Source organism: Ruegeria sp. CDSC054, assembly GCF_059610645.1.
The window spans coordinates 1-57,671 of sequence record NZ_JBXWOA010000011.1; the positions used below are offsets into that span (position 1 = coordinate 1).

Sequence of the window (57,671 nt, forward strand, 5' to 3'; positions counted from 1 at the left end):
CCTGAATAGGCTTCTTCTGCGCCTCGCGCGCGATTTCAATGTCCGATTTATAGCTCATTGGGCAAAACCCCCGGTTGAATTCCCTGCAAACCGGCGCAGCTGGGCCGGTGCTGGTCAATCCATACCGTTGTGTACAATCCCGATGGATAGAGATTCCGACATATTCAAGCCATGAAACGGCGTAGCGTCATTTCACCGGTTTCAAATCGAAAACGCTTGACGTTTAGGGCGCCCAGGCCCGCTGATCTGGCACGAACAGGCTCATCTGGTCCCCCAACCGCAATTGACCGGGCCGTTCCACCCAAGCAGTCACACCCCTTCGGCCTTGAGCAGCCGGTTTGAAGGACGCCCCGTACCCAGGTTGATCGGCTTCGATCTCACGCCCGGGAATAATGCAGGGGCGGTTTTCCATATCCACGGTTATCGTGACACCGTCGCGGCCCTGCAAACGCGAGGATGGCGGAAGATGTGTAAAGTCCGGAATGCCGCGCAACAAGATGCTGACGCCCAGAAACGACGGATCCAGCCAATCCAACCCCATCTCTTTAGCTGCGGCGTCCATTTCCTCGGCGGACAGAACAGACAATTGGCGCACGTTGCGGATTTCGGTGCCTTGCGGATACAGATTCTTGACCCTGACACATGAGGCCCGGTTGAGACCCTCGTGCCGCTCGCCTTTGTCCCCTGAGAAATCCAGTTTCAAAGCATCGACCGCTCTGGCCCGGATCGAGCCACCCGCGGGCACGTGACCCAGCCAAACAACTTCACCCGTGAATTCTGTTTCTCGCAATACCGGCATTTGAAATCCCCTTCGGCTGCGGGCCGTCAAAATCGTACTAAAAGTCAAGCCAGTCCATTTGAAAAGCTGAAAAGAAAAGACCCGGGACTTTGCCCGGGTCTGATTACTTTATGCCGATGGTTCCGGCTCCATCCCACCGTCGGGCGGGGTCTTTTTGACCTTGGTCTTGGGAATGGCGGTAACGCTGGGCGCGCTGCCCTCATCCGGCTTGTCACCTTCGTCATCACCATCGGTCGGCGATTCGCCATTCATGACTCGCTTGATCTCATCCCCAGTCAGGGTTTCGTATTCCAGCAAGCCTTGCGCCAGACGTTCCCATTCCTCGTTCTTGTCGGACAGGATCTTGTGCGCGCGCTCATAACCCTGCTGGATCAGGCGTTTCACTTCTTCCTCGATCAGCTCTTTGGTATGCGCAGAGACCGAGAAGCCAGCAGTGTTGCCCGAATAGCCGTCATGCGCCTCGGCATAATCAATGTTGCCGACCTTGTCAGACATGCCCCAGCGCATCACCATGGCACGCGCCAACTGGCTGGCCTGCATGATGTCACCAGCGGGACCGTTCGAGACGTGATCTTCACCGTATTTGATCACTTCGGCGGCTTTGCCTGCCATGGTCATGGCCAGCTTTTGCTCACATTCGTCGCGGTGATAGTTCAGACGGTCCATTTCCGGCAACGACACCACCATACCCAACGCGCCACCGCGCGGAATGATGGTCGCCTTGTAGACCGGATCGCACAGCGGCAGCGACAGTCCGACGACCGCGTGACCAGATTCGTGATAGGCGGTCTTTTCCTTCTGGTCTTGCGTCAGCACCATCGAACGGCGCTCGGCACCCATCATCACCTTGTCCTTGGCGTTCTCGAAGTCTTCCATTGTGACAAAGCGACGGCCAACGCGCGCCGCCATCAATGCGGCCTCGTTCACGAGGTTCGCCAGATCAGCGCCCGAGAAGCCCGGAGTACCACGCGCGATGATGCGCAGGTCGACATCGGGACCCAGAGGTGTCTTGCGCGCGTGCACGCCCAGGATCTTCTCGCGGCCTTTGATGTCGGGGTTGCCGACGGTCACGTTGCGGTCAAAACGGCCGGGGCGCAGCAGCGCAGGGTCCAGAACGTCCTTACGGTTGGTGGCCGCCAGAATGATCACACCTTCATTGGCCTCGAACCCGTCCATCTCAACCAGCAACTGGTTGAGCGTCTGTTCGCGTTCGTCGTTCCCGCCGCCATACCCGGCACCACGATGGCGACCGACGGCGTCGATTTCGTCGATGAAGACAATACAGGGCGCATTCTTTTTGGCCTGTTCGAACATGTCACGCACACGGGATGCACCGACACCAACAAACATCTCCACAAAGTCAGAACCTGAGATGGTGAAGAACGGCACACCTGCCTCACCCGCAATCGCACGCGCCAGCAGCGTCTTACCGGTGCCCGGAGGGCCAACCAGCAGCGCGCCTTTCGGGATCTTACCGCCAAGGCGGCTGAACTTCTGCGGGTTACGCAGGAATTCCACGATCTCTTCCAGCTCTTCCTTGGCTTCATCGATGCCTGCGACATCGTCAAATGTCACGCGGCCATGCTTTTCGGTCAGCATCTTGGCCTTGGACTTGCCAAAACCCATCGCGCCGCCTTTTCCACCGCCTTGCATCCGGTTCATGAAATAGACCCAGACACCAATAAGCAGCAGGAACGGCAGCAGCGTGATCAGGAACGACTGGAAACCGGATTGCTGCTGTTTCTCGGCGCGAACCGGAATGTTCTCGTCGATCAGCAGTTTGGTGACCTCGGCATCGCCGGGTTTGATGGTGACATAGTTGGCACCGCTTTGCGTGGTATAGCGAATCTGTTCGCCATCCAAGGTCACATTCTTGACTTCGTCGGCTTGAACGGCGGTTACGAAATCAGAATAAGTTCTTTCATTGCTCTGAAGTGTCCCGCCTGGTCCGCTGAACAAATTGAACAGTGCAAGGATCAGCAAAAACAGAACGACCCAGAAGGCGATGTTACGAGCGTTGCCCAAGGAAAGTCTCCCAAAAGATTTCGGCAGATGGGGGTCTGCCGGGTTGCTCTATAAAATAGAGATGATTCAAGGAGGTTCAATGCGATAAAAAAGAAGAATGAAACTCGGGCGTTCCGGGGGCCAATTCAGCCGTCCATCCTTTCAACAATCTGGCGGTTGGAGCTGACACCAGTTCATCCCCCAGCCAAACAGCGGGTGAAGCCAACAAGACCTGACGTGGTTTACCCAAGTCCCGCCAATCTGGAACCCTAGGCAGGCCTTGCTCGCCTAATGGTCGGATTTGTACACCAGCGGTCGAAGGTCCTGACAGAATCCAGCGTTTGTCCCACGGCTCGCCGGGGCGCGCGATTTCGCCCTGAACGGCGTTTAGCTCTCTGCAAATCCACGTTTTATTGACCTTTGGGACAAACAAACAGCCATTGACCGACGTAGCGATACCCTCTTTAACAGCCTTCACAGCCTGATCCACCGACGTTTGGCGTGGTGGATACCCCGCTCCGGCAATCCATGCGATGCAGCCGATCACAAGCCGGCGCTGGATTTCCTGAGGCAAAGACTGAAAGGCGGTGCGATCCAAGCAAACATCACCGGTTTCCACCACGGCGATTTTTCGGGCGGATTCCTGCGTAAAACGCTCCAACGCCTCACGCGCCTGCGCAAGGTTTTCTGCGACTCGGGTCAAAGAACTGGCCGTGATCCCCAAATCCTTGAGGTCAGACAAGGCCTGGCGCGCCTTGATCCGGTCAAACCGGAGGTCCTGATTCGAGGGATCTTCGATCCAGCCAACTTCCTCACCAGACAAGTAGCTGCGCAATGCTTTCCTCGTAACACCCAGCATCGGTCGCAACATCGTCACGCCATCCAATACCCGTTCAACTGGCATGCCCGATAGGCCCGTAATACCAGCAGCGCGGCCCAGTCGCATCAGGAAGGTTTCGGCCTGATCATCCGCTGTGTGGCCTAACGCAATCGCGTGGATGTCATTATCGCCGGCCCATTCGGTCAACAGCCGATAACGCGCCTTTCTGGCCTGATCCTGAAGGTTCCCCTGACCAGCCCACCCTGTCCATTTCAACGTTTGATGCGAGATACCCAAACGCGCGGCAAGCTCGCTCACCCCCTGCGCCTCGTCCGCGGATTCGGGGCGCAAACCGTGGTCAACGGTTGCTGCAAACAGTTCAACCTGCTCGATTTGGGCAATATCGTTCATTAGCAAAAGCAGGGCGATTGAATCGCCCCCGCCAGAGACAGCCACACCCAGACGCGAAGGAAGGGTCTTGGGCAAACGCGCCCGAATCTCGGCCCGCAGTTCTTCAGCGTTTTCGGTCAAGAACAGCCCAGGCTTGCCATTTCCTGTGTGGCATTGGTGGCCGAGGCCGAAGACGGGAAGCGCACGCCCACCTCGCCAAGAGTGATGCAAGCCTGATCGGTCTGACCCAGACGCCCCAACGCCGAGCCCAACTCAAACAGCGCCTCAGGTGCGAATGCACCTTCGGAATCGCCGGTAAAGCTGGCCAGAAAGGCCCGCGCGGCCTCCCGCGTGTCACCGATCCCAACAAGCGCCCGCCCTCGTTTCAGGTTGGCTTCGGGGGCCAGCGGACTGCCGGGATACGAGGTTTCGAATGTGGCGAATTGCTCCGCTGCGGCCTGATAGTTGCCATCTGCCAGCGCCTGTGATGCGGCATCAAAGTCCGCGCGCTCACCCACTGCAAGTTCACCTTGCTCAGTCGGGGCCGGTGCCGTCGGGTTTGCTGGTGTTGCGGGGGCCGCAGCGGTGATTTCGGTTTCGCCACCCAGGGTCGAGGTCTCACCAAGCGTGCTGAGATCGCCACCTTCCAACTCAACCAAGCGGAATTCCAGATCGCCGATCCGGTTGGTTCCGTCAGTAACAATGTTCTGCACACGTTGGTTCAACTGCTCGGTCTGACGGGTCAGGCGCTGCAATTCAGCCTCAATGGCGTCAACACGTTCCAGAACGGAACTGCCAGCAAGATTGGGTGCCGGAGATCCGGTGGTTGAAAACTCGCGCTTGAGGCGCTGAACCTCGACGTGCAGCACAGTAAGCTCCTGACGGATATCCGCCAGGGTTTGCTGATCCTGTGCACTTGCCACGCCCGCAGTCGCCACGACCGCAGCCAGAACCCATCCTGCAATTCGCATCATCTTACCCCAAAGTTGAACCGGTCAGGACCGTCACCGAACGACGGTTTTTGGAATAGCATTCCTCGGTGCTGCAAATCTCGATCGGGCGTTCCTTTCCGAAACTGACGGTGGTCAACCGGTTGCCCGCGACCCCACGTGAAATGAGGTATTCACGCGCCGCATTGGCGCGACGCGCGCCCAGAGCGAGGTTATACTCGCGAGTACCCTGTTCGTCCGCGTGACCCTCGATCGTGGCGACGAAATCCGTATTGGCCAGCAGCCAGTCTGCCTGTCCCTGCAATATCGTCTGCGCCTGCCCGGTCAGGGTCGACTGATCGACCTCAAACAAAACGCGGTCGCCAACAGTTTGCTGGAAATAGGCCGGTGACTGGGGGTCGCTGGGCGAACCCGGCAGGATCGAGCCGCTACCGCCCGCGCCACCGCCCAGTGCCGAAGGATCGTTGTTGGTACAGGCGGCCATTACACTTAGCACGCCCAATGCTATGACTTTGCTCAATACATTCATTTCAGGTGCCTCGTCGTTTTATTGCTTTATTGCTGTCTCTGTTATCACAGTGCAGGAAATTTGTGAACTTTTCCAACCCCCTGCCCCGATCACTTCTGCAGTGGGCCCCAGGATGGATCGCTGCCACCATCCGGTGTACGTACCGGGCGCAGGTTCCGACCCGAGATATCCACCGAATATAGTGTCGCCCGACCGCTTGCGCCCTGCGATTCACGGGTGAACATGATGACGCGGCCATTCGGCGACCATGTTGGCCCCTCATCCAGGAAGGACGACGTCAGCAGGCGTTCCTCGCTGCCGTCTGTCCGCATGACGCCGATATGGAACCGACCCTTGTTCTGTTTGGTAAAGGCGATCAGGTCACCACGCGGCGACCAGACCGGTGTACCATACCGCCCCTGTTTAAAGCTGATGCGGGTCGCCTCTCCGCCATTTGCGGGCATGATGTACAGTTGAGGTGTGCCAGAGCGGTCGCTTTCGAACACGATCTGCGACCCGTCCGGCGAATAGCTGGGCGCGGTCTCAATGGCAGGTGTGTTCGTCAAGCGCACGCTCTGGCCCGAGGCCAGATCCATTTTCCAAAGGTCCGTGTTGCCGCCCTGAATCAGCGAATAGACGATGGAGCGGCCATCCGGCGAAAAGCGCGGCGAAAAGCTCATGGTGCCGTCTTGTGTCTTCAATTCAGTCCGTTTGACCCGATCAACGTCCAAAACATAAATGCGCGGCTGACCGGTTTCATAGCTGGTGTACAACAGCCGATCTCCCGAGGGCGAAAAGCGTGGGGCCAGAACAATCGCGGCGCTGTCGGTCAGGTACTGAACGTTCGCGCCATCGTAATCCATGATTGCCAGACGCTTCAGACGCTGGTTCTTGGGACCGCTTTCGGACACAAACGCGACGCGGCTGTCAAAGTAACCGCTTTCGCCGGTCACTCGGGTATAAACCTGATCGGTCACTTTGTGTGCCATGCGCCGCCAGCCATCTGTAGTGCCGGAAAACTGCAGACCATTGCCCAATTCCTGGCCCGAAAATACGTCCCAAACGCGAAATCGCACGGTCAGGCGTTTGCCCGAGACATTGACCGCCCCTGTCACCAAGGCCTCAGCATTGATGGCCTTCCAATCGGCAAATTGCACAGGGGCTTCGAAACTGCTGACCCGGCTGATGAATGCGTCAGAAGAAATCTCTCGGAACAGTCCGGTTCCCGTCAGGTCCGCCGCCACGACGCGCGATATGTCGTTTGCGTATTGTGTGGCCGCTGGCCCGTCGGGCACGAAATTCGGCACCGCAAAAGGCAAGGGTTCGATAATCCCCTGATCCAGCTCAAGACGCAGCGGTCCGCTTTGTGCATACACAGGCGCCGCCAAAATTGTCAGGCCAAGCAACAGGCTGGTCAGAAATCTCATCATTTGATCCGCATCCTCTCGGGATTGAATGTAATCTCAATATCCCGCCATTGTTCGTATTTGTCAGCAGGCAGGGTGTATCCTTTGGCCCCGCAGCGCAAAATCGCTCGCCGGGCGGCCTCATAAGCTTGTCTTGCAGACGCATCGGTACCGCCGGAACTATCCAACATGCTCAGGCTACCGCCGAGCACCTTGCCATCCGGTGTCAGCGAGAACCCGACCACAACGACCGTTTGCAGTGCGTCCGTGGACAGGGAACCAACGTTCCAGCACTTCGACACAGCCAGTCGCATAGCATCCTTCTCACCCGCAGTCAGGGGTGGACCAGACGGTTCGCTGCTCTGCCCCAGCGCCTCGGCCAGTGCGTCGTTGATCGCGGTTTCATCACTTGGCGCGGGCTCTGGTTCGGTCGGTTCTTCGGTCTCGGCCACTTCGGGCTGCGCCGGCGGCGTCGGCCGGTTCGGTCGCACCAGCGGGCGCGGAGAGCTGCGCGGCGCATATTCCTTGGCTTCTTCCGCCTCGGTCACGATTTCATCCGTGGCCTCTTCGGGTGCCGTTTGATCCTGCTGTTCTTGCTGAGTTTCAGCTCCCTCGTCCAGCGATACAGCCGGGGATTCAATATCATCTGGCGCGGCTTCAGGCGGCGGCGGTGCGACAGGTTCAGGCGCTACTTTATCCGCAGGTCGCGGCTGTGCCTCGGGCCCTGGCGGGGTGGGCAAAACGACGGCCTCGGGTTCTGGGGGGGCCAATTCGGGGGGCTGTTCGATCACGACCGGTTCAGGAGGAGGGGCCAGCGGTTCTGGTTCCAGCTCTGGCTCTGGCTCATTTGGCTCTGACACTTCAGGTGTCGGAGGTTCCTGCTCCACCGGTTCAGGGGTGGGGATTTCTTCCTCGGGCGCATCGGGCTGTTGCAGGGCGGTTGGTGTCGGCACCTCTGGCGCCTCACTCTGGGCCGTCATCGCTGCGAACTGTTCAGCCGAGATCACCGAGATATCCTGAACAGGCATAGGCAATGGTTCGGACCGAAAGGTGCCGCCAAACAGAGCCCACGAAATCAAACTGACATGGGCAATTGCCGAGATCTTGGTGCCGGTATCCACCGCGCGGCCTCACTCTCCACCTTCGTCCAGCGCGGGGCCGCCGGTGTCGGTCACCAGCCCCACATTGGAAAACCCACCTGCATTCAGCGCACCCATAACCTGCATAACCTGCGCATAAGGGATCGCACCGTCCGCGCGCAGGAACACCCGGTCACTGCTGCGTTCTGCCGCAATGGCGCGCAGCTTGCCAATCAACTCTTCGCGGGCAACATCGGTGGTTTGAATCTGAACGCGCCCTTCTGCAGTCATCGTGACTGTCAGCGGTTCTTCGTTATCGCCCGGCAATGCGCTTGCCGCCGTCTTGGGCAGGTCCACCGGCACGCCAACGGTTAGCAGCGGTGCCGCCACCATAAAGATGATCAGCAACACCAGCATAACGTCTACAAACGGCGTCACGTTGATCTCGGCCATCGGCTGCGCCCGCCCGCGTCGACGGCCGCGTCTGCGCCCGTTCCCGCCTCCGTTCTGCTGAACCGCCGCACCCATCTTAGCTGTCCAACTGACGCGACAGAATGGTGGCGAACTCGTCGGCAAAAGCCTCGTAGCCACCCACGATCCGATCACTATCTGAACTGAGTTTGTTGTAGAAAATTACCGCCGGGATCGCAGCCAACAGACCCAGGCCCGTGGCCAAAAGCGCTTCGGCAATGCCGGGTGCCACAACGGCCAGGTTGGTGTTTTGCTGCTCGGCAATCTCAATAAACGCGTTCATGATGCCCCAAACGGTCCCGAACAGGCCAATGAACGGCGCGGTCGAGCCCACCGTCGCCAAAATGGGCAAACCTTTTTGCAGTGTCTCGGACTCTTTGGCGATTGCTACGTCCATCGAGCGGTCAATCCGCGCAGTGGCACCCGCGATCAGCCCGCCATCCGTTCGGTGCGACCTGCGCCATTCGATCATGCCAGCGGCAAAAATCTTCTCGGAACTGCCGTCGGGCTGCGATCCGATATGTTCGAACAGCTCGTCCAGCGGGTTGCCGGACCAGAAGGCCTCGTCAAACACCTGCGCCTCGCGGCGGGCCGCGCGAAAGTTGATCAATTTCTGAATGATAATCGCCCAAGACCAGATGGATGCAGCGATCAGCATCAACATCACCAGTTTGACGACAAAGGTCGCGCGGGCATACAGCCCCCACATGGAGAAATCGATCTCCTGCGCCAGCGCCAGCGTTTCAGCTTCCATGAACCTGCTCTTTGTTTTTTGCCTGACGGCCGTTCGTTTGGCCTTGTTTTTCCAAACGCTATCGCAGTTGGTTATGAAAAGCCAACATAACCACCCCTGACCGACAAATTGTTACATCAATGCGCGAATCTCTGCCGGAAGGCGGACCGGCTTGCCCTGCGCATTCATACAAACAGCAGTCACCGAGGCGCGGAAGATCTCGGTCTCCCCCCTCTTGACCAACTGACCCATGGTCAGCCGCACACCAGAGATTGACGACAGCCAAGTTTCAACAATCAGCTCATCATCGAACTTCGCGGGCGCGACGTAATCCGCCTCGATCCGGCGCACGACCCAGACGATCCCGCCATCGCGCATCGCGTTCTGATCATTGCCCAGACGGCGCACATAGTCAGATCGCGCGCGTTCGATAAACTTGAGGTAATTCGCGTGGTATACGACCCCGCCCATATCGGTGTCTTCATAGTAGACCCGGATCGGAAAGATATGCTTGTGGGGCGCATCAGCTTCATTGGCCATGATATCAGGTCCGGTCTCTCAAATATGTAACGCGCGGGGCAAATCCTGCTCTGAAACAGATGCATGGTTGTCGCGGTTCCTGCAATCCCTTGTGGGGACAAAGTTCCCACCTTCCCAAGTCCGCTATCGAAATTCGAAGATTTGCCCTCTAGGCTTTCATACATACCAAGTGAATCCGACAGGAGTTTCAATGGCTAAAGGACCAAAAGAAGAGAGGATGTTCTTTCTTCCTGTCCTTCAGGGCATCTTGCCGTTCAACCGCGCGACCTTGCCTGCGGAAATTTTGGCAGGCCTGACCTTTGCCTGCCTCGCGATCCCCGAGGTCATGGGCTACACAAAGATCGCAGGCACACCGGTTGTGACTGGGTTGTACACCATCCTTATCCCAATGGCGCTGTTCGCGCTGTTCGGTTCGTCCCGCCATCTTGTTGTGGGCGCGGATTCTGCTACGGCGGCGATTACGGCCTCGGCCCTGGCCGGCATGGCAGTGTCGGGTTCGTCCGAGTATCTGGCGTTGGCGTCCCTTTTGGCGCTGATGGCAGCTGTTCTTCTGATTGCCGCACGCCTCATCGGCTTGGGGTTTTTGGCTGATTTCCTATCCCGGACAGTTCTTGTCGGGTTCCTGACAGGCGTGGGCATTCAAGTCGCGACCGGAGAAATCCCCGGCCTGTTAGGGATCGAAAGCGAAGGTCATGGGACCATCGCCAAGCTTCAGGCAACCATTCAGAACATCGACCAGACAAGCTGGCCCACATTGACGGTGGCGGCGGCAGTTCTGCTGATCGTCGTCGGATGCCGGCAGCTGTCACCGAAACTGCCCGGCCCGTTATTCGCCATACTTGGGGTAATCCTGTGCAGCTGGGCGTTCCAATTCGCCGCATCCGGCATCGCGGTACTGGGTTCGGTTCCCAGCGGCTTGCCTGCGCTCTCTGTCCCGAACGTGGATTGGAGCTGGACCCTGTTCAAACAATTGCTGCCAACCGCGCTGTCCATTTTCGTTGTGATCTTGGCCCAAAGCGCCGCAACTTCGCGGGCCTATGCCGCACGCTACGAAGAGAAGTTCAGCGAGAACACTGACCTTGTCGGGCTGGGTCTGGCCAATCTTGGGGCAGCCTTCACGGGCACATTCGTTGTAAATGGCAGCCCGACAAAAACCGAGATGGTGGCCAGCGCCGGTGGCCGCAGTCAGGTGGCACAACTGACGACCGTCTTGATCGTCTTGGTGGTCATATTGTTCCTGACCGGCCCGCTGGCCTACCTGCCGAATGCGGCACTGTCTGCAGTCGTGTTCCTGATCGGCCTGAAACTGATCGACCTGAAAGGCCTGATTGCAATTTACAGGCAAGCCCGATCAGAATTCTGGATTGCAGTCGCCACGGCTGCGGTTGTCGTCATCGTTGGGGTCGAACAAGGCATCATCTTTGCGATGGTGCTGTCATTGATCGACCATACCCGCCGCGGCTACCGCCCCAAAAATTCAGTGATCGTCAAAACCAAAGACGGTGGTTGGCATTCAAAACCCATTTCCGTGCCAAACCAATTCGAACCCGGGCTCGTCATCTATCGCTTCTCGCACAGCCTTTACTACGCGAATGCACAGCGGCTTTCGGATGAGATTGCGACAATCACCCATGATTCAGATAACAAAGTACGTTGGTTCTGCATCGAAGCCTCGGCCATCGATGACATCGACTTCACCGCGGGCTACACGCTGCGCAATGTCCTCAAGCTCCTGCAGGCAAGGAACATCCGGCTGGTATTCCTCGTGATCGAACCGCATGTCCGGTCAGAGTTGGACAGGTACGGCGTGACCAATTTGGTGGGCGACGACGCATTTTTTGACACGGGAAGCGATCTATTGACCGCTTTCCAACACCGCAACACATCCAAATCGTAGATGGTCTCAGCTTAAATCACTGCGGCTGCTGCATTCGTGCAAACAATCGCAAGCCATGTGCCGGGTCCTGCGCTGCCCTCGGCAAAACCGGATCATAGGCTGCCCGGATCAGCCCGGCGATGTCGGGGCGCAGGACTGTCACCCCCTCGGCGACCGCCAGCGGCGATTGCGTTCTGAACGCAGTGTCCGACCACAGCAAAATGGTCTGCACCACCTGGCTGAGCGCCAGTGTCTCGGCCGGAATCTTGGACAGCTCTTTGTCCATGCGCAGGAAAACAAACGCGGCTCGAATCGCACCGTCCTCTTCAAAGCGGAACACGCGATACTGATTTGCATCCGCCGCGATCAGCCGGTCCACCAGCGGGGCAAGATCGGGAACCAACCGATCCAGATCTGGAACTTCTAGCAGCTCCTTCCAGTCGCGGAAAAAGAACACCATGCAGTTCGCACCAAGTTCCGGATCCGTTTCGGCCATCTTATGATCGGCCAGGCTAACCACGGCCTCAAACGCGCCCTTGACGGTGTTCAGGGTTTCATCCTCGACCCCAAAGACGATAGGCACGATGGGCCGACCCCAACGCGCAAACAGGAACTCTCCGCTTTCACGGGTGAACAACGACTGAATGTCTTCGGGGGTCACGCCCAATCCTTCATCTTTTCGAAAGTACTCTTGCCGAAGGCATAAAATCTAAAGGCCTCAGCTTCAACCAAACAGATCGCTCTGGCCCTTTGGTGCCGACATTCCCAGATGCGTCCAAGCCTTCTGCGCCAACATCCGACCGCGTGGCGTGCGCTGGATCAGCCCTTGCTGCAACAAATAGGGCTCGATCACGTCCTCCAGCGAATCGCGACTTTCCGACAACGCAGCCGACAGGGTCTCAATCCCGACCGGACCACCGGCATAGTTCTCAGCAATCAGCTTAAGGTATCGCCGGTCGGCACCATCCAAGCCCAGATTATCCACTCCCAACCGCGTCAGCGCGCCATCCGCCAGATCCAGGGTGATACGTCCATCGCCCTCGACGATGGCGAAATCCACCACCCGTCGCAGCAATCGCCCTGCGATCCGCGGGGTCCCGCGCGATCGGCGCGCAATTTCTCTGGCGCCCGCATCATCAGCAGGCGCGCCCAGTTTGCGGGCATTGCGCGTAACGATCTCGTGCAACTCGTCCACTGTGTAGAACTGCAACCGCGTCGGAATGCCAAATCGGTCGCGCAATGGGGTGGTCAGCAAGCCCATCCGCGTCGTTGCTCCGACCAAAGTAAACGGCTGCAGCTCAATCCGCACAGTCCGCGCTGCCGGGCCTTCGCCGATCACCAGATCCAGCTCGAAATCCTCCATCGCCGGATACAGAACCTCTTCGACGGCCGGGTTCAGACGGTGGATTTCGTCGATGAACAGCACATCGCGGGATTCCAGATTGGTCAGGATCGCCGCCAGATCACCCGCCTTGGCCAGAACCGGCCCCGAGGTCATGCGGAAATTCACCCCCAACTCGCGCGCCATGATTTGTGCCAGCGTCGTTTTACCCAGACCCGGAGGGCCATGAAACAGCGTGTGATCCATCGCCTCGCTCCGCATACGCGCGGATTGGATAAAGATGCGCAAATTTGCCCTCGCCTCGGCCTGACCGATGAATTCGTCTAACCCCTGCGGACGCAGGGCGCGGTCGTTATCCTCGGGCAAGGGATCGGGGCGCAATGTGGGATCGGCGTCTACCATTCAGTTACCCTTTCGGAGCCAGCAACTTGAGCGCCGCCCGGATCAATTCAGCCTCGCCTGCATCCGGTAGGCTGGCGGCCGCTTCGGCCACGGCCGAGGCCGCCTCGGATGGTCCGTACCCTAAATTGCCAAGGGCTGACAGTGCCCCCGCCGAAGCTGCGGCAGACCCCGAGGCAGGCTTGGCCGCCTGTTTGGGCGCTGTTGCCGGTTCAGACAGCTCAACAACTTCCAATCCGGGACCGTCCATCGCTTCGGTCACGGTCCCGCCCATCGCCATAACACCCGGCGCTTTGTCTTTTAGATCCAGCACGATCCGCTGCGCCGTCTTTGGGCCCACGCCTTTCGCCGCCTTGACGGCACCCCAATCCCCAAGCGCAATGGCACGGCTGACCCCATCCGGACCCAGCGCGGACAGTATAGCGAGCGAGACCTTGGCCCCAACGCCCTGAACCGAACACAGCAGGCGATGCCATTCCTTTTCGACCAGAGACAAAAACCCGAAAAGCTGCATCAGGTCCTCGCGCACCACCAAATCGGTATAGATCGAGACAGCCTCGCCAACGCCCGGCAGTGCGGCCATGGTCCGGTCCGAGCAGTAAACCAGGTATCCAACCCCACGCACGTCGATCAACACGTGATCCGCTGCGCGATAGTCCAGTCGTCCGGTCAGTTTCCCGATCATGCCCGCACCTCTTTCACGCGCGCCTGCGGCGCTGCGCCGTAATATGAATGACAGATGGCAATCGCCAGCGCATCCGCGGCATCCGCCCCTTTGGGCTTACAGCCCGGCAGTTGCAATTTGACCATATGAAGAACCTGCTCTTTCTCGGCATGCCCAACGCCCACAACCGTTTTCTTAACCCGGTTGGGCGCGTATTCACCCACGGGCAGCCCTGCTTGCGCCAGCGTCAACAACGCCACACCACGCGCCTGGCCCAGCTTCAGCGTACCAGCCCCATCCTTATTGACGAAGGTCTGTTCGATGGCCGCCTGATCGGGCTGATGTTCTGCAATGACTTCGACGATTTGATTGTAGAGAGACAGCAAACGCTCGCCCAAATCGTCCCCGTCAGACTTGCACAGTCCGTTGGCGACGTGGCTCAGGCGGCTGCCATGCGATTCGATGACGCCCCATCCCAGGGTCCTAAGCCCCGGATCAATGCCCAAAATCCGCATATTTCGCCTCGGCCTGCTCGAGTTTTTGTAATCTTTTTTACGGATTAGCACGAAGCGTGAACATTTTCCAAGCGAATTGACAGAGAGTACAAAAACGACAGACCTGTTTCACACGCGACAAAACGGCCAATTTGCGACAGGCAAAAGTCTGAAATCGACACGTTTCATGAAGCAAAAATGGCCAATAAATTAAGGGGTTCTAATGAATCTTGAGCCCTGCAAAAAACGCATAGGACAGTTGCAATTTCCGCACTTGCACAGCCGATTTGGCGGCACTAGATGCCGCTCAGAACGAACGATCAAAACGTAAACTCAAACCAGAAGGAAACAGGATATGGCTGCACTGGACACAACCCGCACCACCACTGGCTCATTCGGCCTCGTTGGCCGTATCGGCGCATATTTCGCATCGGTCGTGAACGCCGTTGTCGAATGGAATGACGCCCGTGTGACACGTAACACGCTGAGCGGTCTGACAGATCGCGAACTGGAAGATATCGGACTGTGCCGTGGCGATATTGACGTCGTGGCCGAAGGTCGTCGTTAAGATTTAACGCACCGCCCACTCATATGCCCCTTCCCTCCCTCGGGGGCAAAGCAGAACGCCGCGCATGCAGAATGCGCGGCGTTTCTGATTCATTGGCCTGATGTTAGGGCAGCAGCCGTGCCAACTGTTCCGAAAGCATCAGCGATACCGGATCGATTTGCATCACCCAAGCACCGGCTTGTTCAACCGAAGTGCCCTCGTTCAATGCATCAACCCTGTATTGATAGCCCGAAGGCCCAAGGCTGGTCAGCAAGAACGTCTTGAATGCGAACAACCCAAGCAGACACATCAGAAGAACCTTCAGGGGCAAAGCAGACTTTACCCTCTGCGGTTTCATCACAACCAACCCGTCCTTGCGCATCGTCGCACGATAGCCACGGCTTAGTTTTGCGTGTTTCTTGTTCAGGCGATTCACGCGCTGATCAAATTCTAGTTGTTTTCCCGTCATGGCAGCCTCCAAAACCGCCCCCCGTTTCCACGTTAAGACGGTAGAAACAGAATGCGACAAAATCGAGGCAAAACTCCAGAAAGCTCCAGCAAATGGCCCAAATTTAGCCCTGTTTGCTTAATATTAGCGTCGTCCACTCACCAATTTGGTCATTTTTCTCTAAATTGAACCCGTTTTGTACATAAACAGAAACCACATCATCGGCTTGTTCGTTAAGGATTCCAGACAAAATTGCGTATCCACCGACGCGCAGATTCGCTGCGATTTCGGGGGCCAGAGCAATCAGTGGCCCCTTGAGGATATTTGCGAAAATCAGATCGTAAGGTGCGATCGCGCCCAGATCGGGATGGTCAAAGCCCGCCGCTTCCACGCAACGGACCTTGCCTGCCATGCCATTGGCCTTCAGGTTGGCTTCGGCGACATCAACAGCCACTTCGTCGATATCACTGGCGATGATCTCACCTTCCCAGACCCGCGCGGCCGCCATGGCCAGCACGGCAGTGCCGCAGCCGATATCGGCCACTTTGGTCGCCGTGAACCCTTGGCTCAGAAGATGGTCCAGCGCCTTTAGGCATCCCAACGTGGTGCCGTGGTGGCCGGTGCCAAAGGCCATTGCAGCCTCGATCAGTAGCGGGATACGTCCCTCGGGCAGCTTGTCAGCGTCATGGCTGCCATAGACAAAGAACCGTCCAGCATCGACCGGTGCCAGTTCCCGGCGCACATGGGCCACCCAATCCGTATCGGGCAGTTCTGACACAACAAAAGGCTTGGCCTCAAACGCGGCGGCTAGAACGGCCAGAGCGGTTTCGTCCGGAGTTTCCGTGAAGTACCCACCAACTTCCCAGAGGCCCGAGCCATCCTCGACCTCGAATACACCTACGCCGGTTGGTTCCGGATCCAGACGCTCCATCGCTTCGCCCAGCCCTTCGGCAGCTTTTTTACCGGTCAGTGTAGTCAGCGCAGTGAATGTGGGCATGGGGGCCTCCTGTATCGATTGACACAGCGCCTATGGCGATGGCTCGCCAAGGTCAAGCATTGGCGCTTACTCGGCAGGTGCCGGCGCGTATTTCGACAAGATCGTTTCATTTCCCGGTTCCGGGTGCCGCGGGATCAGCAAGGACAAACCCAACGAGATCATCGCCATCGCAGCGGCCAGTGCAAAGACTGCACCGGGCGAGATGACCCACAGCAGGCCCAGAAGCGCAGGAAGGAACACAGCGGCGATATGGTTGATCGTGAACGCAACGGCCGCAGTCGGTGCAATATCCGCAGGATCGGCGATTTTCTGAAAGTAGGTCTTCAGGGCAAGCGCTAATGCGAAAAGAACATGGTCGATCACATATAGGGTTGCAGCCAGCACCACGCCCCAACCGAACCAGTAGATACCGCCATAGGCCGCAAAAACGATCGCCAAGCCGGTGTATTCGAAGATCAGCGTGCGGCGCTCACCGAACAACGATACAGCCTTACCCAGCATCGGAGCCGCCGCCATATTGATCACCAGATTGATCAGATAAAGGCTGGTCAGCTCGTGCACTTCAAACCCAAACTTCTCGACCATCATGAAGCCCGCGAAGACAACAAAGATCTGCCGCCGCGCGCCGGCCATGAACTGTAGTGCGTAATACAGCCAGTAGCGACGACGCAGGATCAGTTTTTTAGTCTGTGGAGTTGGCGAGTCAAACTGCGGAAAGGCGAACAGACAGAACACCGCCAGCAGGGCGGTCACACCACCAGCGGCCATGAATACAATGTTGTAGGATAGATCAAACCGGTCCCAGGTCAGAACGATCAGGCCATAGACTACTGCCGTCGCGGCTGACCCCATGGCAACAAGCCAGCCCAATACCTGTGGCGCGCGGTCCTTGGGCAGCCATTGCAACTGCAGCGACTGATTTACTGTTTCGTAATAGTGAAACCCGATCGAACTGAAGAGGGTGACAAACAGCAACCCACCAAGGCTGGGAAACCATGCTGTCAACGCAGTTGCCACGCCCAGCATCATCAGCGAGATCATCGCCAATACCTGCTCGCGCACGAAAATGATCACCGCGATCACGCCAACAGCAAGAAATCCAGGGATCTCCCGCACAGTGTGCAGTAACCCAATGTCGGCCCCGTCAAAATTCGCCACCTCGATGACGAAATTGTTCAACAGCGCGCTCCAAGCGTTGAAGGCAATCGGCATCGTCAGCGCCATGACGAACAAGAGCGTCACAGGGCGGCGCCAGAACGGAAGGCTCTGCGCCTCGGACAGGGGCATCGGTTTCAACATGGGACTCCTCTACGCCCATTTTCAGATTTTGGCGAGGCCGAAGCAGTGCGCGCACAATCGATCTGCGCTGATGCAGAGGTCAGTAGAAACTCTGCGGATCGATATCCACGGTCAAACGCAAGTCACCTTTCAGGCGCAAGGGTGCGATCCAGCGTGCTATCGCGTCCTGAATCGGGGCGCCCTTGGGTGCCTTGACCAGCAATCGCACGCGGTGTCTGCCGCGAATCCGCGCAATAGGCGCCGGAGCCGGGCCAAAGACCTGTGCCCCGATATCGCGCAGCGGCGCATCGTTGCGGGCCATTGCATTCCCGATATCAAAAACTGGTCCAACCTCAGGTCCGGACAGGACGATCCCTGCCATACGGCCGTATGGCGGCACACCCGCCGCCTGCCGTCCTGCGGCCTCGGCCTTCCAAAATCCTTCTTCGTCACCTGAAAGAATAGCGCGGATTACGGGATGCTCGGGCTGGAATGTCTGCAACAGGGCCTGCCCTGGCTTGTCCGCCCGGCCTGCCCGACCCGCGACTTGCCGCATCAACTGGAATGTCCGCTCAGCGGCGCGCAGGTCCGCCCCGTGCAGACTGAGGTCGGCATCGATTACCCCGACCAAAGTCAGATTGGGAAAGTTGTGCCCCTTGGCAACCAACTGCGTACCGATGACGATATCGGCATCGCCCTCGGCAATCTCTTCGATCTTAGCCTTCAGGGCGCGAGCCGAGCCGAACAAATCGGAACTCAGCATCGCGATCTTGGCGTCGGGAAACGTCGCCTCAGCCTCTTCGGCCAGCCGCTCGATCCCCGGGCCGACCGGGGCCAACTTGCCCTCGACGCCGCATGAGGGACATTCCTCAGGCATCGGCTTGGTCTCACCGCATTGGTGACACATCAGCCGTTTCAGAAACCGGTGCTCGACCATCCGCGCGTCGCAATGATCGCAGGCAATCTGCTCCCCGCAAGCGCGGCACAGGGTCACCGGCGCATACCCACGGCGGTTGATGAACAGCAGCGATTGCTCACCCTTCTCGATCCGCTGCATCACCGCCTGCCGCAAAGACGGAGAAATCCACGTCCCCGGTTGCATCTGTTCGGCGCGCATGTCGATGGGCTTCATCTCCGGCAACACCGCCGCCCCGAACCGCGAGGTCAGATCGACCCGGTCGTATTTTCCCGCCTCGGCGTTGGCCCAGCTTTCCAGCGAAGGTGTTGCGCTGGCCAGAATCACCCGCCCGCCACAAATTGCAGACCGCAGAACAGCCATGTCCCGCGCGCTGTAATGCACGCCGTCCTCTTGTTTGTACGAGGTGTCGTGTTCCTCATCGACCACCACCAAGCCAAGGTTGCGAAACGGCAGGAACAAAGCTGACCGCGCACCAATCACCATTTGCGCATCTCCCTGCCCGACCATCCGCCAGACCCGGCGGCGTTCCGTCATGGTCGCACCGGAATGCCATTCGGCTGGGCGTGCACCGAACCGCGCCTCAACCCGCGTCAGGAATTCCGCTGTCAGAGCGATCTCGGGCAGCAGAACCAAGGCTTGTCGGCCCATCCGCAGCGCCTCGGCTACAGCCTCCAAATACACTTCGGTCTTGCCCGAACCCGTCACGCCCTTAAGCAGCGTGGTTCCATATTCCCCGGACCGCTGGCCCTGCTGCAACTTCTCAACCGCCGCAGCCTGATCGTCGGTCAAAGCTTTGCCCGGCAAATCCGGATCCAGATTCGGATAGGGCAAATCGCGCGGGCTGTCTTCTTCCCGTACAGCTCCCTGCTTGACCAACCCTTTGACGACCGAAGACGTCACTCCGGCCTGTTCGGCGAGTTCTTTCAGTGTGAACGCCAGCCCGCCATAGTTGCGGAGTACCTCCAGCACACGGGTGCGTGCGTCGGTCATCCGGTCCGGCTCGCCATTACCCAGCCGATAAACCTTACGCATCGACGGCGGATCACCCAAACCCGGCGCCCTGGTTGCCAGCCGCAACATCGCGGACATCGGTGTCAGGGTGTAATCGGCAACCTTCCCCAGAAACAGCCGCATTTCTTCGCGCATTGGCGCGACCTCAAGCACGCGGATCACGGATCGCGCCTTGTTCAGGTCGAACCCGCCCTGTCCCGGCCCCCAGACGACACCCAGTACTTTGCGCGGCCCCAGCGGAACCTCTACGAACGCCCCCAGAAAACAGCCCCCCTCGGGGGCCTTGTAATCCAGCGTCCGGTCCAGCGGCTGTGCGGTCAGAACCGCAACCAGCTCTCCGTGGTCGAAATACTCCTGAGTGCTCAACGCATATCCTTGGGCTCGGGGGTTCCAGCATGGGTCTCTTTGAGGTAAAGCCATCCGCGACCAAGGCCAACCCATCAAAGGACTGCCCGCATGAAATTCTTCGTAGACACAGCCGAAATCGACGCCATTGCCGAACTGAACGATTTGGGCATGGTGGACGGCGTGACCACCAACCCCTCGTTGATCCTGAAATCAGGTCGTGACATTCTGGAAGTGACCAAGGAAATCTGTGATCTGGTGGACGGACCGGTTTCAGCCGAAGTTGTCGCAACCGAAGCTGACGACATGATCGCCGAGGGCCGAAAGCTGGCCAAGATCGCTCCGAATATCGCCGTGAAAGTTCCGCTGACATGGGCCGGTCTGAAAACCTGCAAGACGCTCAGCGACGAAGGCCAGATGGTCAACGTCACACTCTGCTTCTCGACCAACCAGGCGCTTTTGGCCGCAAAGGCGGGCGCAACCTTCATCTCGCCCTTCATCGGTCGCCTGGATGACATCAACCTGGATGGCATGGATCTGATCGCCGACATCCGTCAGGTCTATGACAATTACGGTTTTGAAACCGAAATTCTGGCCGCTTCAATCCGCACCGTGAACCACGTGACCGACAGCGCCCGCATCGGTGCTGACGTGATCACCGCACCGCCTGCCGTGATCAAGAAACTGGCCGATCACCCGTTGACGGACAAAGGTCTGGAAACCTTCCTGGCCGACTGGGCCAAGACAGGTCAGAAAATCCTCTGACTCTTTGCGCGACCGCGCGGCACCGTCAGGTGCCGCGCCCGGCCCAACTGCCAAGCCTTGATCTTTGATCAAGGTTTCGCAGGCGGGAGCCGTAGGTCACAGTGGGAATGAAATGCACCGCCAATGCATTTTTTCCAAGGAAACCGCCATAACTCATGTTATAAGCCCCTCAACAAAAAAAGACCGAGCGGGACATGAGCAGCAACACCAAACTCCAGGACAACTTGCGCGCCGCGATTCTGGCCAAACCAGACGCCGTGCTGGACGACAAGGACCTGATGCAGGCACTTGTGACAGCCAACGAACAGGCGCGCGGGGACAACGTCATCGACCTGCGCGGCATCGCCATGCAACGGCTCGAGGAACGGCTGGACAGGCTGGAAGACACCCACCGGTCCGTCATCGCCGCAGCATATGAAAACCTTGCAGGCACAAATCAGGTGCATCGTGCCGTTATCCGCATGCTGGAACCGGCCGAGTTCGAAGATTTCCTGCGCACGCTCGGCTCGGATGTGGTCGAAATCTTGCGCGTTGATCGTATCAAGCTGATTCTGGAATCCACAGCCACACAGGAAGACCCCGCCATCGACACTCTGGGCGGTGTTTTGTCCGTAGTCGAACCCGGTTTCGTGGACAATTACCTGACCTTCGACCGCGGCGGCCCCGCTCGCGACGTGGTTCTGCGCGAGATCCTCCACCCGACGCACAGGATTTTTGGACCCAACGCAGATCACCTGCGGTCCGAGGCTTGCCTGCGGTTGGATCTGGGCGAGGGTCGGTTGCCCGGCATGATCGTGATGAGCGCAAGGGACCGCAACCACTTCTCGCCGCAGCTGGGCACTGATCTTCTGTCGTTCTTCGCTGGCGTCTTCGAACGCTCGATGCGCCACTGGTTGTCGTGAGCCTGATCTCACCCGCCTGCCGCGACGCGTTACAGTACTGGCTGGACAGCCTGAGCGCGCTGGCGGGGCGATCGGAAAACACCCAGGCCGCCTATCGTGGTGATGTCACCGACTTCCTGTCTTTCATGACACTGCATCACAGTGAACAGCAGGGTTTGGCAGCGCTGGCCCGCATCACCTTGTCCGACATGCGCGCCTGGATGGCCGATCAGCGCAGCGCAGGTGTTGGCACGCGATCCCTGGCGCGCAAGCTGTCGGCGGTCAAAAGCTTCTACCGATGGCTGGCTGAACGCGAAGGGTTCGAACCCACCGCAGTCCTGTCTACACGCGCGCCAAAGTTTACCCAAAAACTCCCTCGCCCGCTGGCCGAAGATGCGGCCCGCGCGATGATCGACACGGTCGAACTTCAGGCGTCAAACGACTGGATCTCGGCCCGCGACGTTGCTGTCGTCACATTGCTCTATGGCTGCGGTTTACGCATCTCTGAGGCGCTGTCCCTGACAGGAAGCGACGCACCTTTGCCGGGTAGCTTGCGTATTGTGGGAAAGGGCGGAAAAGAACGCATCGTTCCGGTGATTCCGGCCGCCCGCACCGCCGTTGACCGCTACCTGCAGCTTTGCCCGCATCCACAATCCCAAGAAAAGGCTTTGTTCCGTGGGGTGCGGGGCGGTGCGCTCAATCCCCGTGCAATTCAGGGCGTGATGGCCAAGGCGCGCATGCAGCTTGGCCTGCCCGCAACCGCCACTCCGCACGCTTTAAGGCACAGTTTTGCCACCCATCTGCTGTCCGCAGGGGGCGATTTGCGCGCCATTCAGGAATTGTTGGGCCATGCCTCGCTTTCCACCACGCAGGCCTATACGGCCGTAGATACGGCCCGATTGATGGAAGTCTACAACCGCGCGCACCCCAAGGCCTGATCGCAGGTCCCACGATAACGTCTGGGCTGTACCCTTACCCGGCTTTTAGTTTGCATCTGCAGCGCGCATCGTCCAAGAGACACAAATGACAATAAAACTCAAAGCCCTTTCCGTACATCTGTTCACCGCGACCGGTGCCGTCTTTGCAATGTTGGCCATGCTGGCCGCGGTCGAGGAAAAGTGGAGCCTTATGTATCTGTGGCTTGTGATCTCGTTCATCGTGGACGGAATCGACGGCCCGCTTGCGCGCCACTACCATGTCAAAAAGAACGCACCGGAATTTGACGGTGTTCTTCTGGACCTGATCATCGACTATCTGACCTACGTGTTCATTCCGGCCTTTGCGCTGTTCAAATCTGGGCTGATGGACGGTTGGACAGGCTGGTTTGCGATCATTGTGATCACCTTTGCCAGCGCCATGTATTTCGCGGACACGCGGATGAAGACCAAGGACAACTCGTTCTCGGGGTTTCCGGGTTGCTGGAACATGTTCGTCATCGTGATCTTCGCGCTTGAGCCCAATTTCTGGGTGATCCTGCTGCTGGTTTCACTGTTGTCGCTGGCGATGTTCCTGCCGTTGAAGTTCATTCACCCTGTGCGGACGGAACGCTGGCGCAACGTGTCACTGCCCATCGCGTTCGCCTGGACGTTCTTCGCCGGATGGGCTGCCTGGGTCGATTTCCATCCCGAAAGCTGGGCGCATTGGGGGTTGGTGATTACAAGCCTCTACCTGGTTTCAGCTGGCATTGCGCAGCAACTTGTCCCGCTGCGCAACAACTGAACGTTACAGGATTTCCTCAACCTCGAACTCGGTGCCGTTATGGGTGAACACATCACCCTCTTGCAGACCGGTCATGGTCAGGTAGATCGGGCTCTGGGTTGAAATACCCATATAGGTTTTGCCGTCCACCTCGAACCGTGTAGTCGAAACACAGACCACGAAACGGCGGTTGTTGAACTTGACAACAGCGCCTGGCTGAACCCGGTCCGTCAGGCTGAAATCCGTGTTCTCGATCACATCAATCTTGGCGTGGTGCGCATGAACGGGTGCATCGAACGCCGCCGCCAGATCCGCATTCTCGCGCGAGGCGGCAATGTCATCCTTGTCATGCCCTTCGCGGTCGTCCAGCTGCGAGTCTTTTAGAAATGCGTCGTAATGCGCCTGCGCAGTTGCCAGTTCCTGTTCTTCCAGCGACATCAGGCGGTCTATGATGGCCTTTTTGCGAGCGGCCGGGTCTGTATGGGCGGTCATGCAATACGGTCCTTCAAATTCAGTAACTGACATAGGTTGGGCCGCGAACTCTGGGATTGCAACTGATTTTCGCGCCTCAGATCAGCAGGCCCGCCGCGCGTTCATGACGCAGCAAGGCCACTTTGGTCTCAACGCCACCATCGCCCGAGAACCCGCCCAGACCGTTGGCAGACAGCACCCGATGGCAAGGTATAATCACCGGTATGGGGTTCGCACCGCAGGCCTGCCCCACCGGTTGGGGTGGCTGCCCAAGCTCTTTCGCGATGTCCCCGTACGTTCGGGTCTCGCCCAGCGGAATGGCATACATCAGGTCGCAGACATTGCGCTGAAAGTCTGACCCGACAACACGATACGGCAGATCGAACCGTTCAAGACGCCCCTCGTTATACGCGGTCAACTGCGCAGCGGCTTCCTGCAACAGGGGTGTGTCCGGCCCGTCGTCCTGCCCATCCCACACAAGGCGTGTGATGGCGCCATCTGTTTCTTCAATGCCAAGGCGGCCAAACTGCGTATCAACGGAAATCATCGGCATGAATACAGCGTTTCAGATCGCCGGGGCCAGCGCAAGCGGGGAAAGAAAAACCCCCGGCAGTCATGCCGAGGGTTCGAATGTTTAGCCCAGGGCTTCGTCACAGCGCCCACATACGCCCGCGTGGGAATGCCGACCGACATCCGGCAGGATCTTCCAACAACGCTGACATTTCTCGCCATCTGCTTTTTCGAAGACAACCCCTACCCCTTCGATTTCCGGCACACGGAACGCCTCGGCCGGGGCCGGATCGCCCGAAACGGTCAGGCCAGACGTGATGCACATGTCGTCCACGTCAAAGGTGGCCAGCAGATCGCGGGTGTCACTGTCTTCGACATGCACGATTGGCGCGGCCTCAAGGCTGGATCCGATGACCTTATCCTGACGCTGGATTTCCAGCGCTGCAGTCACCGCGCGGCGAACACGGCGAATCTTGGCCATAGCAGCCTCAAGTTCTGGATTACGCCAGTCGGCAGGGGTTTCCGGGAAATCCACCAGATGGACCGAGCTGTCATCGCCGGGGAACCGCTCCAGCCAGACCTCTTCCATGGTGAAGACCAGAACCGGGGCCAGCCATGTGGTCAGTCGGTGGAACAGGATATCCAGCACGGTGCGCGCAGAACGGCGGCGCAGGTTGTCGCCGTCGCAGTACAGCGCATCCTTGCGGACGTCGAAATAGAAGGAAGACAGATCGACCGTGGCAAAGGTGAACACGGCGCTGAACACGCCCTGGAAGTCGAAGGACGCATAGCCTTTGCGCACTTGTTCATCCAGATCGGCCAGACGGCTGAGAACCCAGCGTTCCAAACGCGGCATATCTTCAGGCGCGACACGATCCGCTTCGGTGAAGTCGGCCAGCGAGCCCAGCATGAACCGCATGGTGTTGCGCAGACGGCGATAGCTGTCGGCGGTTCCTTTCAAAATCTCCGGCCCGATCCGCTGGTCGGCGGTGTAGTCGGTTTGAGCCACCCAAAGGCGCAGGATATCGGCACCGTATTGCTTGATGACCTCTTCCGGCACGATGGTATTGCCCAGAGATTTGGACATCTTGTTGCCCTTGGCATCCAGCGTAAAGCCGTGGGTCACAACGTTGCGATACGGCGCACGACCCTTGGTGCCACAGGCTTGCAGCATGGACGAATGGAACCAACCGCGGTGCTGGTCGGTGCCTTCCATATAGACATCAGCGATGCCGTCTTCAGTGCCGTCCTCACGGTCGCGCAGAACGAAGGCATGGGTCGAACCAGAGTCGAACCACACGTCCAGAACGTCAAACACCTGATCGTAGTCATCCGGGTTGGCGATGCCGTCGAGGATCTGTTCTTTGAAGCCGTCAGTGTACCAGATATCCGCGCCGTCTTTCTCGAACGCCGCCTTGATGCGGGCGTTGAGTTCTTCATTACGCAGCAGGTAATTCGCGTCGGTGGGCAGAGCGCCCTTCTTGGTGAAGCAGGTCAGCGGCACACCCCAGGCGCGCTGGCGGGACAAGACCCAGTCCGGGCGCGCTTCGATCATCGAATACAGACGGTTGCGACCGGTCTGAGGCGTCCACTTCACCAGCTCGTCGATCGAACGCAGCGCGCGTTCGCGGATGGTGTCACCCATCTCACCCATGCCGTCGTCCAGTTTGCGATCAACAGACGCAAACCACTGCGGCGTGTTACGGTAGATGATCGGAGCCTTCGAGCGCCACGAATGCGGATAGCTGTGCTTGATCTTGCCACGCGCCAGCAGCCCGCCAACCTCGACCAGCTTGTCGATGACGGCTTTGTTCGCATCACCCTCACCACCCTTGCGGGACAGGATGAACTTACCGCCAAAGAACGGCAAGTCAGCGCGGAACGAGCCATCGTCCATCACGTTGTAGGTGATGACTTGCTCGAGCATGCCTAGATCACGGTACAGTTCGAATTCCTCCATACCATGCGACGGCGCACAGTGGACAAAACCGGTTCCTTCGGTGTCAGTTACAAACTCAGCGGCGCGGAAGTCGCGGATGTCGTCCCATTCGCCATTGCCACCTTCGGCCCGGGCCAGCGGGTGGGTCAACTGGACACCGGCCAATTCATCGGTGGTTACGTCACGCACGCGAGTCCACTGGTCGTCGTTCAGGCGTGCACGGCCCAGCACGTCGGCGGCCAGATTGTCGGCCAGCAGGAACTTGTCTCCGGCACTAGCCCAGCATTCTTCTGGTGCTCCGGTGACTTCGTAGAGGCCGTAAGAGATGTCCTTACCGTAGACGACAGCCTTGTTCGACGGCATCGTCCATGGCGTCGTTGTCCAGATTACAACAAACGCGTCATCCAGATCGCCAGCATTTACGACTTTGAATTTCACCCAGATAGTGAAGCTTTCCTTGTCATGATACTCGACCTCAGCCTCGGCCAGCGCGGTTTTCTCGATGGGCGACCACATCACGGGCTTCGAGCCCTGATAGAGCGTGCCGTTCATCAGGAACTTCATGAACTCGTCGGCGATCACAGCCTCGGCGTGATAGTCCATTGTGATGTAGGGATCGGGCCAGTTGCCGGTGATACCAAGGCGCTTGAATTCTTCGCGCTGGACGTCGATCCAGCCTTCGGCAAACTTGCGGCATTCCTGACGGAAGTCGACGATGTTCACCTCGTCCTTGTTCTTGCCCTTCTTGCGGTACTGTTCCTCGATCTTCCATTCGATTGGCAGGCCGTGACAGTCCCAGCCGGGCACATAGCGCGCATCATGACCCATCATCTGATGGGACCGCACGATCATGTCCTTGATGGTTTTGTTCAGCGCGTGGCCGATATGCAGGTGGCCGTTGGCGTACGGAGGGCCATCATGCAGGGTAAAGGCCGTGCGGTTCTCTTTTTCACGCAGGCGGTCATAGACACCGATTTTCTCCCACCGTTCCAACCACGCGGGCTCGCGCTTGGGCAGGCCAGCGCGCATGGGGAAATCGGTTTTGGGCAGGTTCAGCGTTTCTTTGTAGTCAGGTGTTTGGGTCGTGTCGGCGCACATTTGGGGCGTCCTCAGGATGATCTTTTCGTGTTTGGATCGAAGCGGTCAGTGCGAAATCTCAAGCACCTTTGCCCGGCGTCTCGCGAAATCAGAGCGCCGGGGATATAATTCGAATAATGATGGCCATCCGGTCATACATGCCGGGCTTATAGGACGCCCGCGCCTAATGGTCCAGAGGTTCCGCCCCATGCGGCGAATGGCGCAGCGTGGCCCACCGGTTCAGCCACGCCAAACCGGCCAGCGCAAGGCCCAGCGCCAGCAGTGAGAACACCCGGATCAGCCCCCCCAAACCAGCGATATCGACCAGGAACACCTTGGCCACGGCAAGCCCAATGACGACCAACCCCGCCTTGCGCATCATGTCCGATCGACGGGCGAGTGACTGATAGAACAGGCCCGCACCGACCAGCAGTAGGGCCATGGTGTAGGTGTATAGCTCGGGCTGCGAAACACCGTTGCCTTCGTACATACCGCTGGCCCCCTGCCAGACATGGCGAATGGTCAAGCCCAGCCAGACGGCACCCAAGGCTGTTGCCAGACCGAAGCACCCTTGTTTCCATCGCGGGTGCAGTGCAGGCAGCCAAGCAGCCGACAGGGCCAATACAATGGCGGGCAACAGGTAAGCCACGGCGAGGGTATTCAATATTGGCACCCCAAGAACCGGATCAGCTTGGGCATTCAGCAATGGGTTCGCTTCGGTCAGCGCCTGCGCCAGGCGAACAACACCATGTGCCGCAAAGAACAACGCCAGCCCGTAGCGCGCATAATTCAGTTTTCCGCCCAATTCGAACCGCCGCACCTGCGCGCAGGCCAGCAGCAGCCAGATCAAGGACAAAAGCCCCAGCCCCCAGTGGCTGTCATGGGCACCGCCGTTGCCAAACCCTTCGAGCCAGCGCAGCAACAGCAAGGACAGCAAGATACCAGCGGTGGCCCAGGCGGCACTTTCCAAAAGCAGCGCGATGACCGGACGGTTCAATGGGCGCAGGATGGCCCAGGCCGCCAGAAATCCAACAGCAGCTGTGGCATAGACAAGCGCCATTTCTGCGACCGGTGCCGAGTTTGCCCAATCCAGACCGGGATTCAGTACAAGCCGGAGCGTGACAGTGAAGACGCCAGCCCAGATGAACCAACCCATAGGTGGAAGATCAAAGCGCCGATCCAGCACCGCCGCGGCCACGATCACGGCCACAAAAGCAATTGTCAGGGCAGCCGAACTTAGGACAATCACGCAGGCAAAGGTCAGGCAAGACAAAGCCGACAAGGTCACCAAAGCCGCCCGCAGCCGGTTTTCGCCGTCGACGCGCGCGAAACGCCCGGCCAGAACAACCATCATCACCGCCAATGCAACCGCATGCAACGCCCACGGATAGGCTCCGATAACTTCATCGGGATGCCATCCAAGCTCCAGCGCGATTGCCAACAACGGTGCAAATACTGCGGCAGCGCCCGCCCATACAGCCCAGTACTCGGTTGCGCGAAACGATCGCCAAGCTGAAAGGCCTGAGATCAATGCACCCAGTGCCACCAACAGGGTAACCGCCCACGGGAAATCCGCCTCGGCGGTTTCGGCATAGGTTTCAGCGAAGCGGCGCGCGACAGAGCCGTTGTCCCACCCTTGGATCAGTACGAACCAAGTTAGACCAGCGGCTGGCAGTATGGTCAGGTCTTGCAGGGCCCGCGCCTGGCTTGCCCAGGTCAGCAAACCCAGCGTCAGGCCTGCCAACAGCATGATTCCCAGCCAAAATTCGGCCGCTGAGTCTGGCCAGTGTATCGCCAGGATTACTGCGCTGACGCTCACCGCGCCAAAGGCAAGGCGTGTCGGAAACTCTGGCCACTGGAGGCCTTTTTGAATGACAATGATCTCACTGATCATACGCCCCTCGTGATCTGGCCAGATCCGCCGCACGGGGATCGCGATCGCGATAACCGCCAATGCGGTTACGCCGACGAGATACCCCGGCTCGGTCGCCGGTGCCGAAAGCACCAAAAGCAGGCACGCGGTATAAGCCCCGACTAGCGTCAGAACGGATATCCACCCCCAGCGCCGCACAGTGTCGATCCCCAACCCAAGGACGGCGATCACAAAGAAATAGCCGTACAACCAGCCGGGGTCGGTCGAGGTCCCGCCCACCACGAAGGGTGACACAAACGCACCAATCAAACCGACGGCCGCCAGCAAGGGGCCGTGGAACCAGCCCAAAACAAGCCCCACAAGCGCAACAGCAATCATGGCAATCAAGGCCGCTTCGGGACCAAGCAGATCGTACAACTGCCTTGCAGCCAGCAAGCCACCGAACAGCGTCACCAGCCCGGCCCCAGAAAAGACCGATGGCAGGTAAGCCGTGGCCGAAGACTCGTCATCGCCATACTTCCGACGGATCACCTCACCCGCGCCGATCAGCGTTGCCCCGAACATCAGCGCCGCGATAACGCGCATCGTTGGTGACAACAGCCCGCTTTCGACCCCGTATTGGACCAAAAAAACACCCGCCAGCGCCAACGAAAGGGCAGAAACCGCGTAGAACCAGTTCTCTCGCAGCCAGGCGCTCAGTGCGGCGACACGGTCGTCACGCACCGTCATGGGTGCGGGTGCTTTCTGCGGCTTGGGTGCTGAGTCGCCCTCGTCCGTGACAACCTCAGGCGATTTTGGTTCGACGACTGGCCAAGGCGATTCTATTATTTCTGCGGCTTGCGTTGGTTCAGGGGCCGTTTCCTGCGTCGACAAATCGCCCCCAAGCACGCGAACCTGCTGTTCAAGCTGCTCCACCCGGCGGCGCAGTCGAACCTGGGATACCAAGAGAACAAGGATGGCCACCGGGATGGCCAGAACGATCAATCCAACGAGTACGAGCAGCGATTCCAACAAAGGCCTCCGGGCATATGTGCCGTCAACCTAGCCGGGTGTCGGTCTGCGCAACAGTCCGAAAAACCGTGTTTTTTGCGGGCTACGCAGTTCAGAACGCCTTATCCCCAGCCAAGGGACAGTCCGGCAACCATCAACCAGATGATGACCAACACAGCGGCAATCGAACCAGATGAGAAACAGGCGTCGACAGGATGTAGCCATCGCAGGATCAGATCCGGGTCCATCAACGACTTTGAAATACTGACAATCTACACCGCGCGCCCAGCGGTACTTCTTATCACTAGGGATGGAACAACGAGCCAACAAAAAACGCCATCAGTGCGGCCGCGCCGCCGATCGCAAAAGTCTCTAGACCTGACCACCACCACGGAGCCAGTGACCATCTGCTTTTTAAAGCTCCGATGACAAAAAAGACCGCCATGGTCATGATAATCGAGAGATGAAAGGCCCGATCGAACGACAGCAGAAACGGCAGCAGCGGGACCATGCCGGCCACAAGAAACGCCAAAAACGTTGCCATCGCGGCTTTGAACGGGTTCGGATCGACGCTGCCCAATCCGTATTCACCCTCGATCATCAGATTTATCCAATTGTCGCGGTTGGCTGTGATGGCATCCGTCGCCTCATCCAAAACGCGCCCCGACAGGCCCTTTTGCGATAAAATCACCCGCACTTCATCCCGCTCGCCTTCGGGGTACAGTCTGATGTGACGTTCTTCGATGGACCGGATGCGGCGGATATTGTCCAGCTCAGCCTTGGTGCCCGAGTAATTACCCGCCGCCATGGAAAACCCGTCCGCCAGTACATTGGCCAGTCCCAATGCAACGATAATAAACGGTGACAGGCCCGCCCCAGCTACACCCGCCACAATGGCAAAGGTAGTTACGGACCCATCGATCCCACCATAGACCACATCCCGCAAAACACCGCGACCTGGTGGCGCGTTGATGCGTTCTGCAATCTCTTGCTGGCTGTGTCCGTGATCGGTCATGGCTGGCTCTGACACTGTTATGCACGACAGCCAACCACTGTACCTTGCGTCAGGTCAAGTTTTGGAAAACAAGCCAGCCAGAGCACGTTTGATGATGCCGCGGGTCGATGGCTTGTGCCGATCCGAGAAGGGCAGCGGACGGCAGACCTCCATCGCGGCGACCCCGACTCGCGCACTCAACGCGCCGTTGACCAGCCCCTCGCCGAACCGGCGCGACAGTTTGCTAAGGATTGATCCCCCAAGCACAGGTTCCAGCAGGTCGTCTCCCACGGCCACCGCCCCGGTGGCCACAAGGTGCACGAACACGGCCCGCGTCAGTCGCCAACTGCCCAAAAACCCTGCGCGCCCGCCATAGATTTCCGCGATACGCCGGATCATCCGCAAAGAAGCGGCCAGCGCGGTCGCAACATCCGCAAGCGCCAAAGGCACCAACGCCGTCACCGTTGCAACCTGACGCGCGGCAGCCTCGACTTCGCGACTGGCAGCGACATCCAGCGGGGCCAGCAGCTCGTCCTCGGCCAGGGTCAGCAGACCAGACGCGTCAAATTGTTCGTCGATCCGTTCGGACAGCCGATCGCGCCCCCAACGGGTTTCGTCTCGGCCTTTGTAAAACGAGATCAATCGGTTCGTGACTGCGCGCGCCTGCGCAAGATCATCCTCAGCCAACGCAGTATCGGCCGCGTGACGCATCCCGTCCACGCGGGACAACCGTCCGATTGCGGCCAGCTCGCGCACAGCGATGATCAATGCGACCAACACCAGCGCTGCAAACAAACCCGTAATCACCCATCCTATGATCGGCGCGCGGAGAATCAGGGAATTCACAAAGTCCCAAGCCGCCACTGAAACAACAGCCCCAAGCGCGGCAAGCGCCAAACCCCAGAACCACCGCGACAGGGTCGAAGGTTTGTGCGCCGCCAAACGCGCCGCACCTTGCATCGCCTGACCCTGAGGTTGTGCGATATCCGGGACCGGAGGTGCTTGCGACACATCAGCCGCGGGTTCATCACCCTCCAGATCAATCAGAACCGGCCCCTTAGCCATTGGCTGCTCCTTCACTGTTCCAGACATACTTGATGTCCGGGAGGTTCTCGTCGTTGTCAGCGCCATCGCTTCGTGCTACCTCGACAAAGCCGTTGCGCTCGTAAAACCGGCGTGCGGAATGGTTGGCCTGAAAGGCGAACAGAGACAATTCGGACTGGCGGGACTTTGCATATTCAAGCAAATGCCGACCAGTCCCCCGTCCACGCGCGTCGGGAGACAGATAAAGCGAGTGAATTTCGGTGCCATTGAGCGCCAAGAACCCAATCACCCCGTTTTCGGTTTCGGCCACAGTCATCCATTCCAAATCAATCATTCGACCGCAAAATGCGATGGTTTCCGCCCGTGAATGCAGTTTCGGCATCCACTCGTTTTCAATGGCGAAACCGTGCAAAATCTCTCCGGCTACACCGGCATCTGTGCTGCGGGCAGGACGCAGGACGACGGTCACAGCCGGTCTCCGATCAGAAACTGGGCGGCCCGGTCCAACCGGATATGAGGTGGGCCATCACCGGGCCGCAAGGTCAGGTGCGCTGGTGCAAAGGCCATGAACTCGTAGTCCTCACCCAGCCAGCCGTCGGACCCGTTACGCGCCGGACCGAGCAGATGCGACGGGTCTTCGGGCAGGTCTCCGGGATAGAAAGCCGCCTGTTTGCCGCTGTCCAGCAACGTTCCCCGCACGCAGGGCAGTTCGGCCCCATTATGAGTGCGAATTTCTTCGGTCGTTGCCCTTAAAGAGGCGAGGGATAGTGCCGCTGTCTCTGCGCCGGCGAAACTGGCGCGGTCGCGCGCCTCGCGGGTCAGGGCCTCCATGATGTTTGTCAGGCGGTGATGTTGCAAGTGATGCAAATGATCGGCCTTGGTGGCTGCAAACAAGATACGCTCGACCCGCTTACCCAGCAGCAACTGGCTGAGCCATGCATTTCGCCCCGGTCGGAATGCCGACAGGATATCGGCCATCGCGCGGCGCATATCTTCAACCGCCTGCGGACCGTTGTGGATTGCGCCCAGCGCATCTACCAGAACCACCTGCCGGTCGATCCGGGCGAAATGGTCACGGAAGAAAGGCTTTACGACCTTGGACTTGTACGCTTCGTAGCGGCGGGCCATCTCATGATGCAGGCTGCGCCGTGGACTGTGATCTTCGACCGGCAAGGGCGCAAATGTCAGCACCGGGGACCCGGCCAAATCGCCCGGCAGCAGGAACCGCCCGGGCGTGCAGTCATAGAACCCGGCGTCGCGCGCAGCGTTCAGGTATAAAGCGAATTCTTGGGCCAGTGATTGTGCTTTGGGTTCATCATGACTTTCGGATGGATCAATGGCCTTTGCCAGCGACAAAAAGGTCGTAGCCTCTGCTCGATTGGCGATGCGCTCCAGCGTTTCCTGCGACCAGTCCTCGTAGGTTTTGTCCAGCAATGCCAAATCCAGCAGCCATTCGCCCGGATAGTCCACGATATCCAGATGGATGGTTCGCGGGCCCTGCAGCCCCGATAACAGACCGGCGGGGCGTGCCTTGAACGACAGGCGCAGTTCGGACACGGCGCGCGTACTGTCCGGCCAGTGCGGCTGAGGTCCGGTCAAGGCTGTCAGATGATTTTCATAGTCGAAACGCGGCACAGTGTCGTCCGGCTGGGGCTGCAGGTAAGCCGCGTTGATCCGCCCTTCCTGCTGCGCCACTAGGCCGGGCATCCGCCCGCGATCGAGCAGGTTCGCGACCAGCGATGTTATGAAAACCGTTTTCCCCGAACGGGCCAACCCGGTGACGCCCAGTCGGATCACCGGCTCAAACAATGCCTCAGACACGCGGTCGCCGACGGATTCGACACCGCGCGCCAAACTGTCTGCCAAAGATGAGATGACCAATCTGTCGCCCCGCTTTTATCGTTTCCCCCAAGATAGGTAGCGGCTGTCGGACATACCAGCGCTTTCCCGCTCTTGCCCGTTGCGACGCAGCGCGTTACCAGCAGCGCATGCCTAGATACGCACTGAAAGTCGAATACCAGGGGGAACCGTTTGCCGGGTGGCAGCGGCAAAAAGATCAGCCGTCTGTTCAAGGGGCAATCGAACAGGCTCTGTCGCGCATCGAGCCCGGCGATCACACCATTGCCGCCGCTGGTCGCACGGATGCAGGCGTACACGCGCTGGGACAGGTTGCTCATTGTGATCTGACCAAGGAATGGGACCCTTTTCGATTGTCCGAGGCGCTGAACTATCACCTCAAACCGCAACCCGTAGCCATCGTTAAAGCCGCACGTGTGGATGACGACTGGCACGCGCGTTTTTCAGCGCTCGAACGGCAATACCTGTTTCGTATCCTAATGCGCCGTGCCCCGGCAACCCACGACGCCGGGCAGGTCTGGCAGATCAACCATCAGTTGGACGTCGACGCGATGCAGGCGGGCGCGGATATGCTGATCGGGCGGCATGATTTTACCACGTTCCGTTCTTCGATTTGTCAGGCTGCAAGCCCTGTCAAAACCCTGGATGAGCTGAGCGTCGAGAAAATTGACGGTTTTTCAGGGCCAGAGATACATTTTCACGTTCGCGCCCGGTCCTTCCTGCACAATCAGGTGCGCAGTTTTGTCGGAACTCTGGAACGTGTCGGTGCCGGCACCTGGACGCCCGAGGATGTGCGGGATGCGCTGGAAGCCTGCGACCGAGCCGCTTGCGGGCCGGTTTGCCCGCCGCAAGGTTTGTATCTGGCGCGGGTCGGATATCCGGAACCGGTTTTCGATTAAATCGCGCGCAGAAGCAGGCCACATGCAATCACAGCGATCAGCAGGCCTGCCACAAGCTCAATAGTCGGAGCCAGAACCGAGGCAAATCGCGTGGCCGAAGCCGAGGCCAGAAGCCCTCCGCGCAGTCCGAACGACGTCCAACCGACCAGAGTTGTGACGGTCGCCGTGCCCAGCGCCATTGCGAAAGCGCCAGCAATGCCGACCATCGCGATACCCATCTGCCACGTCAGGATCAGAACAAAGAGAGCTCCGGTACAGGGGCGCGCGGCAATTCCTGCGATCAACACCACCGCTTCACGCAGGCTACCGACTTGGGCCACTTCGTCGGCAGTAGGGCCATGGCGATGCCCACAATCAGAACAGACACCATGGTCATGGTCGTGATGTTCGTGACCGTCATCGTGCGAGTGGTCGTGGCCATGATGATGCACGTTTTCGCTGCGATGGCGTCGCGCAAAACTGCGAATGGACCGAAAGATCAACCACAAACCGATCGCTGCAATGGCGCCATAGCTGATCGGGGCCATAACCTTTTCAGTCGTGTCGACAAGGCTTGCCCGAGACATTTGGAACACCAGTACCCCGGCATAGACCAGAACCACTGCCGTCACCGCCTGCCCCAAGCTGGACAACAAGCTGATCGCGGACAGGCGCAGAAAGGCCACGTTGCGACCCAATCCATAACCGCCGATCAGTACTTTGCCGTGGCCAGGACCGATGGCGTGAAAAAAGCCGTAAGCAAAACAGACTGTCAGCAGCGTTGCCACGGCCTCGGGTTGTTCCGCACGCGCGGCGCGCAAAGCGCGGGCGATCTGGTTCTGAAACTCCCGCTGCTCACCAGCGGCCCAAGCGGCCAAATGGTCAAAACCACCGCTGCCCCAAAACCACAGCAACAGACCAACGGCGATGGCTACAGGAACAATCAGGTACTTGGACATGAAAGACGGACCTCGGTCGCAAAGCTTTCCCCAACCAGGGGGATATCGTTTTCTTCAAGGTCATAGTCGGCGTCCAAGGTCTGTAGGAACGCCTGCATCTGCGCCAGTTGCCCGTCAATATCCGCGTCAATCCGGCTGATCTGACAAGAGGTGGGTCCAGATACCGATACCGGGCGGGTCACTTCATAAGCCGTGTAGTAAGATTCATCATATGCTTTTGCGACGACTGCGGTTGCCGGCACTCCACCGCCTTCCACCGCGCGCAGGTGGGTTGTCACGATACGGCCATCCTCGGTGGTCGCTTTGGCCTCCATCGGCCCTGACAAATCGACCGGCGCACCATCGGCGAACACCACGAGATCGCCATTATATCCTTCGACCCACTGGGCATCAAAGCCGGACAGAAACTTTTCTTCGCTCTCGGTCAGAATGCCATCGGAATCCTGATCCAGCTTCATATCTTCAAGCTGAAACAAAGAGAAAAGCTCATCATACGCCCAAGTTACCCTGACATGGGTCAACTGGCCGCTATCATCCACAATAAATTCCAGCCCGGTGTCGATAAAGACATGCGGGTGGGCCAATACCGGAACCGGCAGGCAACAGGAGAAAAGGGTTATGAGCCATCGCATAGGCAAAAGATAGGGGCTTGGCCCGTGCCCGGCAACGTGTTTCGACAGACCCGTGCAGGAACTGGCCAAACCAGTCACTTCGGCGGGAACAAAACCAGTGTCTGCAACGCTGTTCCGACCGGGCCTTCGGTGTCGAACAGAACCGATTGCGACATCCCTATTCCTGAAGGTTGCCAATGAGATACGGACTGCGAGGCCAACCAGTCCGATTTGGGTTCACGATGAATCTGGACCGTCAGATCGGTGTTCATGAACCCCATCTCCGACGTCGGTGCATTCCACGAGATCCCGTTGCCACAATCCGACAGCGGGCAAAGCGCCTGAATCGGCGATTGCGCCTCGCCTTCCAACAGCTTCGGGGTAAGCATCCAGATTGTCTTTGGACCGGCTTTCTGGTTGCCACCCTTGGGGTAGAGAATGTTCGAATGGTTTGCGAACCCCGGCAGGTCATGGCGCGTTTCGCCAATCGGAAACGGGCCTGTCACCGCGTCCTCAAAGCCGGGTGTCGCAAGCGAGACGTTGGGAACCGCCCCCAAATCGCGACGCACCATATGCATCGTGGTGGCCGTAGCGCATAGTGTATCGTCCAGATCGTGCACCGTGACACGTGTGGTCGCTAACGTTTTGGTATGGCGCGTGGTCTCCGCGGCAACCCGCAGACCTGTCAGCGGCAGAGGGCGCAGCAAATCCACCGTCAGCCGGGTCAGCATTTTTTCCGGCCCGACCTCTGTTTCAGCCGCGCGGACGATCAGCCCCGCGACCGGACCGGCATGACAATGATCCGCAGACCAAGGCCCGCGTGCGGGATCATTGCCGACAAAAGCTCCGTCAGCCCGAACGTGGAAATAGGCCTGTTCCTTCAGATCCGGTTTCAACACCACCTAAAACCTCAGACTTTTTCCTGCGTGTGCTTTTTCAACTCGGCCCGCGCCACCTGACGGCGGTGGACCGCATCCGGCCCGTCGGCCAGCCGCAAAGTACGCACATGGGTCCAGGCCGTCGCCAGCGGCGTGTCCTGACTGACCCCCTGCCCGCCGAACATCTGAACGGCCTCATCGATGACTTTGAGTGCGACACGCGGGGCGACGACCTTGATCTGGCTGATCCAGGGTGCCGCCGCACGGGCATCGCCCTGATCCATGTACCAGGCAGCCTTCAGGCACAGCAAGCGCGCCATTTCAATCTCCATCCGGCATTCGGCAATGATATCGAAATTCGCCCCGAGTTGCGCCAGTTTCTTGCCGAAGGCTTCGCGCTGCAGCGACCGTTTGCACATCTGTTCCAGCGCCGTTTCAGCCTGACCAATTGCGCGCATACAATGGTGGATACGGCCGGGCCCAAGGCGACCTTGCGCGATCTCGAACCCGCGGCCTTCGCCCAGCAGGATATTCTCGGCGGGAACCCGAACGTTGGTAAAGCGAATGTGCATGTGGCCGTGCGGGGCATCATCGTGGCCGTAAACCTGCATCGGTCGCAGAACCTCGATCCCTGGCGCATCGGCAGGCACAACAATCATCGACTGCCGCTTGTGTTTGGGTTGCTCGTCACCTGCCGTCTTGACCATGACGATATAGACCTTGCACCGTGGATCACCCGCCCCAGATGACCACCATTTTTCACCGTTCAGTACATAATCGTCCCCGTCCCGCACACAGGACATCGATACATTCGTAGCATCCGATGACGCCACGTCCGGCTCTGTCATCAAATACGCGGACCGGATATCGCCGTTCAGCAGGGGTTTCAGCCACTGCTCTTTCATCTCGTCCGTGCCATAGCGCTCGAACACTTCCATATTACCGGTATCGGGGGCCGAACAGTTGAACACCTCGGCCCCAAGAGGCGTTTTGCCCATCTCTTCGGCGAAGTAAGCATACTCGACCGTGGTCAAGCCAAAGCCCTTGTCGCTGTCTGTCAACCAAAAGTTCCAAAGTCCGGCAGCCTTGGCTTTGGCTTTCAACCCTTCGAGGATTTCAGCCTGACGTTCGGTGTATTGCCAGCGGTCGCCCTTATCGATTTCGGCCTGGTATTCTTCTTCCAGCGGCATGATCTCATCCCGGATCATATCTGCCACACGTTGTAGCAGTGCGCGATTTTCTTCGCGCAGACCGAATGACATGTTCATGAGCTTTCCTCCTCAGGCCCAAAGAGCGGGCTTTACCTTTGAACAGAGAATGACTTAGCTGCCGATGGAATGTCTAGCTGTGTGACGGAACGTCAACTCAATCAAAATGAAATTGCGAGGGTGATTCATGGCGCTACTGATCGAAACCGGTCTGACCGACTGGATAAGCGATGATGACATCGCCAAAACGATCCGAAACATAAACCCCCGTGCGGATGTGCGAACCCGGGAAACGATTGGAGATGCAAGCGAAATCACCATGGTCGCTGTTGTCGGCCTGAACAACGACCACCCCAAACGGCTGCCGAACCTGCAACTGGTCCAGAAACTGGGCGCGGGCGTTGAAACGATTGTTGGCAACCCGAGCCTGCCCGATCATGTCCGTATCGCACGGCTCAAGCCCGATGCGCCCGCGCAAGGTATTGCCGAATGGTTTGTCGCTTATGTCCTTCACCATCAACGGAACATGGCATTTCACGAAGCTGCCCAGCGCAAGGCAGAATGGGTGCCCAAAGCCCCGATATTCACGCCGGACACAGTAGTGGGCGTTCTGGGCCTGGGCCATATCGGCGCCCGCAGCGCCAGGATGCTGCGCGCCATCGGTTTTCAGGTCATGGGGTGGAGCCGATCCCCGAAAGAGATCGAGGGTGTCACTTGCCTACATGGCGAGGATGCGCTGCCGACGTTGCTAGGCCAATGCGACCACGTTTGCGCCATTCTGCCGTCCACGCCGCAAACCGTCGGCTTGTTCGACGCGCAGATGCTGGCCGCCATGAAGCCCGGAAGTCAGCTGTTGAATGCGGGGCGTGGTGATCTGATTGACGAAAATGCGCTGATCGAAGCCTTGGACCGTGGAACGCCGGGCCACGCCGTTCTGGACGTAACCAGTACAGAACCCTTGCCCTCAGACAGTCCGCTCTGGGCACACCTTGGCGTCACAATCACTCCGCATGTTTCTGGCTGGCACTTAGGCGAAGCATTGGCGGACGTTGCAGAGAATTTCCAACGGTTGTCCGCAGGGAAGCCCTTACTGCACGAAGTCGACCGCACACGCGGCTACTGAGTCGAAATCAGGGCGTCAGAACCCAGTTCCCGCCGGCGTCCCGGCAGTTGCGGGTTCTGACTTCGCGTGATTGTTCGGCCCCGGCAGGCACAATGAAATGCTGAAGATGCACGCAATTGTCCCGAACCTCGCGCACCCGGACAGTACCTTTTGATCCGGTGTCGTCGTTCGACCAGTTACGTTCGGTTCCGACCTGAGGCGTTCCATCTGCCAACATCGCATTGGTCGTGGCGTTGACGACACTGTAGTCCTCGGGGCTCAACCCCATTTCAGCGATGATTCTCGAAAGTGGCTTGGCCTGTGCCAGTGAAACCGCGCCGATCACAACGGCTGCTGCAAAAAAGGGTGAAATCCAGGCTTTCATGATCTTCTCGCCTTGCTGAAATAAGTTTGGTCACAAGACTATACCGCCGGGGCACGGGGGCCAAGCCCCGCTGGCCGACCTTCAAATAATACCGAACAAACCTATCGCGACTCGAGTGCTAGGACCGCCGCGCCAATCGCCTCATAGTGCCTCAAACACGAACCAGAGGCATGAAATGGCACAGCCCACCTATTACGCGCCCACAGGCGGACACCCCGGACAAGACCAGCTGTTGACCGACCGCGCCATGTTTACCGACGCCTATGCGGTTATCCCCAAAGGCACCATGCGCGACATCGTCACCAGCAACCTACCGTTCTGGGAAGGCACCCGGCTTTGGGTTCTGTCCCGCCCCCTCAGCGGATTTGCCGAGACGTTTTCGCAATACATCATGGAAGTTCAGCCCGGCGGCGGCAGCGACCACCCTGAAACTGACCCTCAGGCGCAGGGCGTTCTCTTTGTTGTCGAAGGTGAGGTGACCCTGACATTAGGCGGTGCTGTCCATGTCCTCGAAACCGGCGGATACGCCTATATCCCGCCCGGATCGGATTGGACACTGCACAACAGCGCCGAAAAAACCGCCCGATTCCACTGGGTTCGCAAAGCCTATGAAGCCGTTCCCGGCCTGCCTGCTCCAGATCCGATCATCACCAACGAACGTGATGTATCGCCCGTCGAGATGCCCGGAACTGAGGGGCGCTGGTCCACGACCCGATTCACCGATCCGCAGGATCTGCGTCATGACATGCACGTCAACATCGTCAACTTCGAACCTGGCGGCGTGATTCCCTTTGCCGAAACCCATGTCATGGAACACGGGTTGTACGTGCTGGAAGGCAAGGCGGTCTATCGGCTGAACCAGGATTGGGTCGAGGTAGAGGCCGGCGATTACATGTGGTTGCGCGCCTTTTGCCCGCAGGCCTGCTATGCAGGCGGACCTGGGCGCTTTCGCTATCTGCTTTACAAGGATGTGAACCGGCACATGCCGCTTATGTTGTCCAAACGCTAGGCTATTAAACGCTTTTTTCGGTCAGGGGTTCACAGAAGCGCGTGAATCTGGTGAAATGATAGCGGATTTTAGCACTGGAGATTGTTCAATGGTACTGCGTGTAACGATGCTGGCACTGGCTGCTGCGATTGGTTTGACAGCATTTGATGCAACGCCTGTCGCCGCAAAGGAAGAAACCAAGCAGGTTTTTGTCATGAGCCGCACCTGGGCGGTGACACAGGTCTCGGACGCTCCGGTCGTGTACCGCGCGACGCGCGACAACAACAACCTGAACCCCTTTGGCCCACCGCCGCGCCTGCGCACCATTCAGGCCATGGCCGCCTTTCAGCAAGCGACCGGGTGCAGACCGATCGTGGCCAGCATGTATCAGAACATTTCGGGTCAGTTCTTTTCGCAGGTTAGTTGCAACTGACCATAAGTCACAACGGGCATTGAGCTATTGGCAGCGCGCTGCCATAGCTTGCGCATGAAACTTGCAATCAACGGATTCGGCCGTATTGGCCGCACAATCCTGCGGCAGCTGCTGGCTTTGCCGCAGGACACGGATATCGAGCTGGTTCTGATCAACGACATCGCCCCGCTTGAGACTTGCGCATACCTGTTCAAATATGACAGCACCTTTGGCCCCTACCCCGGCACAGTAGAACAGGGCGACGCGGCGATCGTCGTCGATGGGCGCACAATCCCCATGACGCACAGCCCCAATCTGGCACATGTCGATCTGGCCGGTGTCGACGTTCTGATGGATTGCACCGGCGTTGCCCGTACCTCGGATGTGGCCAGTCAGGGCCTGACCGCCGGGGCTCGCAAGGTGCTGATCTCTGGCCCCTCGCCCGCGACCGAAATCACAATCGTTCTGGGGGCCAACGAAGATCAGTTGGGCAACGCTCGCATCGTGTCCAACGCGTCTTGCACAACCAACGGGCTTGCGCCCTTGGTCAAAGTGTTGGACCAGATTGGCGGGATCGCGTCAGCCCATATGACAACGATTCACTGCTATACGAACAGCCAACCAATGGTGGACGCACCACGCGGCGATCTGGCCCGTTCGCGCGCCGGCGCGCTGTCTATGGTGCCCACCACATCCAGCGCCACCCACCTGATCGACGACGTCATGCCGCATCTGGCCGGGCGCATCTCGGGCGCTGCTGTTCGGGTCCCGACGGCCAGTGTATCCGCCATTGATCTGGTGGTGACGCTGGATCGCGGAATGTCACCCGACTTGTTCGAAGCCGAACTGCGCGCAGCCGTCCAGACATCGCCCGTGCTGGGTTGGACAGATCACCCTCTGGTCTCGTCAGACCTGCGTACACGCCCAGAGTCACTGGTTATCGCAGGACCCGAGACACGTATGGTCGGTGAACATCAGGTCCGTGTTTTCGGCTGGTATGACAACGAATGGGGATTTTCGGCACGCATGTTGGATGTTGCCCGCCTTATGACAGATGGCTGAATGTGCGCGGGCGCAGCGGGCGGGCTTGCCCGCGCGCTGCTTGGCCCAACGGGTCACAAGCATCTTTGATGCGCATTGACCGGGCGGGAGAACCCTATCCACCTATGATCTCGAACGGCGCGTCAAACCAGAACTCCTCCAGATTAGCCCCCCCACCAATCCGATCAATCACAGCGAATAAGCCGGGTCCGTACAATGGGGTCAGCACCCCATGCCAAGTGCCGCGAAAATAGTTCACACCCTGTCCGGGCTTGGTCACAAATGCCTGCGGATGTCCGGGCCGCCCGCCCTCATCCGGGGCCACGACAACCAGAAAAGGCTGATGTGTCATTGGGATGAAAGCCTGACTACCCTCGGGGTGACGCTCTACCATATCCAGTTGATAGGGCAAGGATCGCGGATTGGCGTTGAACAGGCTGATACCGGCGCGCCCGTCTGTGAAATCCAGTCGCGCCAGATCATGGTAGCGACCACATTGCCCTTGATTGATGATCTTGTCCGGATCACCGGTCACTTCGATGACATCACCGAATGGGGCAAATGCCTTGGCCGTCAAAGGCGCAGTCCCGACTTGCGCGCTCATGAGGGTAAAATGTCCCGCAACCGGAATTCGGCGATCCGCTCGACCTGACGGCAAGCCTCTGCGAATTCGGTGTCTTTATCCTGATCGATCCGCCGTTGAAACGCCTGGAGGATGGACGCTTTGTCGTGATCACGCACGGCGATGATAAACGGAAAACCGAATTTCTCGGTGTATTTCTTGTTCAAGCCCGTGAACATCGCACGCTCATCATCTGTCAGAGCATCCAACCCGGCCGAAGCCTGCTCGGACGTGCTTTCCTGCGTCAGCCGCTTTGCCTGCGCCAGCTTTCCGGCCAGATCCGGGTGCGCGATCAGGACACCCATCCTTTCGTCCGCAGAGGCGGAGCGGAACATGCGGGTCAATGCACTGTGCAGCCCTCCGGCCGTGTCATGCGCCGGCCCCAATTCCAACTCATACGCCCGTTCGGCAATCCAGGCGGAATGCTCGAAGATGCCACCATACGCCGCCACGAACGCATCGCGATTCATCTGGGCAGTTTTCGGATGCGGCACCGCCGGATGGTGTTCGGCCCAGTGCTCGGCGATCTGCAACCGTGTCGCAAACCAGACATCGGAAAAGCCGCGCGCGTATTCCAGAAACCGTTTCAACGCCATCACCCGGCCCGGTCGTCCGATCAGGCGGCAGTGCAAGCCAATCGACAGCATCTTGGGCGCTCCGCCCTCGCCTTCGGCGTAAAGCGCGTCAAAGCTGTCCTTGAGGTAAGAATAGAACTGGTCACCCGCGTTGAAGCCTTGCGGCGTGGCAAAGCGCATGTCGTTGCAATCCAGTGTATAGGGCACGATCAACTGATCCCGCCCACCGGTCTGCATCCAGTACGGCAAGTCGTCCGCATATGTGTCGGCCACATAGGCAAAACCACCCTCTTCTGCCACCAGACGAGCGGTGTTTTCCGAACAGCGCCCCGTGTACCAACCGCGCGGACGTTCCCCGACGACTTCGGTATGTAGGCGGATCGCCTCGGCAATCTGTGCGCGCTCTTCGTCTTCGGGCATGTCTTTGTGTTCGACCCATTTCAGGCCGTGGCTGGCAATCTCCCAGCCCGCAGCCTTCATCGCGGCCACCTGATCCGGCGAGCGGGCCAGAGCAGTCGCGACACCGTAGACCGTGATCGGCAGATCCTGCATCAACCGGTGCAACCTCCAGAATCCGGCGCGCGCGCCGTACTCATAGATCGACTCCATGTTCCAATGGCGCTGGCCTGGCCATTGCGCGGCCCCCACGATTTCGGACAGAAACGCCTCGGACGCTGCATCGCCGTGCAGAACACAGTTCTCGCCGCCCTCTTCGTAGTTCAGCACGATCTGAACGGCCAGCTTTGCACCGCCTGGCCATTGGGCGTCTGGCGGGTTGGCACCGTAGCCAATCATGTCACGAGGATAGCGAGGGGGCTGCATGGCATCTTCCATTCTTGAACTTTTGAATAGCTTTACCTCAGAAACACGCCGATGATTATCAAATCAATCCGAACGCTGTTTCCGGTTCTTTCGGCATTTCCACTGTTTCGGACTTTGCGCCACACTGTGACAAAGCAAAAGACAAATCAAAGGAGAGACCTGTGGCTGGCTATCTGACAACCCATGTTCTGGACACTGCACGCGGCTGCCCGGCTGAAGGGTTGAAAATCGCACTCTATCGGGTGTCGGGGAACTCCCATCGCAAAATCGCCGAGATGGAGACCAATTCGGACGGGCGCACAGACAGCCCAATCTTGCCACAAGACTCGTTCAAAACTGGCACTTACGAGCTGGTTTTCTTCGCAGGAGACTATCTGCGCGCCTCAGGTCAAGCTGCTGAGGACCCGCTGTTTCTTGATCAGGTGCCGCTCCGGTTTGGCATGTCTGATGCCGACGCACATTATCACGTGCCTCTGCTGCTTTCCCCTTACGGCTATTCGACCTACCGGGGCAGTTGAACCGCGGGATGGGGTTGCCGCTAAGCGGCAGCTTTATGTGTCAGCAGTTTCCGACCCACGCACGACCTTGCCGATCCGCGCAATCATGAAATCCATGAACAAACGCGCCTTAGGGTCCTGATGGCGGCGATGGGTGTACAGGCAGGCCATTTGAACAGACACCGGCGGCGTTTCGACCGCAACGGGGACCAGACGCCCCGAACTGAGGTGTTCGGCCACTTCAAAAACCGGTTTCATAGCAATCCCTTGCCCCGACAGCGCCCAGTCGGTCAGCACATCACCGTCGTCACATTCGAACCGGCCAGAGACTGCGAACCGCTTGGGACCGTCGGGCGTTTCCAATTGCCACTGAAACTCGGTCGCGCCGGGAAACCTCAGGTTCAGGCATTCATGGCGCTGGGAAACGAGGTCCGTGCCCGTTGCAGGCATGCCCCTGCGTTCAACATAGGCAGGAGCGGCACAAAGCACGCGCTGGCAGTCGGCGATCTTTCGAATACGCAGAGTACTATCTTCAGGCTGGCCGATGAAAAAGGCAAGATCCAAACCTTCGGTCGTCAGATCAACGGATCTGTCCGTCAACCGCAAGCGCACATCGATCTCGGGGTATTCTGCAAGAAAATCGGGCACATGCGGTGCCAAAACCCTGCGCCCCACCCCTAGCGGAGCGGCAACGAACAACGATCCACGCGGCGCTTCGGTCAGATGGACGACCTGCGCTTCGGCATCGTCCACCGCATCCAAAACAGCCACGGCACCGGGATAGAATGCCCGCCCCTGCTCTGTCGGGCTGAGATTGCGCGTTGTTCTTTGAAACAGACGCACGCCCAGATGATCTTCAAGCTGAGATATCCGCGCCGACGTCACCGCAGGCGAGATTCGCAGGTCTCGCCCGGCAGCGGACATGCTGCCAAGGTCGTAAACCCTGACAAAGGTGCGGATGTTGTCTAGATAGGACATCTTTTCGTTTTTTTTGATACAGTTTGACAATATCAGGGAATACCGAAGAAAGTGCCCTTTGCCTAGTGTGACGGCAACCAATCGGAGAGCTTTCTCATGTACGACTTCGCCGTTTTCTGGGACTGGATGGCATTTGCCGTGCGCTGGCTGCACGTTATTACCGCCATTGCCTGGATCGGATCCTCATTTTATTTCATCGCACTGGACCTTGGTCTGAACCGCGACATCCCCGGCCCGGCGGATGGCGAGGAATGGCAGGTTCATGGCGGCGGTTTCTACCACATCCAGAAATACCTGGTCGCGCCCGAACGGATGCCGGAACACCTGGTTTGGTTCAAATGGGAAAGCTACGCGACCTGGCTCAGCGGGGCCGGGTTGCTGATGATCGTGTACTGGGTGGGCGGAGAGCTTTATCTGATCGACGCACAAAAAGCCGATCTGGCGCTGTGGCAAGGCATTCTGATCTCGGCCGCCTCGCTGACAGTTGGTTGGCTGATCTATGATTTCCTGTGCAAATCGGGTTTGGGCGAACGTCCGACCCTGCTGATGGTGCTGCTGTTCGTCCTACTGGTGGTGATGGGCTGGGGGTACAATCAGGTTTTCACCGGTCGCGCCATGATGCTGCATCTGGGTGCCTTCACGGCCACGATCATGACAGCCAACGTGTTTTTCATCATCATGCCGAACCAACGCATCGTGGTAGACGATCTGAAGAACGGCCGTACACCTGACCCAAAGTACGGCAAAATCGCCAAGCTGCGCTCGACGCATAACAACTACCTGACGTTGCCGGTCGTGTTCCTGATGTTGTCGAACCACTACCCACTGGCATTTGCGACAGAATACAACTGGATCATCGCGGCTCTGGTCTTCCTGATGGGCGTGACCATCCGACACTACTTCAACACGCGCCACGCTCGGGCAGGCGATCCAACCTGGACATGGCTGGTCACTGCGTTGCTGTTCATCGCAATAATGTGGTTGTCTACTGCCCCTATGTACAAACCTCTGGAAGAGGCCGAAGCACAGCCACTGACACCGTTTGAACAGAAATATGCTGCCGCCGATGGCTTTGAAGAGGCCCATGACGTCGTTCTTGGACGCTGTTCGATGTGCCACGCACGCGAACCGGTGTGGGAGGGCATTTTGTGGGCGCCAAAGGGCGTATTGCTGGAAACTGAAGGCGACATTGCCCGCAACGCCCAGCAAATCTATCTGCAGGCGGGGGTCAGCCATGCGATGCCCCCCGCAAACGTCACCTACATGGAGCCCGAGGACCGAGAAGCAATCATCCGCTGGTTCCGCAACGCCGGTTCCTGATCCCGAGACCGATCAATCACACAGGCCGCAAAATTCAGGCGACGTAGGATTTAGTCTTTTCCTGCAAGGACTCTGATGCTCTAACATGAAAACAATCAGCCGTTGCTTTGCACAAAACGGCAAATGTGATTTCGAGTTGGGGCAGTTGGAGCTATCAGATGCCGGGGAGCAGGCCGCGCGCCTTTTTGAAGAGATGCCTTCTCGGCGCGATTGCAATGACCCTGCCGACCGCATTGGCCGCGTTGGAAACCACCCTGACGGCCCCGGGTGCCTCGAAAGAACTTGTAGAGCGGATGGAGGAAACCTCCTCGGTTACGACAGCCGAATCCCGCGGGCTGGACACGCCGCTTGAGATCTTGTCGGCCGCGCTTTCGGATTATCGCACTCTCGTCCAGATTCTTTATGACGAAGGGTATTTCAGCCCAGTCGTAAGCATCAAACTGGACGGAAAAGAAGCAGCTGAGATCAGCTCGCTCAGCGTACCGGCGCAGATCAATCGCGCGGTAATCACGGTCAACACCGGCCCCAAGTTCACCTTTGGCGAAGCCATCGTACAACCGATCACGCCCGAAACAGTTCTGCCCGAGGAGTTTGCGGTCGGCAAACTCGCGACCACCGGCGCGATCCAACAAGCCGCGTCAGCTGGCGTGCAGGGTTGGCGCAACGCGGGTCATGCCAAGGCCGAAGTCGAAGGCCAGAAAGTCATTGCCCGCCATGCCGAGGCCAAGCTGGATGCCGAGATCGACCTTACCCCCGGCCCGCGCCTGAGATTTGGCAAAATGATCATCAAGGGCGACACCGATGTGCGCCACCGGTCAATAGAAAAGATCGCCGGGTTTCCGGCAGGCGAAGTATATTCGCCCGAGAAAATCCAGAAGGTCGGCACACGGTTGCGGCGGACCGGGACCTTCAACGTTGTTTCGATTGAAGAGAGGGACACTCCGAACCCGGACGGCACATTGGATTTCGACGCAACGTTTGAAGATTTACCCAAGCGCCGACTGACCTTTGGCGCCGAGATCGCTTCGCGCGACGGGGTAGACGTGACCGCGACCTGGACGCACCGCAACGTATTCCGGCGTGCCGAACGTCTGCGGTTCGAGGCGGCAGTCCGTAATATCGGCGGTGCCGAGGATATCGACGGCCGGATCGGCTTGCGTCTGGATCAGCCCGACCGGCTTGGTCCCGATGACAACACTTTCTGGAACGCGCTTCTGGAACGGCGCAACACAGAAAACTACAACGTCACCGTTGCGTCGCTGGCCTACGGTGCCCGGCGCACGTTCTCTGATCGCCTATATGCCGAAGCCTCAGCCGGGTTTCAGTGGTCCAGCGCGGACGACGCCTATGGCGATGACCGCAGGTTCCGATATTTCATCCTTCCCTTGCGTTCGGAATGGGACGAGCGCGACAGTAAGGTCAGCGCAACGCGCGGCTTTTATCTGGACGCGCAGATCACGCCCTTTGCTGGTCTGTCCGAAACCGAAAGCGGCATACGCATGTTTTTTGATGGACGCGGCTATACCAGCCTCGGCACCGGCGGACGGCTGGTTCTGGCCGGTCGCGTACAGCTGGGATCGGTGCTCGGGCCGTCGCCGGACGGTGTAACACCAGACTTCCTGTTTTTCTCGGGCGGTGCCGGAACGGTTCGGGGCCAACCCTACGAGAGTCTTGGCATCCCTGTCGGCACTGGGATCGCAGGCGGCAAATCTTTCCTTGGTCTTTCCGCGGAGGTGCGCGGCAAAGTCACCGAAGCCATATCTCTGGTCGGGTTTTATGACTACGGTACCGTTGACACATCCTCATTCATCGGCAGCGGCGCAGAATATCACGCGGGTGCCGGACTTGGGGTTCGGTATGATCTGGGCGGTTTTGGTCCTTTGCGGCTGGATCTGGCCGTTCCAGTGCAGGGCGACACCGGCGACGGTTTGCAGTTTTATATCGGGATCGGACAGGCATTTTGATTGGACGTCGCGCATATCCGTTATTGTTTTCGGGGCTGATGCTGTCTGCCCCTCTGCCACTTGCCGCGCAGGAAGAAGGCGGCAGCATGCTGGAAAACTTCCTGCAGGATACGCTCTCCGGCGACGACCAAAACGTGACTGTTAAGGGCCTGCAGGGCGCGCTGAGCGCCCGCGCGACAATTGAAGAGATCACAGTTGCCGATGATGAAGGTGTTTGGCTGACCATCAAGGACGCCGAACTTGACTGGAACCGTCTGGCGCTGATCCGCGGCCGATTTTCGGTCAACTCTCTGACCGCGCAGGAAATCGATATTGCCCGTGCGCCGGGCACAACGACCAAGGAAGAACCGCCCGCTTCGGCGGAAACGCAACCGTTTCAACTGCCCGAACTGCCGGTTTCCATCGAAATCGGTGAAATTCGGGTGGATGACCTCTCGCTTGGTGAACCGCTGATCGGTGTCGCCGCCGACCTCAGCGTCACGGGCAACCTGACGCTGGCAGATGGGGCGCTGGACACCAATCTGGATGTAATCCGACTTGATCGCGCAGGGGATGAGATCAAGCTGGCGGCTGGTTTCCAGAACTCATCAAGTGAGATCAATCTGGATTTACAGGTGAACGAAGCCTCTGGCGGTCTGATATCAACCGCGCTGAAGATCCCTGACAGTCCACCGATTGGCCTGACGGCCAAGGGCGCGGGTCCGCTGTCGGACTTTACCGCGGATATCGGGCTGAGCAGCGACAACCAGATGCGCGTCACAGGACAGGTTCAGCTTCAGGCGGCCGAGGGCGGCGCAGCGGACGGTATTGCGTTCACCGCGGATCTGAATGGCGATCTGACACCCTTTCTGGGCGAGGACGTCGATCCGTTCTTCGGCCCAAAATCACGGCTTTATGTGGACGGCCAGACCAAGCCCGAAGGCGCGCTGGACATCTCGGATCTGGAACTCACCACGCAGGCGCTGGATCTGAAAGGTGAATTGCAACTGGCTGAAGGCGGCACTTTGCAACTGGCCGCGCTGCAAGGGCGCATCACCCCGACAGATGGGGAAGCCGTCGTACTGCCGGTAGCAGGAGGCGACACATCGCTCAAGGCGGCACAAATTTCGGCCCTGTTTGACCGCCAGAACGGCAACCTTTGGGATCTGAGCCTGACGGCCAACGAATTCGCGTCTCCGCAGGCCAAGCTCGGTGATGCCCGGATCACCGCACAAGGCACCCTGGATCAGGGCGAGGTTCTGACTGTCGATGGCGACGTACAAATCGCGGTCGGCGGGATAGATATGGCCGATGACGCGCTGACCACGGCCTTGGGCGATCGCATCACGCTTGATGGCCAGTTCGACTACAGCAGCGACCAGTCCCTGAAACTGTCTGGGTTTGAGCTTGTGGGCTCTGACTACACTCTGGCGCTGGACGCGCTGATTGCCGGTTTGACCAGCGGCTTGACGGTCGACGGGACGGCCAAGCTGGACGCGACTGATTTGTCGCGCTTTTCGGACCTCGCCAAGCTGGATCTTGGCGGGCAGGTGTCGGCCAGTGTGACCGGAAAAGGTTCACCGCTGGAACGCAGCTTCGACGGCAAAGTCGTCGTCCAGGGCCGCGACTTGTCTACTGGCCGTGACGATATCGACCCGGTGATCACCGGAGAGACCACGATCACACTGGACGCAAGCCGCGGCACAGACGGCATTACCATCCGCGAGTTTGATCTGGACAGCGAGGCTGCCAAGGCCGTAGCCAGCGGCGTTGTGACAACCCCGGACGGCAACCTGACCATTGACGGCCAGGCTCGGGTCAACGCGTCAGATTTGTCTGTTTTCTCGGGCTTGGCAAAACGCGATCTGGGCGGTGCGCTGCAGGCGACCGTAAACGGCAAAGGCACGGTACAAACGCTGGAGTTTGATGGTACAGCCAGTGTGATTGGTCAGAACATCAAAACAGGAATGTCTGATATTGACCCGTTGCTTACCGGCAGAACCGAGATTGAATGGGACGGTGCCAGAACCGCAGACAGTATCGAAATCCGCAACGCAACCGTGAACGGTCGCGCCCTGAGCGCGCAGGTTCAGGCGACCATAGACGATCCCTCCGGCGATCTGTCGGCTGATGGTCAAGCGCAGATGAGCGTGCCAAACCTTTCGTTGTTTTCCGGTTTGGCCGGGCGTGACCTGGCGGGTTCTGTCGCTGCGAACGTGCAAGGCAATGGCACATTGGCCACCCGAGCATTCGAACTGAAGGGCAAACTAGACGCGAACGATATTCAAACCGGTATCGACGCCGTGGACAAGTTGATCCAGGGTCAGACGACGCTGTCGGTTGATGCTCAGAACGGAGAAGATGGCCTTAGCATCCAAACATTCCGCCTGAACGGAACGGCCATAACTGCCACAGCATCGGGAACGCTGGATCGTCAGTCGGGTGGCTTGGATTTCTCGGTCAAGCTGGACGATCTGGCACGGGTGATGAACACAATGTCTGGTCCGCTGACTCTGGACGGAAACGTGGCCCCGACATCTTCGGGCGTAGAAGGCACGGTCAACCTGAATGGTCCCGACAGTTCGTTCGCCAAACTTGCCGGGACGGTGGACAGCGATGGATCGGCGGATCTGGATTTTGACGCCAAGTTCAACCGGATCGAGCGTTTTTTGCCTGAATTTCCCGGTACCGTAGCCGCCAATGGCAGCGCCAAGCGCAACAAGGGTGTTTGGACAATCGACGCAACGGCCGACGGACCCGCAGATATCAAAAGCAACGTCTCGGGAACGTTTGACGAAAGCACCGGTGAAGCCGACATGAAGGCAGTCGGCGGCGTCAATCTTGGCATCGCCAACATCTTTATCACGCCCAACAAGATCGAAGGCAGCGCCCGTTATGACCTGACATTGTCGGGTAAACCCGCGCTGGAATCTCTGTCCGGTTCGATCACCACTTCCGGTACGTCGCTGGCAATTCCCGGCGCGGGACAAACGATCACAGGCATCAGCGGATCGGTCCAACTTGCAAACAGCCGCGCCACTATTTCCCTGAGTGGCGGACCACGAGCAGGCGGCAATTTTGCCGTCAGTGGGCCAGTAGACCTTACGCCACCATTCAATGCCAATATCACGACTGCCCTTAACAGCCTCGTACTGACCGATCAGTTGCTTTATGAAACCACGCTGAACGGACAAATTGCTATGACCGGGGCGCTGGCGGGTAACAGCTCGATCGCTGGACAGATCACGTTTGGCGAAACCAATATCAACCTCGCGGCTGCATCAGGTGCCGTGGGGGCGGCACCCATTCCGGACATCGTGCACGTAAACGAAAGTCAGGCGGGCTATGTCACCCGTGAGCGCGCTGGTCTGGTCGAAAAAGAAGGCGCAGGCAAAAGCGCTTCACGTATCGCGCTGGACGTCAGTCTTTTGGCGCCCAAGGCCGTGTTTGTCCGCGGGCGTGGTGTCAACGCAGAGTTGGGAGGAAAAATCCACATCGGCGGCACCACTACCTCGGTCATTCCATCCGGTCAGATCGAGCTGATCCGTGGTAATTTTGACATTCTTGGCCGCAGACTGGCACTGACCAAAGGCATTGTTACGTTGCAGGGGGACCTGACGCCCTATATCGAGTTCGAGTCCTCGACCAGCACCTCTGACGGCACCGCAACGATCGAGATCGCCGGGCCACTGGATTCGCCCGAGGTCAACGTCTTTTCCGACCCCGAGCGCCCGGCGGAGGAAGCGCTGGCAATGCTGTTGTTCGGTAATCGCTTCTCAGAGTTGTCACCGTTCGTAATCGCTCAGATGGCGGCCTCGCTGGCGCAACTCAGCGGCGCTGGCGGCGACGCGACCAAAGGCCTGCGCGAGTCAACGGGCGTCGACACCGTGGACATCGGCGTGTCCGACGGTGGCGCGGGCCGGCTCGGCGCCGGAGCGTATCTGAGCGACAACCTCTACACCGATTTCACCGTCAACACAGAAGGCGACACCGAGGTGAACCTGAACCTGGACGTTACCGACAGTTTCACTGTGAAAGGCACCGTAGATGGACGGGGTGAGACTGGTGTTGGGGTCTTTTTTTCGCGCGACTACTAAGCAGGCCTCAGTTCACTTTCTGCGGATGCCGATCGGGTGTCCGACCTCTGGGGCCGGGTCGATCGCCGCATGATCCCTCACCATGCTCTGAAGACGCGCGACGGCCCAGTCCGGATAGGGAACCGACCGGCCGGTCGTATGGCTGACATTCATGAACAACGCTTCCTGAGTGGCGCAGATAGTACCGTCTTTTTCAGACACCATCTGTGCGAAATAGTGGCCGCGTTTGTGATCTGCGTCCAGCATCCGAAACCGGATGCTAAAGGCCTCACCCTCAAGTATTTCGCGCAGGAAATTCATGTGGGATTGCAAAATATAGGGCCCCTGCCCCATCGCATTGACCTGCGCCTCACCCAACCCAAGGTGATCTACCATCAACAGCTCCAGCGCATTGTCGAAGGCGACGCCGTAGTAGCCCACGTTCATGTGACCGTTATAGTCAATCCACTCGGGGCGCGCCTTGAACCAACGGAATTCAAGCGGGGCATCATAAGGTCCGTCATGCCCGGCCAGCGTTTCAGGCGTCAGTTGCATCAAGTGCTCCTTCTTGGGTCTCAAAGATTGCGACCGCGCGGATAAATCCGGCTGAGGCCCCTTTTATCTTGAAGGGGAAACAGGAAATCTCGAACCCAGTTGGCGGCAAGGTTTCAAGGTTCGTCAGTTTTTCCATGTGACAATAGCCAACCTCCATCGAGGCCCGGTGCCCTTCCCAAATAATCGATGCATCTTGCGTCTCAGCATACTCCTGAGCGGTCAAGGGAAACGGTGCGTCCCAGCTCCAGGCGTCGGTTCCTGTCACGCGCACCCCGCGTTTAGTCAGATACAGCGTTGCCTCGCGCCCTATGCCGCATCCTTTGGCCAGATAGTCCGGATGCCCATAACGCGTGCCGGCCGAGGTATTCACGACGACGATATCCAACGGCTGCAATTCGTGACCAATCCGTTTCAACTCGGCTTCGACATCGGCGGCGGTCGCCACATAACCATCGTCGAAATGGCGAAAATCCAGTTTCACGCCGGGGTTCATGCACCATTCCAGCGGCACCTCGTCAATGGTGATCGCGCGCTCGCCTTTGTTCATGGTCGAGTGATGATGGTAGGGCGCGTCCAGATGGGTGCCATTGTGCGTGGCGATCTTAAGGCGTTCGATGGCCCAGCCCTCGCCGCCGGGCAGATCATCTTTCTGCAGGCCCGGAAAGAAGGACATGACTTGTTCGGCGGTCTGGTCATGGGCCAGATATTCGATTTCCGGCAGCATGATCGGCGGATCGGACACAATCCCGGTTTCCAACGGAACGGATAAATCGACGAAACGGCGTGCCATGTAAATCTCCTCCACCAAGAACGGTGACAGGGTTGGCCGCAGGTAAGCTGCTGTCAAGGAAAGAAAAAGGCGACCCAATGGGCCGCCCTTCCAATACTGTATGTGACGGATTTACTCCGCCGCGATGGCGTCTTCGATCTTTTCGACGCGAATGGCCGAGAACTTGAACTCGGGGATCTTGCCGTACGGATCGATGGCCGAGTTGGTTAGGATATTCGCTGCCGCCTCGACATAGGCGAACGGAATGAACACCATATCTTCGGCGATCGCCCGGTCGGCTCGAACCATGATTTCGATCGAGCCGCGCCGCGTGGTGAGACGGATCATTTCGCCCGGCTCGATCCCCATCAGTTTCAGCTGGCGCGGGTTCATCGAACAGTTTGCTTCCGGTTCCACAGCATCCAGAACGTTGGACCGGCGGGTCATCGACCCGGTGTGCCAGTGTTCCAGCTGACGGCCGGTTGTTGCAATCATCGGGTATTCCTCATCCGGCGCTTCATCCGGCGGAATGACACTGGCCGGGGTGAACTTGGCCCGTCCGTCTGTCCGCGGGAAGCCATCACCGAACACGATCGCCTGTCCCGGATCGGTTTCACTGAGCGACGGATAGGTGATCGTCTCGGTCTCAAGCCGCTCCCAGGTGATGTTGTCGAGTGACGCCATGGTCAGCTTCATCTCGGCAAAGACCTGAGACACATCCGTGTAATCCCAGTTCAGACCGATCCGCTGCGCCAGCTCAACGGTGATTTTCCAGTCCTCACGCGCCTCACCCGGAGGTGCCACAGCCGGACGCACACGCTGAACCTGACGGTTGGTGTTCGACACGGTGCCGTTCTTTTCATACAGCGCCGAGGCGGGCAGGATGATGTCGGCATAGTTGGCCGTTTCGGTCAGGAAGATATCCTGCACAATCATCAGTTCCAGCTTGGCCAACGCTTCCCGTGCGTGACCGACATCAGGGTCGGACATAGCCGGGTTTTCACCCTGAATATACATGCCCTTGATGTTACCCGCATAGGCCTGATCGATGATCTCGGTCACGGTCAGGCCCTTCTCGTTAGAGAAGTCGTCCGAGTTCCAGACGTTGTTGAACTTGGCTCGAATGCCGTCATCCATAACCGACTGATAATCCGGCAGGAACATCGGGATCAGACCCGCGTCAGACGCGCCCTGCACGTTGTTCTGGCCACGCAGCGGGTGCAGACCCGCGCCGGGTTTTCCAACATTGCCGGTCATCAATGCCAGCGAGATCAGGCATCGCGAGTTATCGGTGCCGTGAATGTGCTGACTGACGCCCATACCCCAGAAGATCAGACCAGCCTTGGCCTGCGCGAAGGTACGCGCGACACGGCGCAGCTGTTCTGGCTCAATGCCACAAATGGGCGCCATTGCCTCGGGCGTGAAGGCGCGCAGATGCTCTTTTTCGGCTTCCCAGTTCTCGGTCCAGCGGTGGATGTACTGGCTGTCGTACAGCTCTTCCTCGACGATCACGTTCATGATCGCGTTGAGCATCGAGACATCAGCACCCGGACGGAACTGCAGCATCTCGTCCGCGAACTTGCGCATACCGACGCCGCGCGGGTCCATCACGATCAGCTTGCCACCGCGCTTGGTGAACTGCTTGAAGTATGTTGCTGCCACGGGGTGGTTCTCAATCGGGTTCGCGCCGATGATGATAACCACATCCGAGTTCTCGACCTCGTTAAAGGTGGCGGTCACCGCGCCTGAGCCCACGTTCTCGATCAGCGCCGCCACGGACGAGGCATGGCACAGACGGGTGCAGTGGTCGACGTTGTTGTGCTTGAAGCCCTGACGAATGAACTTCTGGAAAAGATAAGCTTCTTCGTTGGTGCATTTGGCCGAACCAAAGCCAGCGACGTTGCGCGGATCTTGATCACGCAGCGCCTTCAGTTTGGAGGCTGCCAGATCCATTGCCTCTTCCCAAGTCGCCTCGCGGAAATGGGTCGACAGATTACCCGGATCGACGTTCAGGCCCTTCTCAGGCGCATCCTCACGCCGGATCAGAGGTTTGGTCAGGCGGTGTGGGTGGTGGATATAGTCAAAGCCAAAGCGACCTTTGACACACAAGCGGCCTTCGTTTGCCGGGCCGTTAATGCCTTCGACATACTTGACCTTGCCGTCCTTGACCTTCAGCGAGACCTTACAGCCGACGCCGCAGAACGGGCAGACGCTTTCGGTCTCGGAATCGTAGTCTTTGCTGTCGCCCTGCTGCTTTTCGTCCAACACAGTGGCTGGCATCAGCGCACCAGTCGGGCAGGCCTGAACACATTCGCCACAGGCCACACAGGTCGAATCCCCCATCGGGTCGTTCTGGTCAAACACCACCTGCGCGGTGTGTCCACGACCGGCCATGCCGATCACGTCATTCACCTGCACGTCGCGACAAGCACGGACGCAGAGGTTGCAGTTAATGCACGCATCCAGATTGACGCGCATCGCAACGTGGCTGTCATCTAGCAACGGTATTTTGTCGGCCTCTTTCGCCGGGAAACGGCTGTCGCTGACATCGTTCAGCTTGGCCATATCCCAGAAATGGCTGGATTTATCGTGCGCCTCTTCGGGTTGGTCGGCGACCAGCAATTCCATAACCATGGCGCGCGATTTCTCGGCCCGTTCGCTATCGGTTATTACCACCATTCCGTCCGCAGCCGGACGGATGCACGAGGCGACCAGAGTGCGCTCGCCCTCCACCTCGACCATACAGGCGCGACAGTTGCCATCCGGTTTATAGCCGGGTTGAGGCTTGTGACATAAGTGCGGAATGGTGAACCCCTGCCCCTTGGCGGCTTCCCAGATGGTCCAGCCCTCGGGCACGGTGACATCATCGCCGTTCAGGTTGAAGGTGACGGTCTTGGTTGGGCTTGCATCAAGCATGGCTCTGTCTCCCTCAG

General features: G+C 58.7%; 53 protein-coding genes (1 of these 53 running past the window's edge). 15 read left to right on the top strand and 38 right to left on the bottom strand.

What is annotated here, in order from left to right; all coding sequences use genetic code 11:
- Positions 1-223: 223 nt before the first annotated feature.
- The 10 genes from AC2FGC_RS17920 to ybgC form a co-directional block, all read right to left on the bottom strand.
- Entirely contained in the window at positions 224-799 is a 576-nt protein-coding gene (locus tag AC2FGC_RS17920; RefSeq protein ID WP_496726877.1) for an MOSC domain-containing protein, read from the bottom strand.
- 108 nt (positions 800-907) lie between these two features.
- Entirely contained in the window at positions 908-2,824 is a 1,917-nt protein-coding gene (gene ftsH / locus AC2FGC_RS17925; RefSeq protein ID WP_058279522.1) for an ATP-dependent zinc metalloprotease FtsH, read from the bottom strand.
- Between the two features lie 76 nt (positions 2,825-2,900).
- Positions 2,901-4,154 carry a tRNA lysidine(34) synthetase TilS gene (tilS, locus tag AC2FGC_RS17930; protein WP_496783057.1) on the bottom strand — a complete coding sequence of 418 codons (1,254 nt, stop codon included), beginning with the start codon at positions 4,152-4,154 and terminating at the stop codon, positions 2,901-2,903.
- Positions 4,151-4,984: a tol-pal system protein YbgF gene (ybgF, locus tag AC2FGC_RS17935; RefSeq protein WP_472724239.1), complete on the bottom strand. Its 834-nt coding sequence runs from the start codon at positions 4,982-4,984 to the stop codon at positions 4,151-4,153. The genes tilS and ybgF overlap by 4 nt, the downstream gene beginning before the upstream one ends.
- A gap of 4 nt (positions 4,985-4,988) precedes the next feature.
- Complete coding sequence (gene pal / locus AC2FGC_RS17940) at positions 4,989-5,492, bottom strand: peptidoglycan-associated lipoprotein Pal (RefSeq protein WP_496726873.1); 504 nt, start codon at positions 5,490-5,492, stop codon at positions 4,989-4,991.
- 89 nt (positions 5,493-5,581) lie between these two features.
- Entirely contained in the window at positions 5,582-6,901 is a 1,320-nt protein-coding gene (gene tolB / locus AC2FGC_RS17945) for a Tol-Pal system beta propeller repeat protein TolB (protein ID WP_496783059.1), read from the bottom strand.
- Positions 6,898-7,998: a cell envelope integrity protein TolA gene (gene tolA, locus AC2FGC_RS17950; RefSeq protein WP_496783061.1), complete on the bottom strand. Its 1,101-nt coding sequence runs from the start codon at positions 7,996-7,998 to the stop codon at positions 6,898-6,900. The genes tolB and tolA overlap by 4 nt, the downstream gene beginning before the upstream one ends.
- Positions 7,999-8,007: 9 nt before the next feature.
- Positions 8,008-8,484, bottom strand: a complete 477-nt coding sequence (gene tolR, locus AC2FGC_RS17955; RefSeq protein ID WP_108861016.1) for a protein TolR — start codon at positions 8,482-8,484, stop codon at positions 8,008-8,010.
- Between the two features lies 1 nt (position 8,485).
- Positions 8,486-9,181, bottom strand: a complete 696-nt coding sequence (gene tolQ / locus AC2FGC_RS17960; protein WP_496735481.1) for a protein TolQ — start codon at positions 9,179-9,181, stop codon at positions 8,486-8,488.
- A gap of 111 nt (positions 9,182-9,292) precedes the next feature.
- Complete coding sequence (gene ybgC / locus AC2FGC_RS17965) at positions 9,293-9,700, bottom strand: tol-pal system-associated acyl-CoA thioesterase (protein WP_058273220.1); 408 nt, start codon at positions 9,698-9,700, stop codon at positions 9,293-9,295.
- A 190-nt stretch (positions 9,701-9,890) separates the two neighbouring features.
- Between ybgC and AC2FGC_RS17970 the strand changes: the two genes are divergently transcribed.
- Entirely contained in the window at positions 9,891-11,597 is a 1,707-nt protein-coding gene (locus AC2FGC_RS17970) for a SulP family inorganic anion transporter (RefSeq protein ID WP_496783065.1), read from the top strand.
- Positions 11,598-11,613: 16 nt separating this feature from the next.
- Here the strand turns inward: AC2FGC_RS17970 and AC2FGC_RS17975 are convergent, their stop codons facing one another.
- The 4 genes from AC2FGC_RS17975 to ruvC all read right to left on the bottom strand — a co-directional run bounded on the left by AC2FGC_RS17975 (position 11,614) and on the right by ruvC (position 14,496).
- The gene (locus AC2FGC_RS17975) at positions 11,614-12,237 is read right to left on the bottom strand and encodes a hypothetical protein (protein WP_496726869.1); all 624 of its coding nucleotides are present in this window, start codon (positions 12,235-12,237) and stop codon (positions 11,614-11,616) included.
- Positions 12,238-12,300: 63 nt separating this feature from the next.
- Positions 12,301-13,320 (bottom strand): Holliday junction branch migration DNA helicase RuvB, encoded by a 1,020-nt coding sequence (gene ruvB / locus AC2FGC_RS17980; RefSeq protein ID WP_496726868.1) that lies wholly within the window; start codon positions 13,318-13,320, stop codon positions 12,301-12,303.
- 4 nt (positions 13,321-13,324) lie between these two features.
- Positions 13,325-14,002 carry a Holliday junction branch migration protein RuvA gene (gene ruvA, locus AC2FGC_RS17985; RefSeq protein ID WP_496726867.1) on the bottom strand — a complete coding sequence of 226 codons (678 nt, stop codon included), beginning with the start codon at positions 14,000-14,002 and terminating at the stop codon, positions 13,325-13,327.
- Positions 13,999-14,496, bottom strand: a complete 498-nt coding sequence (gene ruvC, locus AC2FGC_RS17990) for a crossover junction endodeoxyribonuclease RuvC (protein ID WP_058273216.1) — start codon at positions 14,494-14,496, stop codon at positions 13,999-14,001. Before ruvC ends, ruvA begins: the two co-directional genes overlap by 4 nt.
- A gap of 334 nt (positions 14,497-14,830) precedes the next feature.
- Here ruvC and AC2FGC_RS17995 point away from each other — a divergent pair, with 334 nt between their 5' ends.
- Positions 14,831-15,043 (top strand): DUF1127 domain-containing protein, encoded by a 213-nt coding sequence (locus tag AC2FGC_RS17995; protein ID WP_108861009.1) that lies wholly within the window; start codon positions 14,831-14,833, stop codon positions 15,041-15,043.
- A gap of 103 nt (positions 15,044-15,146) precedes the next feature.
- Here AC2FGC_RS17995 and AC2FGC_RS18000 read toward each other — a convergent pair whose 3' ends face one another.
- The 4 genes from AC2FGC_RS18000 to AC2FGC_RS18015 form a co-directional block, all read right to left on the bottom strand.
- On the bottom strand, positions 15,147-15,491 hold the full coding sequence (locus AC2FGC_RS18000) for a hypothetical protein (RefSeq protein WP_496726866.1): 345 nt from the start codon (positions 15,489-15,491) through the stop codon (positions 15,147-15,149).
- A gap of 103 nt (positions 15,492-15,594) precedes the next feature.
- Positions 15,595-16,467, bottom strand: coding sequence for a 50S ribosomal protein L11 methyltransferase (locus AC2FGC_RS18005; RefSeq protein ID WP_496726865.1), 873 nt, complete (start codon positions 16,465-16,467; stop codon positions 15,595-15,597).
- Between the two features lie 66 nt (positions 16,468-16,533).
- Positions 16,534-17,766 (bottom strand): MFS transporter, encoded by a 1,233-nt coding sequence (locus tag AC2FGC_RS18010; protein ID WP_282170787.1) that lies wholly within the window; start codon positions 17,764-17,766, stop codon positions 16,534-16,536.
- A gap of 79 nt (positions 17,767-17,845) precedes the next feature.
- Positions 17,846-20,041, bottom strand: coding sequence for a primosomal protein N' (locus AC2FGC_RS18015; RefSeq protein WP_496783068.1), 2,196 nt, complete (start codon positions 20,039-20,041; stop codon positions 17,846-17,848).
- 90 nt (positions 20,042-20,131) lie between these two features.
- Between AC2FGC_RS18015 and fsa the strand changes: the two genes are divergently transcribed.
- The 4 genes from fsa to AC2FGC_RS18035 all read left to right on the top strand — a co-directional run bounded on the left by fsa (position 20,132) and on the right by AC2FGC_RS18035 (position 23,385).
- On the top strand, positions 20,132-20,785 hold the full coding sequence (fsa, locus tag AC2FGC_RS18020; RefSeq protein WP_050603155.1) for a fructose-6-phosphate aldolase: 654 nt from the start codon (positions 20,132-20,134) through the stop codon (positions 20,783-20,785).
- Between the two features lie 194 nt (positions 20,786-20,979).
- Entirely contained in the window at positions 20,980-21,687 is a 708-nt protein-coding gene (locus AC2FGC_RS18025) for a DUF484 family protein (RefSeq protein WP_058273210.1), read from the top strand.
- Positions 21,684-22,604, top strand: coding sequence for a tyrosine recombinase XerC (locus AC2FGC_RS18030; protein WP_496783069.1), 921 nt, complete (start codon positions 21,684-21,686; stop codon positions 22,602-22,604). Before AC2FGC_RS18025 ends, AC2FGC_RS18030 begins: the two co-directional genes overlap by 4 nt.
- Before the next feature lie 85 nt (positions 22,605-22,689).
- Positions 22,690-23,385, top strand: coding sequence for a CDP-alcohol phosphatidyltransferase family protein (locus AC2FGC_RS18035; RefSeq protein ID WP_058273208.1), 696 nt, complete (start codon positions 22,690-22,692; stop codon positions 23,383-23,385).
- Between the two features lie 3 nt (positions 23,386-23,388).
- On the opposite strand, the gene AC2FGC_RS18040 is transcribed toward AC2FGC_RS18035, so the two are convergent.
- The 8 genes from AC2FGC_RS18040 to AC2FGC_RS18075 all read right to left on the bottom strand — a co-directional run bounded on the left by AC2FGC_RS18040 (position 23,389) and on the right by AC2FGC_RS18075 (position 34,143).
- Positions 23,389-23,856 (bottom strand): hypothetical protein, encoded by a 468-nt coding sequence (locus AC2FGC_RS18040; RefSeq protein ID WP_058273207.1) that lies wholly within the window; start codon positions 23,854-23,856, stop codon positions 23,389-23,391.
- 76 nt (positions 23,857-23,932) lie between these two features.
- Positions 23,933-24,388 (bottom strand): methylated-DNA--[protein]-cysteine S-methyltransferase, encoded by a 456-nt coding sequence (locus AC2FGC_RS18045; RefSeq protein WP_496726860.1) that lies wholly within the window; start codon positions 24,386-24,388, stop codon positions 23,933-23,935.
- A gap of 81 nt (positions 24,389-24,469) precedes the next feature.
- Positions 24,470-27,382 (bottom strand): isoleucine--tRNA ligase, encoded by a 2,913-nt coding sequence (ileS, locus tag AC2FGC_RS18050; RefSeq protein WP_496783070.1) that lies wholly within the window; start codon positions 27,380-27,382, stop codon positions 24,470-24,472.
- Between the two features lie 163 nt (positions 27,383-27,545).
- Positions 27,546-30,245, bottom strand: a complete 2,700-nt coding sequence (locus tag AC2FGC_RS18055) for a DUF2339 domain-containing protein (RefSeq protein WP_496783072.1) — start codon at positions 30,243-30,245, stop codon at positions 27,546-27,548.
- 283 nt (positions 30,246-30,528) lie between these two features.
- Entirely contained in the window at positions 30,529-31,239 is a 711-nt protein-coding gene (locus AC2FGC_RS18060) for a VIT1/CCC1 transporter family protein (RefSeq protein WP_496726855.1), read from the bottom strand.
- 54 nt (positions 31,240-31,293) lie between these two features.
- On the bottom strand, positions 31,294-32,283 hold the full coding sequence (locus AC2FGC_RS18065) for a YcjF family protein (RefSeq protein ID WP_496726854.1): 990 nt from the start codon (positions 32,281-32,283) through the stop codon (positions 31,294-31,296).
- Positions 32,276-32,731, bottom strand: a complete 456-nt coding sequence (locus tag AC2FGC_RS18070; protein WP_496726853.1) for a GNAT family N-acetyltransferase — start codon at positions 32,729-32,731, stop codon at positions 32,276-32,278. The genes AC2FGC_RS18065 and AC2FGC_RS18070 overlap by 8 nt, the downstream gene beginning before the upstream one ends.
- Positions 32,728-34,143 carry a YcjX family GTP-binding protein gene (locus AC2FGC_RS18075; RefSeq protein WP_496726852.1) on the bottom strand — a complete coding sequence of 472 codons (1,416 nt, stop codon included), beginning with the start codon at positions 34,141-34,143 and terminating at the stop codon, positions 32,728-32,730. The genes AC2FGC_RS18070 and AC2FGC_RS18075 overlap by 4 nt, the downstream gene beginning before the upstream one ends.
- A 107-nt stretch (positions 34,144-34,250) precedes the next feature.
- On the opposite strand from AC2FGC_RS18075, the gene truA reads away from it, so the two are divergent.
- Positions 34,251-35,018 carry a tRNA pseudouridine(38-40) synthase TruA gene (gene truA, locus AC2FGC_RS18080; RefSeq protein WP_496726851.1) on the top strand — a complete coding sequence of 256 codons (768 nt, stop codon included), beginning with the start codon at positions 34,251-34,253 and terminating at the stop codon, positions 35,016-35,018.
- Here truA and AC2FGC_RS18085 read toward each other — a convergent pair.
- The 4 genes from AC2FGC_RS18085 to AC2FGC_RS18100 form a co-directional block, all read right to left on the bottom strand.
- A complete protein-coding gene (locus AC2FGC_RS18085; protein WP_496726850.1) occupies positions 35,015-35,956 on the bottom strand; it encodes a nickel/cobalt transporter in 942 nt (313 codons plus the stop codon). The two genes, truA and AC2FGC_RS18085, sit on opposite strands and share 4 nt — an antisense overlap.
- On the bottom strand, positions 35,941-36,540 hold the full coding sequence (locus AC2FGC_RS18090; protein ID WP_496779524.1) for a DUF1007 family protein: 600 nt from the start codon (positions 36,538-36,540) through the stop codon (positions 35,941-35,943). The genes AC2FGC_RS18085 and AC2FGC_RS18090 overlap by 16 nt, the downstream gene beginning before the upstream one ends.
- A gap of 122 nt (positions 36,541-36,662) precedes the next feature.
- A complete protein-coding gene (locus AC2FGC_RS18095; RefSeq protein WP_496783074.1) occupies positions 36,663-37,469 on the bottom strand; it encodes a thioesterase family protein in 807 nt (268 codons plus the stop codon).
- 8 nt (positions 37,470-37,477) lie between these two features.
- A complete protein-coding gene (locus AC2FGC_RS18100) occupies positions 37,478-38,713 on the bottom strand; it encodes an acyl-CoA dehydrogenase family protein (protein WP_496726847.1) in 1,236 nt (411 codons plus the stop codon).
- Between the two features lie 127 nt (positions 38,714-38,840).
- Between AC2FGC_RS18100 and AC2FGC_RS18105 the strand changes: the two genes are divergently transcribed.
- Positions 38,841-39,776: a 2-hydroxyacid dehydrogenase gene (locus tag AC2FGC_RS18105; protein WP_496783076.1), complete on the top strand. Its 936-nt coding sequence runs from the start codon at positions 38,841-38,843 to the stop codon at positions 39,774-39,776.
- Positions 39,777-39,783: 7 nt separating this feature from the next.
- Here the strand turns inward: AC2FGC_RS18105 and AC2FGC_RS18110 are convergent, their stop codons facing one another.
- A complete protein-coding gene (locus tag AC2FGC_RS18110; RefSeq protein WP_282152597.1) occupies positions 39,784-40,140 on the bottom strand; it encodes a hypothetical protein in 357 nt (118 codons plus the stop codon).
- Positions 40,141-40,315: 175 nt separating this feature from the next.
- Here AC2FGC_RS18110 and AC2FGC_RS18115 point away from each other — a divergent pair, with 175 nt between their 5' ends.
- From AC2FGC_RS18115 to AC2FGC_RS18125, 3 genes are all read left to right on the top strand, one after another.
- Complete coding sequence (locus AC2FGC_RS18115) at positions 40,316-41,149, top strand: bifunctional allantoicase/(S)-ureidoglycine aminohydrolase (protein WP_496726845.1); 834 nt, start codon at positions 40,316-40,318, stop codon at positions 41,147-41,149.
- Between the two features lie 88 nt (positions 41,150-41,237).
- Positions 41,238-41,561: a hypothetical protein gene (locus AC2FGC_RS18120; protein ID WP_496726844.1), complete on the top strand. Its 324-nt coding sequence runs from the start codon at positions 41,238-41,240 to the stop codon at positions 41,559-41,561.
- Positions 41,562-41,615: 54 nt separating this feature from the next.
- Positions 41,616-42,602, top strand: coding sequence for a type I glyceraldehyde-3-phosphate dehydrogenase (locus tag AC2FGC_RS18125; RefSeq protein ID WP_496726843.1), 987 nt, complete (start codon positions 41,616-41,618; stop codon positions 42,600-42,602).
- A gap of 94 nt (positions 42,603-42,696) precedes the next feature.
- Here the strand turns inward: AC2FGC_RS18125 and AC2FGC_RS18130 are convergent, their stop codons facing one another.
- Positions 42,697-43,185, bottom strand: coding sequence for an ureidoglycolate lyase (locus AC2FGC_RS18130; RefSeq protein ID WP_496726842.1), 489 nt, complete (start codon positions 43,183-43,185; stop codon positions 42,697-42,699).
- Entirely contained in the window at positions 43,182-44,600 is a 1,419-nt protein-coding gene (gene puuE / locus AC2FGC_RS18135) for an allantoinase PuuE (protein WP_496726841.1), read from the bottom strand. Before puuE ends, AC2FGC_RS18130 begins: the two co-directional genes overlap by 4 nt.
- A gap of 161 nt (positions 44,601-44,761) precedes the next feature.
- On the opposite strand from puuE, the gene uraH reads away from it, so the two are divergent.
- Positions 44,762-45,118: a hydroxyisourate hydrolase gene (uraH, locus tag AC2FGC_RS18140; protein WP_496726840.1), complete on the top strand. Its 357-nt coding sequence runs from the start codon at positions 44,762-44,764 to the stop codon at positions 45,116-45,118.
- A 33-nt stretch (positions 45,119-45,151) separates the two neighbouring features.
- Here the strand turns inward: uraH and AC2FGC_RS18145 are convergent, their stop codons facing one another.
- On the bottom strand, positions 45,152-46,075 hold the full coding sequence (locus tag AC2FGC_RS18145) for a LysR family transcriptional regulator (protein WP_496726838.1): 924 nt from the start codon (positions 46,073-46,075) through the stop codon (positions 45,152-45,154).
- A 96-nt stretch (positions 46,076-46,171) separates the two neighbouring features.
- Here AC2FGC_RS18145 and AC2FGC_RS18150 point away from each other — a divergent pair, with 96 nt between their 5' ends.
- From AC2FGC_RS18150 to AC2FGC_RS18160, 3 genes are all read left to right on the top strand, one after another.
- Complete coding sequence (locus tag AC2FGC_RS18150) at positions 46,172-47,395, top strand: urate hydroxylase PuuD (RefSeq protein WP_113791601.1); 1,224 nt, start codon at positions 46,172-46,174, stop codon at positions 47,393-47,395.
- A 215-nt stretch (positions 47,396-47,610) separates the two neighbouring features.
- Positions 47,611-49,359 (top strand): autotransporter assembly complex protein TamA, encoded by a 1,749-nt coding sequence (locus AC2FGC_RS18155; protein WP_496783078.1) that lies wholly within the window; start codon positions 47,611-47,613, stop codon positions 49,357-49,359.
- Entirely contained in the window at positions 49,356-53,435 is a 4,080-nt protein-coding gene (locus tag AC2FGC_RS18160; protein WP_496783081.1) for a translocation/assembly module TamB domain-containing protein, read from the top strand. Before AC2FGC_RS18155 ends, AC2FGC_RS18160 begins: the two co-directional genes overlap by 4 nt.
- Positions 53,436-53,447: 12 nt before the next feature.
- Here AC2FGC_RS18160 and AC2FGC_RS18165 read toward each other — a convergent pair whose 3' ends face one another.
- The 4 genes from AC2FGC_RS18165 to AC2FGC_RS18180 form a co-directional block, all read right to left on the bottom strand.
- Positions 53,448-53,969 (bottom strand): thioesterase family protein, encoded by a 522-nt coding sequence (locus tag AC2FGC_RS18165; protein WP_496726834.1) that lies wholly within the window; start codon positions 53,967-53,969, stop codon positions 53,448-53,450.
- The gene (locus AC2FGC_RS18170) at positions 53,953-54,759 is read right to left on the bottom strand and encodes a cyclase family protein (protein WP_496726833.1); all 807 of its coding nucleotides are present in this window, start codon (positions 54,757-54,759) and stop codon (positions 53,953-53,955) included. The genes AC2FGC_RS18165 and AC2FGC_RS18170 overlap by 17 nt, the downstream gene beginning before the upstream one ends.
- A gap of 111 nt (positions 54,760-54,870) precedes the next feature.
- The gene (gene fdhF, locus AC2FGC_RS18175; RefSeq protein WP_496726832.1) at positions 54,871-57,654 is read right to left on the bottom strand and encodes a formate dehydrogenase subunit alpha; all 2,784 of its coding nucleotides are present in this window, start codon (positions 57,652-57,654) and stop codon (positions 54,871-54,873) included.
- Positions 57,655-57,667: 13 nt separating this feature from the next.
- Positions 57,668-57,671, bottom strand: the 3' end of a protein-coding gene (locus tag AC2FGC_RS18180) for an NAD(P)H-dependent oxidoreductase subunit E (RefSeq protein ID WP_496726831.1). It continues 1,700 nt past the right edge of the window; the window shows 4 of its 1,704 coding nt (coding positions 1,701-1,704); the start codon falls outside the window, past its right edge; its stop codon occupies positions 57,668-57,670.

Coding starts and splice junctions, on each gene's coding strand:
- AC2FGC_RS17920 (WP_496726877.1), bottom strand. CDS start 799: ATGCCGGTATTGCGAGAAACAGAATTCACGGGTGAAGTTGTTTGGCTG.
- ybgF (WP_472724239.1), bottom strand. CDS start 4,984: ATGCGAATTGCAGGATGGGTTCTGGCTGCGGTCGTGGCGACTGCGGGC.
- pal (WP_496726873.1), bottom strand. CDS start 5,492: ATGAATGTATTGAGCAAAGTCATAGCATTGGGCGTGCTAAGTGTAATG.
- tolB (WP_496783059.1), bottom strand. CDS start 6,901: ATGATGAGATTTCTGACCAGCCTGTTGCTTGGCCTGACAATTTTGGCG.
- tolR (WP_108861016.1), bottom strand. CDS start 8,484: ATGGGTGCGGCGGTTCAGCAGAACGGAGGCGGGAACGGGCGCAGACGC.
- tolQ (WP_496735481.1), bottom strand. CDS start 9,181: ATGGAAGCTGAAACGCTGGCGCTGGCGCAGGAGATCGATTTCTCCATG.
- ybgC (WP_058273220.1), bottom strand. CDS start 9,700: ATGGCCAATGAAGCTGATGCGCCCCACAAGCATATCTTTCCGATCCGG.
- AC2FGC_RS17970 (WP_496783065.1), top strand. CDS start 9,891: ATGGCTAAAGGACCAAAAGAAGAGAGGATGTTCTTTCTTCCTGTCCTT.
- ruvB (WP_496726868.1), bottom strand. CDS start 13,320: ATGGTAGACGCCGATCCCACATTGCGCCCCGATCCCTTGCCCGAGGAT.
- ruvA (WP_496726867.1), bottom strand. CDS start 14,002: ATGATCGGGAAACTGACCGGACGACTGGACTATCGCGCAGCGGATCAC.
- ruvC (WP_058273216.1), bottom strand. CDS start 14,496: ATGCGGATTTTGGGCATTGATCCGGGGCTTAGGACCCTGGGATGGGGC.
- AC2FGC_RS17995 (WP_108861009.1), top strand. CDS start 14,831: ATGGCTGCACTGGACACAACCCGCACCACCACTGGCTCATTCGGCCTC.
- AC2FGC_RS18000 (WP_496726866.1), bottom strand. CDS start 15,491: ATGACGGGAAAACAACTAGAATTTGATCAGCGCGTGAATCGCCTGAAC.
- AC2FGC_RS18005 (WP_496726865.1), bottom strand. CDS start 16,467: ATGCCCACATTCACTGCGCTGACTACACTGACCGGTAAAAAAGCTGCC.
- AC2FGC_RS18010 (WP_282170787.1), bottom strand. CDS start 17,766: ATGTTGAAACCGATGCCCCTGTCCGAGGCGCAGAGCCTTCCGTTCTGG.
- fsa (WP_050603155.1), top strand. CDS start 20,132: ATGAAATTCTTCGTAGACACAGCCGAAATCGACGCCATTGCCGAACTG.
- AC2FGC_RS18025 (WP_058273210.1), top strand. CDS start 20,980: ATGAGCAGCAACACCAAACTCCAGGACAACTTGCGCGCCGCGATTCTG.
- AC2FGC_RS18035 (WP_058273208.1), top strand. CDS start 22,690: ATGACAATAAAACTCAAAGCCCTTTCCGTACATCTGTTCACCGCGACC.
- AC2FGC_RS18040 (WP_058273207.1), bottom strand. CDS start 23,856: ATGACCGCCCATACAGACCCGGCCGCTCGCAAAAAGGCCATCATAGAC.
- AC2FGC_RS18045 (WP_496726860.1), bottom strand. CDS start 24,388: ATGCCGATGATTTCCGTTGATACGCAGTTTGGCCGCCTTGGCATTGAA.
- ileS (WP_496783070.1), bottom strand. CDS start 27,382: ATGTGCGCCGACACGACCCAAACACCTGACTACAAAGAAACGCTGAAC.
- AC2FGC_RS18060 (WP_496726855.1), bottom strand. CDS start 31,239: ATGACCGATCACGGACACAGCCAGCAAGAGATTGCAGAACGCATCAAC.
- AC2FGC_RS18065 (WP_496726854.1), bottom strand. CDS start 32,283: ATGGCTAAGGGGCCGGTTCTGATTGATCTGGAGGGTGATGAACCCGCG.
- truA (WP_496726851.1), top strand. CDS start 34,251: ATGCCTAGATACGCACTGAAAGTCGAATACCAGGGGGAACCGTTTGCC.
- AC2FGC_RS18085 (WP_496726850.1), bottom strand. CDS start 35,956: ATGTCCAAGTACCTGATTGTTCCTGTAGCCATCGCCGTTGGTCTGTTG.
- AC2FGC_RS18100 (WP_496726847.1), bottom strand. CDS start 38,713: ATGAACATGTCATTCGGTCTGCGCGAAGAAAATCGCGCACTGCTACAA.
- AC2FGC_RS18105 (WP_496783076.1), top strand. CDS start 38,841: ATGGCGCTACTGATCGAAACCGGTCTGACCGACTGGATAAGCGATGAT.
- AC2FGC_RS18110 (WP_282152597.1), bottom strand. CDS start 40,140: ATGAAAGCCTGGATTTCACCCTTTTTTGCAGCAGCCGTTGTGATCGGC.
- AC2FGC_RS18115 (WP_496726845.1), top strand. CDS start 40,316: ATGGCACAGCCCACCTATTACGCGCCCACAGGCGGACACCCCGGACAA.
- AC2FGC_RS18120 (WP_496726844.1), top strand. CDS start 41,238: ATGGTACTGCGTGTAACGATGCTGGCACTGGCTGCTGCGATTGGTTTG.
- AC2FGC_RS18125 (WP_496726843.1), top strand. CDS start 41,616: ATGAAACTTGCAATCAACGGATTCGGCCGTATTGGCCGCACAATCCTG.
- AC2FGC_RS18130 (WP_496726842.1), bottom strand. CDS start 43,185: ATGAGCGCGCAAGTCGGGACTGCGCCTTTGACGGCCAAGGCATTTGCC.
- puuE (WP_496726841.1), bottom strand. CDS start 44,600: ATGCAGCCCCCTCGCTATCCTCGTGACATGATTGGCTACGGTGCCAAC.
- AC2FGC_RS18145 (WP_496726838.1), bottom strand. CDS start 46,075: ATGTCCTATCTAGACAACATCCGCACCTTTGTCAGGGTTTACGACCTT.
- AC2FGC_RS18150 (WP_113791601.1), top strand. CDS start 46,172: ATGTACGACTTCGCCGTTTTCTGGGACTGGATGGCATTTGCCGTGCGC.
- AC2FGC_RS18155 (WP_496783078.1), top strand. CDS start 47,611: ATGACCCTGCCGACCGCATTGGCCGCGTTGGAAACCACCCTGACGGCC.
- AC2FGC_RS18165 (WP_496726834.1), bottom strand. CDS start 53,969: ATGCAACTGACGCCTGAAACGCTGGCCGGGCATGACGGACCTTATGAT.
- AC2FGC_RS18170 (WP_496726833.1), bottom strand. CDS start 54,759: ATGGCACGCCGTTTCGTCGATTTATCCGTTCCGTTGGAAACCGGGATT.
- fdhF (WP_496726832.1), bottom strand. CDS start 57,654: ATGCTTGATGCAAGCCCAACCAAGACCGTCACCTTCAACCTGAACGGC.